This is a genomic window from Streptomyces sp. NPDC052012 (assembly GCF_040689265.1).
Classification (GTDB): Bacteria; Actinomycetota; Actinomycetes; order Streptomycetales; family Streptomycetaceae; genus Streptomyces.
On record NZ_JBFAXA010000002.1, the window covers coordinates 611915 to 667366 of the forward strand.

Below are 55452 nucleotides of genomic sequence, written 5' to 3' on the forward strand. Positions count from 1 at the left end.
ATCAGCAACAGCCGCTCGGCCCGGTCCAGTTGAGCAGAGCCTTGCGCGGCGGACAGCTGGTACAGCGTGTTGAACGGCGCGTACTGCAACCCGGTCGCGGCGTACAGCTCGTCGGCCGGCACACTCGCCCACACCTTCTCCGCGACGCCCTCGGTGCGCGCGTCGCGGTAGTGCACGGGATTGCCGAGCAGCGCCCCGTCCGCGTCCAGCAGCCCGTAGTCCACCGCCCAGCTGTCGATCCCCACGGAGTCGACCGCCCCGGCCGCCCGCAGCCCGTCCAGCACCCCCGCGTACAGCCCGAGGATGTCCCACCGCAGCCCCTCCGGAACCCGCACGGGCCGGTTGGGGAAACGGTGCACCTCGGTCAGCTCCAGGCTGTGCGGGCCGACGCGGCCGACCATGACACGTCCGCTGGACGCGCCGAGGTCGACCGCGGCGTACGCCTTCGTGCCCACGCTCATCGCAGGAAGGCCGCGGCGACGCCGGCGTCGACCGGGACGTGCAGGCCGGTGGTGTGCGTGAGGTCCCCGCCGGTCAGCGCGAACACGGCGTTCGCGACATGCTCGGGCAGCACCTCGCGCTTCAGCAGCGTCCGCTGCGCGTAGAACTCGCCCAGCTTCTCCTCCGGCACCCCGTACACGGCCGCGCGCTGAGCGCCCCAGCCGCCCGCGAAGATCCCGGAACCGCGCACCACACCGTCCGGGTTGACCCCGTTGACCCGGATGCCGTGCTCACCCAACTCGGCTGCCAGAAGCCGCACTTGATGAGCCTGGTCGGCCTTGGTCGCCGAGTAGGCGATGTTGTTGGGACCGGCGAAGACGGCGTTCTTCGACGCGATGTAGACGATGTCACCGCCCAGCCCCTGCGCGATCATCACCCGGGCCGCCTCGCGCGACACCAGGAAGGACCCGCGGGCCATGATGTCGTGCTGGAGGTCCCAGTCCTTCGCGGTCGTCTCCAGCAGCGGCTTGGAGACGGAGATCCCGGCGTTGTTGACGACCAGGTCCACCCCGCCGAAGGCCAGCACCGCCGCCCGGAACGCCTCGGCGATCTGCTCCTCCGACGTGACGTCCACGGTCACGGCGACGGCCTTGTCCGGACCGCCCAGCTCCTCGGCCACGGCGGCGGCGTTCTCCCCGTTCACATCGGCCACCACGACACAGGCACCCTCACCGGCCAGCCGCTCGGCGATCGCCTTCCCGATCCCGCTCCCGGCACCGGTCACCAGCGCCACCCGCGTGGCCAGCGCCTTCGGCTTCGGCATCCGCCGGAGCTTGGCCTCCTCCAGCGCCCAGTACTCGATGCGGAACTTCTCCGCCTCCTCGATCGGCGCGTACGTGGAGACCGCCTCGGCCCCGCGCATCACGTTGATCGCGTTGAGGTAGAACTCGCCGGCCACCCGCGCGGTCTGCTTGTCCTTGCCGAAGCTGAACATCCCCACCCCGGGCACGAGCACGATCGCCGGGTCGGCCCCGCGCATCGCGGGGGAGCCGGGCTCGGCATGCCGCTCGTAGTAGGCGGCGTACTCCTCCCGGTAGGCGGCGTGCAGCTCCTTCAGCCGGGCGACGGCCTCGTCCAGGGGCGCCGTCGGCGGCAGATCGAGCACCAGGGGGCGGACCTTGGTGCGCAGGAAGTGATCCGGGCAGGAGGTGCCGAGCGCGGCCAGCCGCGGATGCTCGGCCCGGGCCAGGAAGTCCAGTACGGCCTCGGAGTCGTCGAAGTGCCCGACCTGCGGCCGGTCCTGCGAGGCGACCGCCCGCACATACGGCGCCAGCGCGGCCGCCCGCTCCCGCCGCGCGTCCTCGTCCAGCGCCTCGTACCCCTCGATCACCGGCCCGAACGGCTCCGGCCGCCCCCGCTCGGCGAGGAACTGCTCGGCGGTACGGATGATGTGCAGCGCATTCCGCTCGCACTCCTCCGACGTATCACCCCAGGCCGTGATCCCGTGCCCGCCGAGAATGCACCCGATGGCCTGCGGGTTGGCCTCCTTGACGGCCGCGATGTCCAGCCCGAGCTGAAATCCGGGCCGCCGCCACGGCACCCACACCACACGGTCCCCGAAACACTCGGCGGTCAGCTTCTCCCCGTCGGCGGCACAGGCGAGCGCGATCCCGGAGTCGGGATGCAGATGATCCACGTGCGCGGCGTCGACGAGCCCGTGCATGGCGGTGTCGATCGAGGGCGCCGCACCCCCCTTGCCGTGCAGGCAGTAGTCGAACGCGGCGACCATCTCGTCCTCACGCTCGACCCCGGGATAGACCCCGACGAGCCCCCGCAACCGATCCAGCCGCAGCACGGCCAGCCCGCTCTCGGTCAGCGTCCCGAGATCACCCCCGGACCCCTTGACCCACATCAGCTCCACATCACCCCCGGTGACGGGATCGACATCGAGTCCCTTCGCGGAGGCGTTGCCCCCGGCGTAATTCGTATTCCGAGGATCGGCACCAAGCCGATGAGAACGAGCAAGCAGAGCAGCAGCTTCGGGATGAAGAGCCATGATTCCGGTTCCTTTTGAAACGAGGGTGACTGGACCTACCTGAAGGGGCGCGGGGCTGTGCCGGATATGCGGCTCCGCCGCGTGGGCGCGATCAACCACACTCAACCCGCAGCCCGCAACGCAACAGGACGTGGCAGACGCTCACGCCCCCCAACCGGCCTGCTCCCCACCCACCCGCTCAGCGACAATCCGCTCGGCCCACCCGGAACGGCGGTACGCAGAAACAGGGTCGGGGTCCAACCCCATCTCCTCCCGCACTTCACCAAGCATCGGCCGCACATCGGTGTTGTACGCATCCATCAGCACGGCATTGGCCCCCAGCACGTCCCCCGCGGCCTGCGCCGCAGCCAACGCCTCCCGGTCCACCAACAGCGCCTTCGCCGTGGCCTCCTGAACATTCATCACCGACCGGATGATCGCCGGGATCTTCGCCTCGATGTTGTGGCACTGATCCAGCATGAACGCGACCTCGGGCGTGAACCCACCACCCCGGATCACCTCGTACATGATCCGGAACAACTGGAACGGATCGGCCGCCCCCACCATCAGGTCGTCATCCGCGTAGAACCGCGAATTGAAGTCGAACCCCCCGAGCTTCCCCTCCCGGAGCAGCGTCGCCACGATGAACTCGATGTTGGTCCCCGGCGCGTGATGCCCCGTGTCGACGACGACCTGCGCCTTCGGCCCCAGCTTCAGACAGTGCGCATACGCGGTGCCCCAGTCCGGCACGTCCGTCGTGTAGAACGCCGGCTCGAAGAACTTGTACTCCAGCAGCATCCGCTGCCCCTCGCCGAGCCGCTCGTACACCTCCGCGAGCCCCTCGGCCAGCCGGTCCTGCCGGGAGCGCACATCGTCCTGTCCGGGATAGTTCGTCCCGTCGGCGAACCACAGCTTCAGGTCCCTCGACCCGGTCGCGTCCATGATGTCGACGCACTCCAGCAGATGGTCCACCGCCTTGCGTCGCACCGCCGCGTCCGGATGACAGATGCTGCCCAGCTTGTAGTCGTCGTCCTGGAACGTGTTCGAGTTGATCGCGCCGACCCGCACCCCCCGCTCCTCGGCGTACTTCGCCAGCGCGGCATAGTCGTCCACCCGGTCCCACGGAATGTGCAGCGCCACCGTCGGCGCGACCCCCGTGAACTCGTGCACCTTCGCCGCGTCGTCCAGCTTCTCGTACGGCGTGCGCGGCACCCCCGCCTGCGCGAACACCTTGAAGCGGGTTCCGGAGTTCCCGTACGCCCACGACGGCGTCTCGACGGCCTGTGTCTTGAGAGCGGCCTTCGCCGCGGCGAGCTCGGTCACGTCAGGGCTCCTGTGACATCGGGTCGTAACGACCACTGAGTGAAACGATTCAGAAAGGGAAGCTATGGGGAGCCCGTAGGGGTGTCAACCCCCTCGGTCGAGTCCAGTCGCCGTGACCAGCGCGTGATCTAAAGCTGTCGAAAGTTTTTCGACCGGGACCCATTGACGGGTGGTACGTGACGTGCCTAACGTCCCGGCAACCCAGTTGAAACCTTTCACGACGCGGAGGGTCATCCCGCCGGCGTCGTCGAGGAGCCCTCATGACCCACCCGTCCGACACGGGTCCGGCCCCGGTCCTCGCGCTGAGGGACATCTCCAAGTCCTTCGGCGCGGTCCGCGCACTGCGGGACGTCTCCCTGGAGCTGTTCCCCGGGGAGGTGCACGCCCTCGCCGGCGAGAACGGAGCCGGCAAGTCGACCCTGATCAAGACGCTCGCCGGAGTGCACCGGCCCGACGCCGGGCAGGTGCTGCTCGACGGCAGGCCCGTGGTCTTCCACGGCCCCGGCGACGCCCGCGACGCCGGGATCGCCGTGATCTACCAGGAGCCCACGCTCTTCCCCGACCTCTCGATCGCCGAGAACATCTACATGGGCCGCCAGCCCCGGCGCGCCCTCGGCCGGATCGACCACAAGGCCGTGCACACCGCCACCGCCGCGCTGATGCGACGGCTCGGCGTCGAACTCGACCCCGACCGCCCGGCCCGCGGCCTGTCCATCGCCGATCAGCAGATCGTCGAGATCGCCAAGGCGCTCTCCTTCGACGCCCGCGTCCTGATCATGGACGAACCGACCGCCGCCCTCACCGGCAGCGAGGTCGCCCGCCTCTTCGGCGTCGTGCGCACCCTGCGCGAACAGGGCGCCGCGGTGCTGTTCATCTCCCACCGGCTGGAGGAGATCTTCGAGATCTGCCAGCGGGTCACCACCCTGCGCGACGGCGCCTGGATCGGCAGTGAACCCCTCGACGGCATGACCGAGGACGACCTGGTGCGCCGCATGGTCGGCCGCGACCTCGAGGAGCTCTACCCCAAGCAGGACGTCCAGCCCGGCGAGATCGCGCTCAGCGTGCGCCGGCTGACCCGCGAGGGGGTGTTCACCGACGTCTCCTTCGACGTGCGGCGCGGCGAGATCGTCGGCCTCGCGGGACTCGTCGGCGCGGGGCGCACCGAGGTGGCGCGAGCCGTCTTCGGCATCGACCGCTGGGACGCCGGGGGGGTCGAGGTGGACGGCAAGCCGCTGGTCAACGGCGCCCCGTCCACCGCGATGGCCGCCGGACTCGCCCTCGTCCCCGAGGACCGGCGCGCCCAGGGCCTGGTGATGAACATGTCCATCGAGCGCAACATCGGCCTCACCGGTCTGCGCACCACCGTGCGGGCGGGCCTGATGGACCGGGGCGCCGAGCGCAGCCGCTCCCTGGACTGGGCGGTCAAGCTCCAGGTCAAGTACGCGCGGATCGCCGACACCGTCTCCACCCTGTCCGGCGGCAACCAGCAGAAGGTGGTCCTCGCCAAGTGGCTCGCCACCGGGCCGAAGGTGCTGATCGTCGACGAGCCCACGCGCGGCATCGACGTCGGCACCAAGGCCGAGGTGCACCGCCTGCTGTCCCAGCTGGCCGCGGACGGCGTGGCCGTCCTGATGATCTCCTCCGACCTGCCCGAGATCCTCGGCATGGCCGACCGCGTGCTGGTGATGCACGAGGGCCGGCTCACCGCCGAGATCCCCCGCACCGACGCCACCGAGGAAGCCGTGATGGCCGCAGCCACCGGGAGGGCCGTCGCATGACCGTGACCACCCCTCAGCAAGCCCCCGCCGCGGAGGTGCCCGAGGCCGGTGCCACCCGCCTGGTCGACCGCGTGTTCAAGATGCGCGAACTGGCCATCCTCGTCGTGTTCCTGGTGATGATCGCCGTCACCCAGGCCGGCAACAGCGAGTTCCTCTCCGAACAGGGCATCAAGGACCTGCTGCTGAACGCGACGATCCTGGTGCTGGTCGCCACGGGCCAGTCCCTGGTGGTGATCACCAGGAACGTCGATCTGTCCGTGGGCTCCACCCTCGGCATCAGCGCGTTCGCCGCCGGCACGTATCTCCAGGGCGGCGGGAACCCGGTCGTCGGTGTCGTACTGGCCGTGCTGCTCGGCATCGGCTTCGGGCTGCTCAACGGACTGCTCGTCAGCCTCGGCCAGGTACCCGCCCTCGTCGTCACCCTGGGCACCCTCTACATCATCCGCGGCATCGACTCCATCTGGGTCGGCTCCCGGCAGATCACCGCCGCCGATCTACCCGGCGGATTCGTCGACTTCGGCTCCGGCGGAATCTCGGCGGTGCCGTATCTGGCGCTGATCGCGTTGGCCGTGCTCGCCGCCACGGCGTACTACCTCAAGCACTTCGGCAGCGGCCGCGAGCTGTACGCGCTCGGCTCCAACCCCGAGGCCGCGCGGCTCGCCGGCATCCCCGTACGCAAGCGGATCCTCACCGCGTACACCTTCTGCGGCGCACTGGCCGGTCTCGCGGGCGCCCTCTACCTGGCCCGGTTCGGCAACGTCGACTCCGGCACCGGCAACGGCTACGAACTCACCGTCGTCAGCGCGGTCGTCGTCGGCGGCGTCGTCTTCACCGGCGGCTCCGGCAGCGTCTACGGCGCGGCCCTCGGCGCGCTGCTGCTGACCTCCATCAACAGCGTGCTGCCCGCCCTCGGCGTCAGCTCCGTCTGGGTGCTCGCCATCAACGGCATCCTGCTCATCCTCGCCATCGCGGTCGACCGGATCGTCGCGGTGCGAGTGGGCTCCGCCCTGAAGAAGAGGAACGCCCGTCATGCCTGACTCCCTGATGCGCGCGGCCCGTTGGGACACGGTGGTCGGCGCGCTGCTGATCGTCGTACTCCTGCTGTCCTTCGGTTTCGTGGACGGCTTCGGGAACGCGCTCAATCTGTCCTTCCTGATCGGCAACACCCTTCCGATCGCGTTGATCGCCCTGCCGATGACGCTGCTCGTGGTCTCCGGGGAGATCGATCTCTCCGTGGCGTCCACCGCCGGCCTGTCCGGCGCGGTGATGGGGGCGCTGTGGAACCAGGGCCTGGCCATCGAGACGATCATTCCGATCTGTCTGCTGCTGGGTGTGGTGTGCGGGCTGATCAACGGCCTGCTGGTGACGCGGCTGGGGCTGCCCTCGCTGGCCGTGACCATCGGGACGCTGGCCGCGTACCGGGGGATCGCGCAGATCGTGCTGGGTTCCGATGCGGTGACCGATTTCCCTGCGCAGTATCTGGACTTCGCGGCCGGGCGGATCGGCGACACGTTCGTTCCTTATGCCTTCCTGCCTTTCCTCGTGCTGCTCGCGATCGCTGTGGTGGCGCTGCACGCCACTCCGTTCGGGCGGTCGCTGTTCGCGATCGGGGCGAGTGAGGAGGCGGCGAGGTTCGCCGGGATCCGGGTCAAGCGTCAGAAGCTGATCCTGTTCACGGTGACGGGGTTGATGGCGTCGCTCACGGGGGTGTTCTGGGCGCTGCATTACGCCAGCGCTCGCTTTGACAACGCCACGGGTCTTGAACTCTCGGTCGTGGCTGCCGTGTTGCTCGGGGGCATCGACTTCGACGGGGGCAAGGGCACGTTGGGTGGTGCGATTGCGGGGGTGTTCCTGCTTGGTGCGCTGCAGAACGTGATGAGTCTGCAGGATGTTTCGGCGCAGTCGCAGATTGTTGTGACTGGTGTGTTGCTTGTTCTGTCCGTGCTGGGGCCGCGGGTCGCGCGGCAGATCGCCGTTGTGCGAGCTCAATCGTCCGGCTAGCAGGTCGTGTGTGGCTGGCCCCGCAGTTCCCCGCGCCCCTGGCGGCGTGTCCCTTTCCCTCTCTTCAAAGGACCCAACCATGCCCGTCCGACGTTCACTCGCCTCTCTCGCAGCCGTCACCTCTCTCGCCCTCGCCCTCGCCGCCTGTGGCGGCACCACCAAGGAGGACGTGAAGAACGAAGGCGGGGCTGCCGCCACCGCCGGCAAGGCCGATCCGAATGCCGAGCTCAAGAAGGGGCTCACCGTCGGGTTCCTGCCCAAGCAGGTGAACAACCCCTACTTCACCACCGCCGACAAGGGCGGGGAGAAGGCGCTCAAGGAGCTGGGGTCCACGTACAAGGAGGTCGGGCCCTCCAGCGCCACCGACACCGCCGGGCAGGTCAGTTACGTCAACACGCTGACCCAGCAGCAGGTCGACGCCATGGCCGTGTCCGCGCAGGACCCCGGCGCCCTGTGCACCGCGCTCAAGCAGGCCATGAAGAACGGCATCAAGGTCGTCACCTACGACTCCGACACCACTCCCGGCTGCCGCAACGCCTTCGTCTCGCAGGCGTCGGCCGAGGACCTCGGCCGGACCGAGGTGCAGCTGCTCGCCGAGCAGATCGGGTACAAGGGCGAGATCGCGATCCTGTCCGCCGCACAGACCGCGACCAACCAGAACACCTGGATCGAGTTCATGAAGGACGAGCTCAAGGATCCCAAGTACAAGGACATGAAGCTGGTCAAGGTCGCCTACGGAAACGACGACGCCCAGCAGTCGTTCCAGCAGACCCAGGGCCTCCTCCAGGAGCACCCGAACCTGAAGGGGATCATCTCCCCGACCACCGTGGGCATCAAGGCCGCCGCCCAGTACCTGTCCGGCTCCAAGTACAAGGGCAAGGTCAAGCTGACCGGCCTCGGCACCCCGAACGACATGCGCAAGTACGTCAAGAACGGCACCGTCGAGGCGTTCGAGCTGTGGGACCCGGCCAAGCTCGGCGAGCTGGCGGCCCGTACCGCCGTGGCGCTGGCCTCCGGGCAGATCACCGGCAAGGAGGGCGAGACCTTCACCGCCGGGGCGATGGGCGAGTACACCATCGGCAAGGACGGCGTGATCAACCTCGGAAAGCCCACCGTCTTCAACGCCGAGAACATCGACAAGTTCACCTTCTGATCACCGAGCTCGTACGGGAGGAGCGGTACTTCATGCAGCGTGTCTGTTTCCTGCTCAAGGTCCGCCAGGACAGGATCGCCGAGTACCGCGAACGCCATGCCGCCGTGTGGCCCGAGATGCGCGCGGCGCTCTCGGCCACCGGCTGGCACAACTACTCCCTGTTCCTGCGCGACGACGGCCTCCTCGTCGGCTACCTGGAGACCGAGGACTTCGAGGCCGCCAAGGCCGGGATGGAGGCCACCGAGGTCAACGCGCGCTGGCAGGCCGAGATGGCTCCCTTCTTCGAGTCCCTCGACGGCGCCCGCCCGGACGAGGCGATGAAACCGCTCACCGAGGTCTTCCACCTCGCCTGACGACGAAGCCCGCCCGACCGGCACCGTCCGCCGGGCGGCCGTGCCGGTAATGTGAAGAGACCCCGGCCGCCCCGTCTCCTTGGAGGTCCCTGCCCGATGGCCCAGTCGGTGGGTATCAAGGACGTCGCCCGAGTCGCCGGAGTCTCCGTCGGCACGGTGTCGAACGTGATCAACCGCCCGGACACGGTCGCCGCCGAGACCCGGGCACGGGTGCTGTCCGCCATCGACCGGCTCGGCTACGTCCGCAGCGAGTCGGCGCGCCAGCTGCGCGCGGGCCGCAGCCGGATCATGGGCCTGCTCGTCCTCGACATGGGCAACCCCTTCTTCGTGGACGTGGCGCGCGGTGCCGAGCGCGCCGCCCGGCAGGCCGGACTCGGTGTGATGGTCTGCAACAGCGCCCAGAACCCGGGCGAGGAGGCCGAGTACCTCTCCCTCTTCGCCGAGCAGCGGGTGCGGGGCGTGCTGCTCACCCCGGCCGACGCCACCGGCCGCAACATCGAGGCCTTCCGCCGGCACGGCATCCCCTTCGTGCTGGTCGACCGGGTGGCCGAGGGCGCCACCGAGTGCTCCGTCTCCGTCGACGACGTGGCCGGCGGCGCGCTCGCCGTACGCCACCTCGTGGACGCCGGGCACCGGTCCATCGCCTACGTCAGCGGGCCGCCCGGACTCAACCAGGTCCGGGACCGGCGCACCGGCGCCCTGAACGCGCTCGCCGAGGCCGGGCTCGGCCCCGACCGCCTGCGGGAGCTGCCCACCGAGCGGCTCGACGTCGCCGCCGGCCGGGACGCGGGCGCCCGCCTGCTCGGCCTCGCCGACCGGCCCACCGCCGTGTTCTGCGCCAATGACCTGCTCGCCCTGGGGGTGCTCCAGGCCATGTACGCGGCCGGGGTCGGCGTCCCCGACGACCTCGCGATCGTCGGCTACGACGACATCGAGTTCGCGGCCGCCGCGGCCGTCCCGCTCACCTCGGTGCGCCAGCCCGCCGTCACCATGGGCGCCCTCGCCGCGGAGCTGCTGCTGGAGGAGACGGAGGCCGACACCGCGGAGCGGACCCATGAGCACCGAAGGGTCGTACTGAGCCCCGAACTGGTGGTGCGCCGCTCCAGTCTCTCCGCCCGCTGACCGGCCGTTCAGCAGGAATTCCGTCATCCCGGCTCGTTGACCGCAGAAACGTGTGCTGAACTGGGTCGCGGTCCGACCGTCCGTCCGTCCCGGGAGCCCCGTTGACCCACAGCTACCGCCAGCCCGGAGTCGTCCTCACCGACCGCCGCTTCACCGTCCCGCTCGACCACGACGACCCCTCGGGGGAGACCATCGAGCTGTACGCCCGCGAGGTCGTCGCCGCCGACAAGGCGGGCCAGGACCTGCCGTGGCTGCTGTACCTCCAGGGCGGACCCGGATTCGGGGCGAACCGTTTCGTCGGGAAGCAGGCCTGGCTCGGCCGGGCCCTGAAGGAGTACCGCGTGCTGCTCCTGGACCAGCGCGGCACCGGCCACTCGACCCCCGCCAACCGGCAGACCCTCCCGCTGCGCGGGGGTCCCGCCGCACAGGCCGACTACCTCACCCGCTTCCGCGCCGACTCCATCGTCCGCGACTGCGAGGCGATCCGCCCCGAGGTCACCGGCGGCGCCCCCTGGACCGTCCTCGGCCAGAGCTTCGGCGGCTTCTGCACGGTCACCTATCTGTCCACCGCCCCCGAGGGCCTGGACACCGCGATCATCACCGGCGGGCTGCCCTCGCTGGACGCCCACGCCGAGGACGCCTACCGGGCCGCCTACCCGCGCATCGAGCGCAAGGTCACCGCCCACTACGCCCGCTACCCGCAGGACGTCGACCGCGTCCGCCGCATCGCCGACCACCTCCTCACCCACGAGGTGACCCTGCCGAACGGCTACCGCCTCACCGTGGAGGCGTTCCAGTCCCTCGGCATCGTCCTCGGCAGCGGCGACGGCAGCCACCGGCTGCACTACCTCCTGGAGGACGCCTTCGTCCGCACGCCGTCCGGCCCCGCCCTGTCGGACGCCTTCCAGGAGCAGGTCCAGGGCATGCTGTCCTTCGCGGGCCACCCGCTGTACGCGCTCGTCCACGAGGCGTGCTACGGCCAGGACGCCCGGCCCACCGCCTGGGCCGCCGAGCGCGTGCGGGCCGAGTTCCCGCAGTTCGACGCGGCCAAGGCGCTCGCCGGTGACGAACCGGTGCTGTTCACCGGCGAGACGATCCACCCCTGGATGTTCGACTGCGACCCCGCGCTGCGCCCGCTGCGGGAGACCGCCGAACTGCTCGCCGCCCGCACCGACTGGACACCCCTGTACGACCCGTCCCGCCTCGCCGCAAACGAGGTCCCGGTGGCGGCGGCCGTCTACCACGACGACATGTACGTCGACACCGCCCACTCCCTGCGCACCGCCCGCGCGATCCGGGGCCTGCGCACCTGGGTGACGGACGAGTTCGAACACGACGGAGTCCGGGCGGGAGGCCCCCGGGTCCTGGACCGCCTGCTCGCGCTGGCGAGGGACGAAGAGTGACGTCGAGTGATGACGGCGGTCTGGGCAACACCCACTCTCCTGCGGCGGAACACATAGTCTGCTGACATGACCGAGCCGACGATCAGTCAACTCCGACCCATGCCCGACGATTGGCAGCGCGCCCTCGCCGTGGTGGCCCATCCGGACGACCTCGAATACGGCTGCTCCGCGGCGATCGCGTCCTGGACCGACGCCGGCCGCGAGGTCGCCTACGTACTGGCGACCCGCGGCGAGGCGGGCATCGACTCGCTCGCCCCCGCCGAGTGCGCTCCGCTGCGCGAGCAGGAGCAACTGGCGAGCGCGGCGGTCGTCGGCGTGTCGACCGTGGAGTTCCTCGACCACAAGGACGGCGTCATCGAGTACGGGCCCGCCCTGCGCCGGGACATCGCCGCCGCCATCCGCCGGCACCGGCCCGAACTGGTCATCACCCTGAACCACCGGGACACCTGGGGCGGCACGTACTGGAACACCCCGGACCACGTGGCCGTCGGCCGTGCCACGCTCGACGCCGCCGGCGACGCCGGCAACCGCTGGATCTTCCCGGAACTGACCGAGCAGGGCCTCGAACCCTGGGACGGCGTCCGCTGGGTCGCGGTCGCCGGCTCCAGCACCCCCACGCACGCCGTGGACGCCACGGACGGGATGGAGCGCGCGGTGCGCTCCCTGCTCGAACACCGCGCCTACATCGAGGCGTTGACCGACCAGGACCCGGAGGAGTACGTGCGGGGCTTCCTGGTCGGGTTCGCGCAGGAGGCGGGCCAGCGGTTCGGGGGCCGGCCGGCGGTCACCTTCGAGCTGTTCCCCAGGATGACGGCATGAGCGACGAGGAACTGCTGGCGGAGCGCTTCGAGGAGCATCGCGCCCGGCTCCGGTCGGTCGCCTACCGCATGCTCGGCTCGTCGGCCGAGGCGGAGGACGCCGTCCAGGAGACCTGGCTGAAACTGGGCCGCACCGACGCCGACGAGATCGACAACCTAGGCGGCTGGCTGACCACCGTCACCGGCCGCGTCTGCCTCGACATGCTGCGCTCGCGCACCGCGCGCCGCGAGCAGCCGATGGACGAGACCTTCGTCCCCGACCCGGTGATCAGACCCCTCTCCCACATCGACCCGGAGCAGCAGGCGATGCACACCGATTCGGTGGGCGTGGCGCTGCTGGTGGTCCTGGAGACGCTGGAGCCCGACGAGCGGCTCGCGTTCGTCCTGCACGACATGTTCGCGGTGCCCTTCGACGACATCGCGCCGGTGGTGGAGCGCAGCTCGGCCGCCACCCGGCAGCTGGCCAGCCGCGCCCGCCGCCGGGTGAAGGACGCCACGCCCTCCTCGGAGCCCGACGTCGGCCGTCAGAGACAGGTGCTGGACGCCTTCATGGCCGCCGCACGCGGAGGTGACTTCGAGGCGCTGGTCGCGGTCCTCCACCCGGACGTGGTGCTCAGGGCCGACGCCGGTGCGCTGGTCCGCGGGGCCGGCGCGTCGAAGAGGCTCCAGGGCGCGAAGACGGTGGCCGAGTCGGCCATGATGTTCGCCCGGTACACCGCCGCGGCGACCACGGCGTGGGTGGGCGACTCCCTCGGCCTGGTCAGCCTGGTCGACGGCCGCCCGCACTCGGTCATGTCCGTCACGATCGCCGACGGCCGGATCACCGGCATGTACATCCTGGCCGACCCCGAGCGGCTCGACCGGCTGGAACTGCCTGACCTGGAGGGTTGAGCCCGGACCGGCTCTGCGGGCCGACCGGCCGTTCCGTATGCTGAACGTCATGCGGAACAAGACGGCCGACCAGGCGGACCTGCGCGGCGACTGCGAGCAGTGCTTCGGACTGTGCTGCGTCGCCCTGCCGTTCGCCAGGTCGGCCGACTTCGCGGTGGACAAGCCCGCCGGGAAGCCCTGCGGCAATCTGCGCGAGGACCACCGGTGCGGCATCCACGCACGGCTGCGGCAGCAGGGCTTCACCGGCTGCACGGTCTACGACTGCTTCGGCGCGGGCCAGAAGGTCTCCCAGGTCACCTTCGGCGGCCGGGACTGGCGCACCGGGCCGGCGGAGCACGCCCGGCGCATGTTCGACGTGTTCCCGGTGGTGCGCCAGCTGCACGAGCTGTTGTGGTACCTGACCGAGGCCGTGAAGCTCCCCGCCGCCCGCCCGATCCACAAGGAGCTGCGCGCGGCCCTGGAGAAGACGGAACGGCTCACCCTGCAGACCCCGGAGGAACTGCGGGCACTGGACGTCGGCGCACACCGCCAGGAGGTCAACGCGCTGCTGCTCAGGGCCAGCGAGCTGACGCGGGCGGGCATCCGCGGACGCAGGAAGGACCGCAGGGGAGCGGACCTGATGGGCGCCCGCCTCAGGGGCGCCGACCTGCGCGGCATCAGCCTGCGCGGCGCCTACCTGATCGCCGCCGACCTGACGGGCGCGGACCTGCGCAACACCGACCTGATCGGCGCGGACCTGCGCGACACCGACCTCGCAGACGCCGACCTGACCGACGCCATCTTCCTCACCCAGCCGCAGGTCAACGCGGCGAAGGGCAACAGGGGTACGAAACTGCCGAACTCACTGACGCGCCCTGTCCACTGGACCGAGTGAACCCTCCAGGGGCGCGGGGAACTGCGCGAGAAACCACACACCACCCGCAGCCGACCCACTTCAGGTAGCCCCCAGAAGCTTCGCTTCGAGCGCACCCCGCACCACCCGCCGCTCCACCCCCAGCCGCAATCCCTCCGGCATCAACGTCAACCGCTCGGTCACGCGCAACCGATACCCCGGATCAGCCCGCAACTCGTACCGCCGCAGCAACAGCCCCAGCACCAGCGTCGCCTCGTGCAGAGCGAACTGCCGCCCGATGCAGGCCCGCGCCCCCGTCCCGAAGGGCTTGAAGACGTGCGGCGGACGGGACCGCACCGCCCGCGCCTCGAACCGGTCCGGGTCGAAGCGCTCCGCATCCGGCCCCCACACCTCGGGATCCCGGTGCAGCAGCGGCGTCAGCACCAGCGCCCACGCACCCCGCCGCATCGGATGCTCACCCCCGAGCACGGTGTCCTCACGCGCCTCCCGGGCGAACGCGGGTGCCGTCGGCCACAGCCGCAGCGACTCGTCCAGCACCCGGCGGACGTAGCGCAGCTTGGCCACCTGCTCGTAGCCCGGCGCCTCGGTGTCGCCCCACACCCGGTCCACCTCGGCGCGGGCGCGGGCCGCGATCTCGGGGTGGCGGGCGAGGTAGTGCAGGGCGAAGGACAGCGCGCCCGAGGTGGTCTCGTGGCCCGCGACCAAGAAGGTGATCACCTGGCGGCGGACGTTCTCCGCCGACAGCCGCTCACCGGTCTGAGGATGCGCGGTGTCCAGCATCCGGTCGAGCAGATCCCCGTCCCCGCCGCCGTCCGCGCGCCGCGCCCGCACCACCTCGTCCACGATGCGGTTGAGGCGGTCGATGTCGGCAGCGTTGCGCCGGCTAGCCCGGCGCAGCAGCAGCGGCGCCAGCGGTCCCGGCACCGAGTTCAGCCGCTGCGCGTAGGTCAGCGTCCCCACCATCGCCGTCACGAAGGGGTGCGGACGGGACCGTTCGAACGAGCCGAAGTCGTACCCGAATCCGGTGCGTGCGATGGTCTCCAGCGTCAGCTTGGTCATGTCCCCGGGCACGTCCACCGTGCGGCCCGCGGCCGCCGCCCGGTCCCAGTGGTCCGTCAGCCGCTCCGCCACCGCCAGCATCATCGTGTGGTAGCCCGCCATGGCCTCGCGGTTGAACCCGGGGGCGAGCACGTCGTGTGCCAGCTGCCAGTTGGGCTCGTGGTTGTACGCGGTGAACAGGCCGTCGCCCGCGACCGGCCGGAGATTGGCCACACCCAGCCCGACGTGCTTGGCGAAGCGTGACTCGTCGGCGAGATCGGCCACCAGGCCGGCGCCCCACACGAACACGAACTCCTTGCCGAAGGCATTCCGCCGGAAGACCGGCCCCAGCGGGGCGAACTTCATCGAGTCCTGCAGCGGAGTGCGCCTGCTCGCGCCGATCACGTCGCCGAGCAGCGGGAGACGGTACGGCGGGTGCGGGATGCGGTGCAGTTCGGGCCAGCCCAACTCGGCGCTGCGAAATCCCTTCGGCAGTCCGGACGCCTGTGTCGTCGTCTCCGCCATTGAACGATCCCCTTCGACCCGGCGAGCCTGCGCGACGCGTGTTGTACGTGAGTTCAATAACGCGCCCCAGTCTGGTCCGGCCGCTGAACCGGCGTCAAGTACAGTGCGGGAATGCCTGCGAACCAGGGCGAGCGCACCCGCCGCCGGCTCAGTACCGAGGAGCGCCGCGAGCAGCTTCTGTCCGTCGGGGCGCGGCTGTTCTCCGACAGCCCCTACGACGACGTGTGGATCGAGCAGGTCGCCGAGATCGCCGGGGTCTCGCGAGGGCTGCTGTACCACTACTTCCCGACCAAGCGGGAGTTCTTCGCGGCGGTGGTGGAGCGTGAGAGCGAGCGGATGCTGCGGATGACGGCCGCGGTCCCCGGCGTTCCGGTGCGCGAGCAGCTCACCGCGGGCCTCGACGCGTATCTCGCGTACGTCGAGGCGCACGCCCACGGCTATCGCGCCTTCCATCGCGCCGACGCGGCCGGGGATCAGGCGGTGCGCCGGGTCTATCAGCGTGCCCTCGCGGCGCAGGAGGAGCAGATCCTCGCGGCGCTGGCCGCGGACCCCGAGTTCGGCGCCGCCTTCGAGCAGCGGCCGGACGTCCGCCTCGCCGTGCGCGGCTGGCTGGCCTTCACCACCGCCGTCTGTCTGGAGTGGCTGCGCGGCTCGGAGTTGAGCCGGGAGCAGGTGCGCGACCTGTGCGCACGCGCCCTGCTCGGTGTGCTCACGCGCTGAAAGGTCTCGTAAAGAGCACGTGCCCTGGTTGGCGCACACCCCGAACTTCGATAGGTTAGGCAAGGCTTACCTAAGAGGAGGTTTCGGGGATGGGTGACGACACGCACGGCTGGACGGCCGCTCCCGGCGCGGCGGAACGGGCCCGCTCGGTGCTGGCCGCCGCATGGTCCTGTGCGGTGACCGCGGAGGGCACCCGGGAGGAGTTCGTCGGCGCCCACACCGTGACCGACGACGGACGCGTCCTGCTGCACGTGCCCGAGGACAGTGTGCTGCTCGCCGCCGCGATCTGCGCGGTGCGCGGCGAGCCGTCCGCCGTACTGGAGTTCGCCGACGTCGCACCCGTCCCGGTGCGCGGCAGGATCCGGGCCCGGCTGTGGCTCGCCGGCTGGTTCTCCGTCCAGGACGGCCACCTCGCCTTCCAGGCCACGCGTGTCGTACTGCGCCGGCCGTCCGGCACGGTCGTCGTCGACCCGGACGAGTTCGCCGCGGCGGCGCCCGACCCGCTCGTCCTCGCCGAGGCCCGGCTGCTGACCCACCTCGCCGACTGCCACGCCGACGCGGTGGAACGGCTGACCCGCCTCGTCGACACCGACAGCCTGCACGGCGCCGTCCGCGTCCAGCCGCTCGCCGTCGACCGGCACGGGCTGACCCTGCGCATCGAACGCGCCCGCTCCCACGGCGACGTACGCCTGGCCTTCCACGCGCCCGCCGACGACGTCGCCCAGCTCACCGAGCGCATGCACGTGCTGCTCTCCCAGGCGAGCGCCGCGTCCTGCCCCCGCGCCCTACAGCGGCAGCGCACAGACCGCGACAGGTGAGGCGAACGGCTCGCCCGCCGGGCGCAGCTCACCGCTGCCCTCGTCCACGTGGAACACGGTGACGGTGCCGGACTTCTGGTTCGCCGCGAACAGCAGCCCGCCGTCGGGGGAGAACGCGATGTGCCGCGGGAAGTCACCACCCACCGGCACGGTGTCGAGCAGACTCAGCCGGGCGCCGTCCCCCTCGATCGCGTACCGGGTGAGGCTGTTGTCGCCGCGGTTGGCGAGATACGCGAACGCGCCGTTCGCCGTCACCAGCAGCTGCGCCGGGTAGTTCGTGCCGGGACCCGTGCCCGTGGACTGCGGCGCGCCGATCCTCACCTGCCCCGAGTCGGGGTCGAACGCGCACACCGCCACCGTGTTGTCGACCTCGTTGGCCAGATAGGCGTACCGGCCCCCGGGGTGGAAGGTCAGGTGCCGCGGACCCGCGCCGGGCCGGGTGCTCGCGCGAGCGGCCCCGGTCAGCGTGCCGGTCCTCTCGTCGAGCCGGTAGGTGTACACGGTGTCCGTGCCCAGGTCGACGGCGAGCACATGGCCGCCGTCCGGGCTGGTGAGGAACTGATGGGCGTGCGGGCCCTGCTGACCCGGGCCGGGCGGGGGAGCGGAGTGCGTGACCAGGTCACTGCGCTCGCCGAGCGCCCCCGAGGCGTCGATCGGGTGCACCGCCACACTGCCGGAACCGTAGTTGGCGCTGAGCAGCCACCGCCCGCCCGGATGCACCGACAGATGGCAGGGCGCCGCGCCGCCGGTGCTCCGGCTGCCCAGGACCTTCCGGTCGGAGAGCCGGACGGCGGTGACGGCACCGTCCTCACGCTCGTCGACGGCGTACAGGGTCCGGCCGTCCGGGTGTACGGCGAGATACGACGGGTCGGCCACCCCGCTGATCGTCCCGGTGCCGGTGATCCGCCCCGTCGCCGGGTCGTACGTGGCCAGCCCGATGCCCTTGCCGCCGCCCTCGGCCGAGGTGTAGGTGCCGAGGCAGAGCGGACGGGGCCCGGAGGGCGACGGGCTCTCGCGCCGCGAGCCGCTCGTGGGCGCCGGTGCCTTCGGCGACGGTGAGTCCCCCGCGGGTGTCCCCTCGTCGTCGCACGCCGCGACCGTCACGGCCGCAGCCGCCCCCGCGAGCGCGCGGACGAACCGCCGCCGGCTCCACTGACCCCTGCTCATCTGCACACCTCGGTCGTCATCGGCCCGCCTATGCCCACCCACCACCCGACTCGGTAGGCCGAGAAGCTGGCGACAGCCATCCTGCCGTGCCCGGTGCGGCCCGGCTCGGTCGGCTGGGAAGCGGGCCGCAGCCGCCCGGCCGTGCCTGCTGCGCCCCGGTTCGGTGGGCCGAGAAGCGGGCCGCAGCCGCCCGTGCCGGTGCGGCCCGGCTCGGTCTGCCGGGAAACACCGTAGCCATCCGGTCGTGCCCTGCGCGGCCCTGCGCGGCCCGGCGCGGCCCTGCGCGGCCGGTGTGGCCCGGCTCGGTCGGCTGGGAAGCGGGCCGCGGCCGCCCGGCTGTGCCTGCTGCGCCCCGGTTCGGTGGGCCGGGAAGCGAGCGACAGTCATCCTGCCGTGCCCCGTGCGGCGCGGCTCGGTCGCCCGGGAAACCGCGGTCATCCGGCCGTGGCTGCTGCGGCCCGGCTCGGTCGGCCGGCGAGCGGGCCGCAGCCATCCGGTCGTGTCCAGTGCGGCCCGGCTCGGTCGGGCGGCTGGTGGTGGATACCCAGCCACCCTGGCGTCGATCATCCGCCAGGGTGAGGAGGGCCGCGCGGTTGGGGACGTCCCGGGGGCGTCGGCCGGGGTCACTTGACGCGGTGTGCCGCTCCACCGGGCTCGCGGCGCAGCCGGGCCGGTACGCGTTCCCGGAGCCGGGTCAGCCGCGGCAGGCGTTCGCGCTGCTCGCGCGTGTGCCGGTCGAGTTCCTCGAACAGCCGGCGCGTACGGTGCTCGGTGTCCATCTCGTCGAGGATGCGGTTGACCTCGGTCAGCACGGCGCCGTGCAGCTCCCACTGGTTCGGGTCGCGCTGGACCTCGTCGAGCAGCAGCTGCGCCAGCTTGTCGCGGGTGGCCGCGGCCTGCCGCAGCTGGGAGGCGAGCCGGTCCTCGGCCGACTCGGCGCTCGTGCTCACACTGGTGGTCACCAGCACGGCGAAACTGACGACGGCGTCGGCGATCTCGGACAGCAGCTCGTCGAACGTCGCGCCGGTCTCCGGCTCGAACAGCCGCTCGGGCTCCCGCTCCTTGGCCAGATCGGTCAGCGTGCGGGCCAGCACCCGCAGCACCACCGTGCAGATCTCCAGGGTGTCCAGACCCGTGCGCAGCACCACCCGGTGCAGCAGCCCCTCCCGGACCCGCGGATTGAGCCGCAGACTGTCCTCCGCCTGCCTCAGGGCCGCGTCCACCTCGACGATGTCGTGGTCCAGCCGACGGGCCTCGTGCAGCCGGTCCGCGGCCTGATGCGGCGGCGTGGGGCCGGTGGCCTGCTCACCGATGCTCAGCATCAGCTGCCGCATCCGGCGCGCCAGCCCTTCGATCGACTCCCCGGCCTCCTCCACCCACACCGGAGGCGCCAGCAGCAGATTGAACCCGAGCCCGACGACCGCGCCGATCAGGGTCTCCACGACACGGGCCCAGGCGTACTCGCCGTGGGTCGTGACCCCGAGCACCAGCATCGCGCTGATCGCCACCTCGGGCACGAACTCGTCCACGCGCACCAGATGGCCGACGACCAGCGACGCCAGGATCAGCAGACACAGACTCCACCAGGTCAGACCCACCAGGAGGCTGAAGAGAATCGCGACGAGCACCCCCGCCACCACGGAGTTCACCCGGCGCACGCCGGTCGTGAGCGTGGAGTACAGGGTGACCTGGACGACGAGCAGCGCGGTCAGCGGCGCGGTGAGGGGAGCCTCCTCGGGGCTCAGGCGCAGGGCGATGACGTAGGCGACCGTCGCCGCGACGGCCGAGCGCACCGCCTGCACGGTCACCGGGTCCCGGTGCCGCCTGACGAACTCCCTGGCATGCGCCGTCCACTCACGTACCACTCGCATCTAGCGACGGTTCCCCTTCCTTGATCCCATCGAACACGTTCGCACCTGAGGAAAACCCCACTGGCGCACCTCGGCTGTCCGCAACCGGGAACGGAGGCGGACCGGATGGTGCCGGGCGACGCGGGACGAAAGCCTTGGATCATGAAACGGCTACGCACCGGAATCGTCCCCGCCCTGCTCGCCGCCTGCCTCACGTGCGCGACGATCGGCGCCGCGGGAGCCGCACCCACGGCCACCGCCCCCGCCGCTGCGTCCGCCCGTGCCGCCCCCGCCGTGAGCGAAGGAGCGGTCGTCGCCGCGCTCGACCGAGCCGCCCACCCGCTGCGCTCCGTCGAACCGGGCGGCGACACCCGGGATCTACGGCCCCTGGACCGGATGATCGGCGAGGCGCGCCTGGTGGGCCTCGGCGAGGCGACCCACAGCTCGCACGACTTCTTCGCGCTCAAGGACCGGGTGTTCCGCCGGCTCGTCGAGGAGAAGGGCTTCCGCACCTTCGCCCTGGAGGCGCCCTGGAGCACCGGCCTGCGCCTCGACGCCTATGTGGTGCACGGGACCGGAGACCCGCGGCGCATCATGCGCGAGGAGTTCCAGCGGGACCACCTGTGGTGGAACAACACCGACTGTCTCCGGCTCATCAGGTGGATGCGCGCCTACAACGTGCGGCACCCCGAGGATCCGGTCCGGTTCATGGGCGACGACATCGCCTGGACCGGCCCCGAGCTGTACGACGCGGTGACCGCGCATGTGGCCCGGCACCACCCGGGACTGTCCGCCCGCTTCGCCGAGTTGTACCGCGGGCTGCGCCCCACCGTGACGACCGGGCCGTACATCGAGCAGTACATGAGGAAGCCGTACGCCCAGCGCCGGGAGATGGCCCACCGTACGGCGCAGGCGCTGCGGCTGCTCCGCGCCACGGGGCCGGCGCCGGGCGAGGACCGCGAGGCGCATGCCTGGGCGGTGCAGCACGCGCGGGCCATCGACCGGACCGCCGGACAGTACGCGTTCGACTTCGAGTCGCCGGCCGGGATCAGCGAAGCCATGCGGTACCGGGAGAAGGCGATGGCCGCCAACGTCGTCTGGTGGCAGCGCCGGACGGGCACCAAGGCGGTGCTGTCCGCACACGACGACCATGTGGGCTACGAGTCGGTCGACCCGGCCGGCTCCCCGGTGATGCAGGGCGCCTTCCTGCGCCGGCGCCTCGGCTCCGGCTATGTGAGCGTCGGCGTGACCTTCGACCGCGGCTCGTTCAACGCCACCGGTCCCGACGGGGTGATCCGCCGCTGGCGGGTGGGGCCGGGGGAGCCGGGGAGCAACGAGCACGTCCTGGACCGGGTGCGTCACCGCGACTACGTCCTGGATCTGCGGACCGTCGCGTCACCCGCCGACGCGTGGCTGCGCACGGCCCGGCCCACGTGGCGCGTCGGCACCGACTACCCCGACGGCCCCTACGACGTGGCCCTCGCCCGGAGCCACGATGTCCTGATCCACCTGCACGAGGTGACGGCGGCCCGGCTGCGGGACCAGTAGGGGCCGGGGCGCCTCGCGGCGAGGGCCAACAGCTTGTCGAGGTGCAGCTTGTCGAGGCAGCGGGCCTACAGCTTGTCGAGGAAGGCGTGCAGATTGTCCAGCGTGCGGTCGATCTGCTGCTCCAGGGTGAGGCTCTCCTCGAAGCGGGCCCCGGTCTCCGGGACCTTCCTGCCGCGCAGGTAGAGCGAGCAGGCGAGGTCGGTGCACATGTAGGCGCCGACCGAGTTCCCCTCCCGGCCGGCCGGACCCGCCTTGCGGGCGGTCATCAAAGAGACACCGCCGCGCGGATGGGTCGTCAGACACAGGGAGCACATGCTGCGGTGCAGAAAGCCGCGCTGGGCGGGCTGGAAGCGCAGGGCCACCCCGACCAGCCGGTCCTCGCGTTCGGTGACCAGATACGCGCGATCGGGTGCGCCCGGATCCCGCCAGCCCAGGAAATCGAGGTCCTCCCAGGGGCGTTCGCCGAGATCGCGCGGCACGGCCAGCCGCTTGGCCTCGCCCTTCGAGCAGTTGATGAACGAGTTGCGGATGTCCTGCTCGGTGAGCGGTCGCATGACGGTCTCCAGGTGCGGTCGAGCAAACCTAGGGGGTCTAGGTTTCCGGGCCAGGGTAAGGATGCCGAAGGAGGGTGGGCCAGCGAATTTCCCGGGGCTGCCTCGTCCGGCATTAGTTCACAGCGTGAAATAAGGGAGGAGGAAAGTCGCGCGGAACCGGCCCCGGGCGGTATGTTGCAGGTCGGGCAGGGGGCGGAAGGAGCCACATGGCGGGGCGGAACGGGCGCACGGTGCGCGATCTCAGGCGAGCCAACCGTACGGCCGTGCTCCAGCGGCTCTACTTCGACGGACCCCTCAGCCGCTTCGAACTGGGCCCGGCGACCGGACTCAGCTCCGGCTCGGTGAGCAATGTCGTCGCCGATCTCGTGGCCGACGGCCTGGTCGAGGAGGCCGGCAGCGTCGACTCCGACGGCGGCCGTCCGCGCACCCTGCTGCGGGTCGCGCCGGGCAGCGGCCACATGATCGGCGTCGACGTGGGCGAGACGCGGGTGCGCGTCGAGCTGTTCGACCTCACCCTCACCGAGCTCGCCCGGGCCGAACGCCCGCTGGAGCAGCAGCGCTACGCGGTCGAGGTCATCGTCGACCACATCCGCTCCGGCATCGCCGACGTGCTCACCGCGGCGGACCTGGCGCCCGACCGGCTCCTCGGCGTCGGCATCGGCGTCCCGGGCATCGTCGAGCGCACCGGCGACCGGGGCGCCGTCGTGCACGGGCAGACCATCGGCTGGGACGCCGTACCGCTGGAGGCCCTGCTGCGCACCGGCTCCCCGCTGCCCGCCACCGTGCCGTACTTCATCGACAACGGCGCGAAGACCCTCGGCCAGGCCGAGATGTGGTTCGGCGGCGGACGCGGCGCCCGCAACGCCGTCGTGGTCCTCTTCGGCTCCGGCGTCGGCGCCTGCCTCGTCACACCCGAGGTGGAGCACGGCCGTGCGGTCGAGTGGGGCCATCTGACGGTACGGGTCAGGGGGCGCCGCTGCCGCTGCGGCGCGCTGGGCTGCCTGGAGGCCTACGCGGGCGCCGAGTCGCTGCTCGCCAGGTGGCGCGAGGAGGGCGGCCGGGTGCCCGAGGGCACCGACGAGGAGACGGCGCTCACCGCGATGCTCGCCGCCGCCTACCCGGCCGACGGCACGGCGGCCGACGGGACCGCGCTCGCCGTACTGGAGGAGACCGCCGAGTACCTGGGCGCGGGGCTGTCCGACCTGATCAACCTGTTCCAGCCCGAGCGCATCCTCGTGGGCGGCTGGGCCGGGCTCCAGCTCGGCTCCCGTTTCCTGCCCGCCGTGCGGCGGCACGCCCGGTCGTACGCACTGCGCCACCCGGCCGAGAAGGTGACGATCGACATGGGCCGTCTGGGGCCCGACGCGGTCACCGTCGGCGCGGCGATCCTGCCGCTCGCCGACTTCTTCGCCCGTGGCGGACGCCGTCCGGAACCGGACCCGGAGTCGCCGCCGCCCGCCTGGCGCACCGCGCTGAGGGAGCGGGCACCGCGCTGAGGTTTTGCCGGTCACGGCGGAGGTACTCGCGGAGGCTGTCCGACGGAACGAAGGGAGAGTGCCGTGACCGACCACCGCCTCGAAGGACCGGGTGAGAACGGTGCGGCCGTCCCCCGTGACCTGCCCGACCAGCAGGCCGGCGCCGGCGAGGACCCCTGGGAGGTGGCCCCCGGCGCGGCGCAGCAGGCTGCGGAACGCGAGTCGGAGGGATCACCGGAACCCGCCGAGCCGACCGAGCCGACCGAACAGAGGGAGCCGGGGGAGCCGACGGATCGTACGGAGCCTACGGAGCCGTCCGGCGCCGACGAGACCGAGCCGGAACAGACCGAGCCGGAACAGACCGGGCCCGGGGAGACCGAGCCCGACGTGCCCGACACGGACGAGGCCGGCACCGGCCGCCGCGGCGCCCCGCACGCCGCGTCGCCCAACCCGGAGCACCCCGTCCCCGACGAGTCGTCCGCCTGACCGGTCCCGCCACGGGGCTCAGCCCACCTTCCTGCCCCGCATCGGTTCCGTGTCCGCTCCCGCGCTCTCACGCAGACCCTCCAGGAACTCCTCGAGTACCTCCGTCGCCGTGTGCAGCGGGCGCCAGCCCAGTTCCGCCCGCGCACGGGTGCAGTCCATCAGCGGCAGCCGCAGTACCGCGTCGAACAGGTGCGGCGACGCGGGCAGCAGATGCAGACCCCAGGCCGCGGCGACCGCCGAGCGGGCCGCGGTGCGGGGCAGGCGCACGCGGCGCGTGCCGAGCATCTCGCTGAGCAGTTCCGCGTCGACCGGTGGCTCGGCGGCCAGGTTGAAGGCACCCCGCACGTCGCCGTCCAGCACCGCCAGCCGGTAGGCGGTCGCCGCGTCGTCGGTGTGCAGCGCCTGCACCCGCAGCCCGGGGATGTCGGGCAGGAACGGCAGCACATCCGGTCGCAGCAGCGGGCCCGGCAGGAAACGGCCGCCGAAGATACGGCGCTGTTCGCTCGCCGACTCACGCTTGAACAGGAACGCGGGCCGCATCCGCACCACCCGCGTGTCCGGATGATCGCGTTCGAAGGTGTCCAGGGCCCGCTCCAGATACGCCTTCTCCCGGCAGTACGCGGCGTCCGGCCAGCCGTGCGTGGGCCACGACTCGTCGACCGCGTGATCCTTCGGGCCCGGCGAGTACGCCCCGACCGACGAGGCGTGCACCAGGGCCGGTACGCCCGCCTCGGCGACCGCGTCGAACACGCGCATGCCGCCCAGGACATTGGTGCGCCAGGTCGTCGCCGGATCGTGCGTCGGCTGGAACGCCCAGGCCAGGTGGATCACCGCGTCCGCGCCCGCGAACTCCTCGGCGAGGTCGGACCCCTCGGAGGCCAGATCCACCGCCGACCAGGTGGTCTTCGCCGGTGACCACTCCGGGAGGCGCCGGGCCAGGCCCAGCACGGATGCGACCCGCGGCTCCTCCGACAGGGCGCGCACCACACTGGTGCCGACGTTGCCCGTGGCGCCCGTGACCACGACCCTCATGCCCGCGTTGCTGCTCACCGTCCACTCCTCTCGGCCGGATGCTCCGTGGAGCCGACCGAGTACCCGGAAGACGGGCCGGGAAAGAGAAAGCCCCGACCGCGACGGGGGAATCACGGTCGGGGCGGACAAGGGGTGGGCGCGGATGGCGGTCGCCTCTCGGCGAAAGGCTCCACAGGGCTTCAGCCGAACGATCGTCCCTGTGGGCGAATGGTGAGGCCCGGGGACACTGTCCCATCCGCACCCACGCCTCGTTCAACGGGCAACCACCCTCGGGTGTTCCGCCGAATGTCTCCGTTTGGGGTGATGTGCGTCACTCGCCGTGTACTTCCGGAACGAGGTCGGCCCAGAGGTTCTCGGCCTGGAGCAGCAGCGTGCCCAGCACCGCCGCCCGCGCGGCCCCCCGCCCGGCGTGCTCCCGCAGCCCTTCCTGCAGGTCCTCGTGCAGCTCCCGCATCACCGCCCCGGTCCGCTCGTCCGGCCGGGAGCCCGTGGCGGGGCCGTTGTCCCGCAGGCGGCGGGCCTCCGCGCGGCAGGTGTCGCCGATCAGCTCCAGCAGCCGTCCGTAGCCGCGCAGCACCTCCGTGTCCGGCGGAGCGGGCGTGCGGTCCTCGTCGGCGGCCACCGCCAGGGTGCGCGTCAGCGCCGTGACATGCCCGATGACCCTGCTGAACCGGTCGTCCTCCTCCTCCGGCGGCAGCGCGGCGGTCGGCGCACGGTGCAGGGCGCGCAGCGCGCCCGACGTGAACCGCAGGCTCTCCCGGCTCCAGCCGCGCGCCGAACGCAGGGCGTCCAGCCGACTGTGCAGCCGCAGCGACGCCGCGTGCCGGTCCGCGGCGCTGTGCGCGTCCCAGTCGCCCTCCCGCAGATCCCCGGCGACCGCGTGCAGCAGATCGCCGGTCTCCCGGGCGAGCGCGGACAGGTTCTCCCGCACGTCCCGCAGATGGATCGGCGGCAGGACGAGCGCGTTGACGGCGACACCGATGGCCGCGCCGAGCGCCGCCTGACCGAGCCGGTGCCCGACCGCCGCCGCGCTCACGGTGCCCGAGGCGATCGTGAACAGGGCCGTGGTGGCGGCGTAGACGCCCTGGTCACCGAAGCGCGGCCAGTTGGACAGCAGCATCAGCACCGGGATCGACAGCGCCAGCGCTCCCGTCGCGTCGTCCGTCACCACCTGCGCCCCCGACGCCACCAGGGCACCGACACAGATCGCCGTGAACTGCCGCCCCGCCTGCAGCACCGAGCTGTAGACGGTCGCCTGCACCAGCACCAGCGCCACCCAGGGCGCCATCAGCGCCATCGGATCGCCGAGCCACACCCACGCCACCAGCCACGCCAGCAGCGCCGCCGCGGCGGCCTTCAGCGACTGGACGAGCTGGTCCCGTTCCCGCCCCGGCCCCCGCCAGGCGGCCCGCGCCGCCCGTCCGGCCGTCCGCACGTCCCGCCGTACGGCGTCCGCCATCCGGGGCAGCGGCGCCGCACGGCCGCCCGCGTCACCCTGCCCCACCGTCTCCTCCCACACACGCGTCATGCGCAGCGGGTATCCCCGAGCCCCGGGAGCTCACGCCAGCGGACTGCCCGCCAGCGAGGCCAGCAGGTGCGCCGGGTCGTCGTAGACCGCCTCGGCGCCCGCCTCCTCCAGATCGGCGCGCGGGATGCCGCCGCACAGCACGGCCACACAGCGCACGCCGGCCCGGCCTGCCGCCCGCATGTCCCACACGGTGTCGCCGACGAACACCGCGCGCCCGGCGGGCACCCCGGCGAGGTCCAGGGCGTGCTCGACCGGTTCGGGTGCGGGCTTGCCCTCGTCCACGTCGTCGGAGCTGGCCGTCGCGGTGATCGCCTCGTCGGCGTCGATCGCCCGGCGCAGCGCGCTCAGTTCCGCACCGCCCGCCGAGGTGGCCAGCACCACCTTCCAGCCGTCCGCGTGCAGCCGCTTCAGCAGCCGGCCCGCGTCCGGCAGGGCGGGCAGCCGGTCGAAGTACTGCCCGTACAGCGCCTTGTGCGCGGCGCTCAGCTCGGCGTCGCGGTCCGTGTCCCGCCCGTCGCCCAGCAGATGCGCGATCAGATCGGTGGAGGGCAGGCCCACGGCCCGGTGGACGGCGTGCATGGGCACCCGGTGGCCCGCCTGCCGGAACGCCTCCCACCAGGCCGTCACATGCAGATGGTTGGTGTCGACCAGCGTGCCGTCGACGTCGAACACGGCCGCGCGTTCCATTCCTGTCCCTTCCTCCGACTTCTCGTGAGCGGCGCGAGTACCCACGTCCGCCCGCCCGTCCTCGCCCGTCACGGCAGCCTGCGCTCCCGCGTCCAGCCCAGCAACTGCTCCAGCGACCAGGTGGTGACCACCCGCTCGGGCGGCACCCCGCACTCCTCCGCGCGGGCGCAGCCGAGGATCTGCCAGTCCAGCTGGCCCGGCGCGTGCGCGTCGGTGTCGATGGAGAACAGCACGCCCGCCTCCACCGCCCGGCGCAGCAGCCGCTTCGGCGGGTCGAGCCGCTCGGGCCGGCTGTTGATCTCCAGCGCGGTGCCGGTCTCCGCGCACGCCGCGAACACCTGGTCCGCGTCGAACTGCGACTCGGGCCGCCCCCGCCCGCTCAGCAGCCGTCCGGTGCAGTGCCCGAGCACGTCCGCGTGCGGATTGCGTACGGCGGCGACCATGCGGCGGGTCATCGAGCGGGCGTCCATGCGCAGCTTCGAGTGCACGGACACCACCACGACGTCGAGCCGCTGCAGCAGCTCCGGCTCCTGGTCGAGGGAGCCGTCCTCGAGGATGTCGCACTCGATGCCGGTCAGCAGCCGGAACGGCGCCCACGTCTCGTTCAGCCGCGCCACCACCTCCAACTGCTCGCGCAGCCGGTCCGCCGACAGCCCGCGGGCCACGGTCAGCCGCGGCGAGTGGTCGGTGAGGGCGGTCCATTCGTGCCCGAGCGCCGCCGCGGCCCGGCCCATCTCCTCGATCGGGCTGCCGCCGTCCGACCAGTCCGAGTGCACATGGCAGTCCCCGCGCAGCAGCGCCCGCAGCGCCGCACCGCCCCGCTGTGCCGGCGTCTCCGCCGCCGCCTCGCCCTCCAGCTTCTCCAGATAGCCGGGCACCCGGCCGTCCAGTGCCTCCCGCACCACCTGCGCCGTCTTCGGGCCGACCCCCTTCAGCGACTCCAGCGACCCCGCCGCCGCCCGCTCGCGCACCTCCTCGGCGCCCAGCTCCGTCAGCACCCGGGCGGCGGTGCGGAACGCCCGGACCCGGTACGTCGGCGCCAGTGACCGCTCCAGCAGAAAGGCGATCCGCTCCAACGCCTCGACGGGATCCATCGGCCACCTCCTCGCTCCAGAGTTCCCCAGCAGGCGTACCGCCGCACGGCGTAAGCGCCGGTTTGCCCCCTGTCGCGCCGGGTACTGCGATGCCTCGTTCCGCTCCCTGCCGGCGAGGAGGCCGTCGATGTCCGCTCCCACCACCCCTGCCAGGGCCGCCGTGATCACCGGCGCCGACTCCGGCATCGGCCGGGCCACCGCCGTACGCCTGGCCGCCGCGGGCCTGGACGTCGGCATCACGTGGCACAGCGACCGGCAGGGCGCCGAGGAGACGGCCGAGGAGGTACGGGCCCACGGCAGGCGTGCCGAGGTCGCCCCGCTGGACCTCACCCGGCTGCCGGCCGCCGCGGACACCGTCGACGACCTGTGCGAGCGACTGGGCCGCATCGACGTGCTGGTCAACAACGCCGGCACGGGCACCATGACGCCCTTCCTCGACCTCGACCTCGCCACGGTCCGCGAGGTCCTCGACGTCGATCTGGTCGGCCCGTTCCTGTGCGGGCAGAAGGCGGCCCGGCACATGATCCGGCAGGGCGACGGGGGCCGCATCGTCAACGTGACGTCCGTCCACGAGCACCAGCCGCGCGTCGGCGCCGCCCCCTACTGCGCGGCCAAGGGCGGCCTCGGGCTGCTCACCCAGGTGATGGCGCTGGAACTCGCCGAGCACGGCATCACCGTCAACGCCGTCGCCCCCGGCGAGATCGCCACCCCCATGACCGGCCAGGAGGACACCGACCCGCACACCGAGTCCCGCCCCGGCGTCCCGCTGGGGCGGCCCGGTGACGCCCGAGAGGTCGCCGCCGTCATCGCCTTCCTCGCCGGACCGGACGCCTCGTACGTCACCGGCGCCTCCTGGAGCGTGGACGGCGGAATGCTGCGGATGGGCCCGCAGGCCGGATCGCACCTGACGAGCGACGACTGGCGACGCCCCTGACGGAGGCCCGGCGGCGCCCGGGGACGAATGCCGCACCCGAACGCCGCGTTCGCGCCGATTGCGCTCTACGCTCTATTCATGACCGAAAGCGCGAGCCCGCACATCGCCCATCCGCGGATCATGGTGCTCGGAGTGCAGCCCGGGAAGCCCCCGTTCCGGATCGTGGAGATCGACGGACAGGTGGTCGGCGAGGCGAAGGCCGTCACCGATGTGCTGCAGGCCGCCGCCGCGTTCGGGATCACCGTCCACGACCTGGACGACCCGGACGTGGTCCGCTGGGTGGGCGGCGACAAGTTCACCTGGACCGTGCACTAGAAGCACGGTCGCGTCCCACGGCGCCGGCGCCCGCGGCGGGCGCCGCGGGCGGCCTGTGCCGCTCACGCCTCGCGCCGCCGTGCGTGCACGGCGCGGCCCAGCCGCCGGCCCAGCAGCAGATAACCCAGCAGCGCGCCGCCGGTGTTCAGGATGACGTCGTCGACGTCGAAGGCACGCCCGGTCACCAGCGCGCCCTGCGCGAACTCCACCAGCAGCATCACGACGGCGGTCAGCAGCAGCACCCGCAGGAACCCCCGGGTGCGCGGCGCGACCACCGGCGTGAGGATGCCGAAGGGCACGCCCAGCAGGATGTTGCCGCCGATCTGCCGCACCGCGTCCTGCAGCGCCGGCTGCTCCAGATAGGCCCGCAGCGAGCGTCCGGGGTGCAGATTCGTGTGCGTCAGCGCCTCGGAGGCGGGGGAGGGCTGCAGGGTCAGCCGAGCGAGGATCACCGCGAAGACCACCATGAACACGAAGGCGCACAGCATCGCCAGCAGCCGCAGGGGCAACGGCAGCGGACGCCGCCCGTCCGGCTCCTTGGCGCCGCGCGCCGGCGGCCGGGGGCGCCGACGCCCGGCGGAGACGGGATGCGAGGCGGTTCGGGCCATGGGGTCCTCCAGTCGTCGACATGCGTGCGTGGGACGGCGGTTGCTGCGGCGGACGGCCTCCTCAGCCGCCGTAGGTGACCTTCACGTCCTTGAAGCCCAGGGAGCGCAGCAGACCTTCGAGCATCTCCGTGGTGTTGGCCTCCGCCCGGGCGGTCAGACCGCTCTCCTTCGCCGCGTCGCCGATGTGCCGTACGGCGAGCTTCTGCACGGCCTGTTCGCTGTTGGGGTTGTCCGAGAACAGGTCGCCGAGCCGGTCGAACAGCCCGCGCTGCTTGGACACGGCGTAGGAGCGCTCCGGGTCCAGGGCCGGGGCCCCCAGGCGCGCGTGGGGCAGCCGCAGGGTGGCCGACGTACGGCCCTCGTCGACGCGCACGGCGTCCTTGCCGACCTTCCCCAGGTCGACGTAGGCGTCCACGGTGCCGGCCCCCACGTACAGGGTGCGGCTGCCGCGCAGCGCGTCGGGCAGGTACTTGGCGTCCTTCTCGAGGTCGACGACGACCTGGAAGTTGCCGGAGGCGGCCTCGTAGCGGCTGAGGTCCTGGATCGACTCCAGCAGCGCGGGACCGGAGCGGTCGCGGGTCTCGGTGCCGAACACGTCCTTCAGGCCCGGCAGACCGCTGAGCCGGATGCCGGCGAGCAGCACGACGAGCAGCAGCACCACCGCGCTCAGCGCCTTCACCCAGGCCGGCATGCGCGCGGACAGGCGCCTGATGGGAGTCGTCATGGCGGACGGCCCTCCTTCCTACGGGTGCGCATGCCCGCCATCTCCGGTGTCAGACAGGCCGGTTGGGGGACGGACGACGGCGCCGGGCGCACGAAGGGGGCGCACACACCGCACCGGATGCCGGACCGGCGGCGGAGGGGGAGCGCCGCAGCAGGCCAGTAGCATGAGCCTGGCCGGGCCGACATGATCATGCGAGGAGACCGACCGTGCGAGACATCGCCGTGTTCAGCGGCAGTGCCCATACCGAACTCGCCGAGGAGGTCTGCGCCCATCTCGGCGTGCCGCTCAGCCCGACCCGGGTCAGCCGGTTCGCCAACGACTGTCTGGAGGTCCAGCTCCAGGCCAACTGCCGTGAGCGGGACGTGTTCCTGGTGCAGCCGCTGGTCAAGCCGGTGCAGGAGCATCTGGTGGAACTGCTGCTGATGTGCGACGCGGCCCGCGGGGCGTCGGCGTCCCGGATCACCGTGGTGATGCCGCACTACTCCTACGCCCGCTCCGACAAGAAGGACGCTCCGCGCATCTCGCTCGGCGGGCGTCTGGTCGCCGATCTGCTGGTGGCGGCGGGCGCGAGCCGGGTCCTGGCGATGACCCTGCACGCGCCGCAGGTGCACGGCTTCTTCTCGGTGCCCGTCGACCATCTGCACGCCCTGCGCGAACTGGCCGCGCACTTCCGGCAGTACGACCTGAGCCGCACCACCGTCGTCTCGCCCGACCTCGGCAACGCCAAGGAGGCGGCCCACTTCGCCCGGCTGATCGGGGCCCAGGTGGCCGCCGGCGCCAAGCAGCGGTTCGCCGACGACCGGGTGCAGATCAGCTCCGTCATCGGCGAGGTGGCCGGACGGGACGTCATCGTCCTGGACGACGAGATCGCCAAGGGCAGCACCGTGCTCGAACTGCTCCAGCGGCTGCGGGAGTTGGGAGCGCGGTCGATCCGCGTGGCCTGTACCCACGGGCTGTTCGCGGCCGGCGCGCTCAAGCGGCTGAGCGAGCAGCCCGACGTGCTGGAGATCGTGTGCACCAACACCGTCCCGGTGCCGGCGCACGAACACACCGACAAACTGCGGATCCTGTCCATCGCCCCGGCGCTCGCGGAGGCGGTGCGGCGCATCCACAACGGGGAGTCGGTCAGCGCCCTGTTCGACACACCGCCGACGGCCTAGGGGATGTCCGCCCGGCACTCCCCCAGCCTCCGGCCGGGGGGACCCCCAGAGCACGCACCGGAGGCCGCAGGGCCCGCCCTCCGGGCGGACGACGCGACGTTGCGGACCCCCTGGGGAGCGGCCAGTCGGTCACACGGGTCCCGGGGTCGCCTCCGGCTGCTCCAGGGCCGCGTCCAGCGTCGGACGCGGCGGCAGCAGCCGGGCGAGACCGGTGATCCGCAGCATGCGCAGCGTCAGCGGGTGGGCGCACACCAGGTGCAGCCGGCCACCGTGGTCCATGACCCGGTGCCGGGCGCGGTAGAGCAGCCGCAGGCCGGAGCAGTCGAAGAACTCGATCCGGGTCAGGTCGATCACCACCCGGGCGTCCGGCTCGGCGGTCGCCGCGTCCAGATGCGGGACGATCTCCGCTGCCGCGGCGATGTCGATCTCACCGCGGAACTCCAGCACCGTGTGTCCCCGGTCCCGGTGGACGCGCAGATGCCGGGTCAGCGGTGCAGGTTCGTGCCGCACGACGCCATCGCCTCCAGCCTGCTCCGTGCGCGGGACTCCCCGGGTTGCCCCGGGACGGGGAGCGGCGCCAACACCGTTCCCCGCCAAGCAAGTTACCCTCGACCGACTGAATTTGAGCATGTTCGATTGACATATGTCTCCGAATTGCAGCCGTAGACGCGGCTCCCGACTGAATCCGCTCGGTGGGGATATCCGTTCTCCTACAGGGCGGGGCACGGCCGCCCCGCGACCCCGGACCCCGCGGAGGAGACATGGCACTGGTGAAGGCGGGCGTCGTGGTGCTCGACTGCGCCGAGCCCGAGAAACTCGCCCAGTTCTACAAGGAGTTGCTGGACGCCGAGGAGACGGACGCCAACGCCAACCGGGTGGAGCTGCGGTCCGGTGACGGCTTCCGGCTGGCGCTGCGCCGCGACGTCAACGCGACCGCCCCGAGCTGGCCCCGCCCCGAGAACTCGCTCCAGGCCCACCTGGAGTTCGTGGTGGACGACGTCGACGCCACGGAACGCCGCATCGTGGGTCTCGGCGGCCGTCCCATGGAGGCGACCGACTCCACGGGCCCGCTCGACGAACGGGGCTACGCCGACCCGGCCGGCCACTCCTTCACCCTGCGCCGCGGCGCCCCCACGTCCCCCAAGCAGGGCTGAGACCGACGCACACGCGACGAGCCGGACCGCAGGCACCCGCCGAGCCGGACGCACACGACGAGCCGGGCGCGGACGCACGCGAGGTGCGGCCCGCGCCCGGCTCGACACGCGTCCCGACGGACCCGGCGTCTCAGTCGCGCCCCTCCTTGTCGGGGGCGGGCCAGGTGCCGGTCGAGCGCTCGATGGCCTTGGCGCCGGCCCGGTCCACGGCGCTGCGCACCACCGCGAAGATGGCGCCCTGGATCGCGGCCGCCAGCAGGATCTCGCCCCAGCGGCGGTCCCGGTCCAGCGCGTCGGGTGCGTTGTCCTCGTGCCGGATCACCTTCCAGGTCTTCTGGAAGGCGAGACCCGCCACGGTTCCGCTGGTCCAGCCGAGGGCGAACCCGATCGGCTTGTACGCCAGCGGCAGCTTCTTCTTCTTGCTCTTCTTCGCCACGTGGATCTCCTAGGTCGCTCGGCTGTGGTCATGGTCGAATCGGGTCAGGGGCGGCCCCGGGCGGGGACCTCCTCGTCGGCACGGACCGGTCCCGGCGGGGTCCCGTCCCCGAACGGCCGGCCACCCAGCTCCTCGCGGTGATGGGGCGTCAGCCAGCCGGACAGGTCGGGACCGAGCGGCACGATGCCGGTCGGGTTGATGCCGGTGTGCACCTGGTAGTAGTGCCGCTTGATGTGGTCGAAGTCGACGGTGTCGCCGAAGCCGGGGGTCTGGAAGAGATCGCGGACGTACGCCCACAGGACCCGGTTCTCCGTCAGCTTCCACCGGTTGCACTTGAAGTGGCCGTGGTACACGGCGTCGAACCGCACCAGCGTGGTGAACAGCCGGATGTCCGCCTCGGTGATCGTGTCGCCGACCAGATACCGCTGCCCCTCGAGCCGCTTCGCCAGCAGCTCCAGCCGCCGGAACACATCCGTGCACGCGGCCTCGTACTCCTCCTGCCCGGTGGCGAAACCCGCACGGTACACGCCGTTGTTGACGTCGGCGAAGACGTCCGCCATCACCGCGTCGATCTCGTCGCGCCGCTCCTTCGGGTACAGGTCCGGCGCCCCCTCCCGGTGCAGGGCCGTCCACTCGGTGGCGAGGTCGAGCGTGATCTGCTGGTAGTCGTTGGTGACCAGCTTCCCGCTGGGCACGTCCACGATCGCCGGCACACTCACCCCGCCCGGGTAGCCGGTCTCCCGCCGGTCGTAGGCCTCGCTCAGATACCGGATGCCGAGGACCGGGTCCCGGCCGCCGGGATCCAGGGTGAAGCGCCAGCTGCGGTCGTCCTGGACCGGGTCGGCCACGGCCAGCGACAGCGCGTCCTCGAGGCCGAGCAGCCGCCGGGACACCAGCGCGCGGCTCGCCCACGGGCAGGCCCGGCTGACGACCAGCCGGTACCGGCCGGGCTCCACCGGCCACCCGTCCTCGCCGTCGGCGGTGATCCGGTCCTTGAAGTGTGCCTTCGACCGTGTGAACGCCTTCCTGCCGTAGGAGCTGTTGCCGCCGTCCCCGTCGTCGCGGCTCATGGGTCTCCTCCTCCTCGCCGTTCCCGTTCAGGGGTCCCTGTGACCGCGTTCCCCGTTTTCCGCGGTCGGCACGGTGTGACCTAGTCCGACCGGGGCAATCGCCCGACGTGAGTACACGATCGGATCGCAGGACCAGGGTCACCGTGCTGGTGGCGCTCGGGGCCAATGTGGTGATCGCGGCGGCGAAGGCCGTCGGCGGGCTCGCCGTGGCGTCGCCGGCGCTGCTGTCGGAGGCGGCGCACTCGGTGGCGGACAGCATGAACGAGGTGTTCCTGCTGGCCGCGCTGCGCCGCAGCCGCCGTCCCCCGGACCGGCGCCACCCCTTCGGCTACGGCAAGGAGCGGTTCTTCTGGTCGCTCCTCGCCGCCGTGGGCATCTTCGTCATGGGCGGCTGCTTCTCCTTCTACCAGGGCGTCGAGGCGTTGCGCGGCGGCGGCGCGGAGGACCTCGGCGGCTATGTGGCCGGACTCGTCGTGCTCGGTGTCGCCCTCCTCGCGGAGGGCGGCTCACTGCTGCGGGCGCTGTACCAGGTGCGCAAGCAGGGCGGCGCGGGCAGCGGACTGCGCGACCCGGCGCTGCGCACGGTGGTCGCCGAGGACGGCACCGCCGTGCTGGGCGTGACCCTGGCCGCAGCCGGCATGGTGCTGCACATGGTCACCGGGCAGGTGGTGTGGGAGGCGGCCGCCTCGTTCGCCATCGGCGCGCTGCTGGTCTACGTGGCCTACCGGCTCGGACGCGACGCCCGCGCCCAGCTGGTCGGCGAGGCCGCCGACCCGGAGGCGAGCGAGCGGATCCGGGCGCTGCTGCGGGCCCAGCCGGAGATCGACAGCGTGGAGGCGCTCTTCACGATGAAGACGGGGCTGGACACCGCTCTGGTGGCCGCCAGGGTCGACCTCGCGCCGGGTATGGACAGCGAGCGCGTGGAGGACGTCGCCGTGCGCATCAAGCAGTCCATCGCCGATGTCGTCCCCGAGGCGGAGCAGATCTTCCTCGACGTCACCGACCACCGCGCCCCCGAGGCCCGCGAGGCATGGGAGAGCCCCGCCGCGACGGGGGAACGCGGCGGGGCCTGACACTCGGATGCCCGGCGCCGGGGACTTCATGCACGCCGAACGGAGCAATTTCCGGCGAGATCCGCAGGCCGAGGCAGAGGGCCGTCAGCCGGCGTCGACGGGTTCCAGCACGAGGACCGGGATCTCCCGGTCCGTCTTGCGCTGGTAGTCGGCGTACGGCGGATACGCCGCGACCGCCCGCTCCCACCACTCGGCCTTCTCCGCCCCGCTGACCTCACGGGCCGTCATATCGCGCTTGACCGGGCCGTCCTGGAGCTCGACCCGCGGCTCCGCGCGGAGATTGTGGTACCAGACCGGATGCTTCGGCGCCCCGCCCAGCGAGGCCACCACCGCGTACCGTCCCTCGTGCTCGACCCGCATGAGCGGCGTCTTGCGCAGCTTGCCGGTCTTCGCGCCGCGGCTGGTCAGCACGATCACGGGGTAGTTCGTACCCTGCAGGGTCGTCCCCTCCGTACCGCCGGAGCGCTCATAGCGCTCCACCTGCTCCCGCACCCAGCGCGTCGGGCTCGGTTCGTACTCTCCGTCGAGAGGCATGCCATCCGTCCCATCGTCGTCACCGGTCGACTGTGCTGTGTGCCATGCAACACCGACGACCGTACGGATTCATCCGTGCGACACGGCCATCCGCAGCGCGAGGGCCGTCATCACCGCGGCGGCCACCAGCGCGGTCACCAGTCGTCCCCGGTGTCCGGTCAGCGCCCGGCCCAGCAGCGCGCCACCGCCGGCGAGCAGCACCTGCCAGCTCGCGGACGCGGCGAAGGCGGCCGTCACGAACACCGCCTGCTCCGTCGCCCCCGCCGTCGTGCCGGCCTGCGAGCCGAGCACGAGCGCCGCGAAGTAGATCACGGTGGTGGGGTTGAGCAGCGTGATCCCGAGCAGCACGGCGTACGCCCGCGCGGGGTCCGGGGGAGCGGGGGCACGGCGGGTGGCGAGCCGGCGGTCGCGGTACTGCCGTACGGCGCCGGCCGCGCTCCACGCCGCCAGCGCCAGCAGCACCAGCACACAGACCCAGCGCAGCGGCCCGAGCACCGGCCGCAGCGCGGACGCCAGGGCGGAGCCGCCGACGGTGGCCGCGAGGGCGTACAGACCGTCCGCGGTGGCGACCCCGAGGGCCGCGCAGACCCCCGTGCGCAGCGAGGTGCGGGCGGTGAGGGAGACGAGGTAGGTCCCGACGGCGCCGACGGGCACGGCGATGCCGTACCCGGCGATCAGCCCCGCGACGAGGGCACCGGTCATGAGCCGGGCGGTGTCGGTCTCAGCATGGGTGGATCCTGCGGCTGAGGGGGTGGTGTGGACAACCGATTTTTTGCGGATCGCGAATTCAGGGACCCGAATGGCATTGACAACGTGTCAAAGGGTGGTGATGTCGCAGGTGGGAGGAGAATGCGTGGAATCCCTTGTTCCTCCTTGCCGACCTGTGCAAAGGTGTGCGCTGTCGGCGTGCAGAAAATGCATTTCCGAACGCCCTTGAGAGGAACGCAGCCGTGAGGCGCACCGGCCTGTCGGACTCCCCGGATTCGTCCCGCCCCTTCGGTGTCACGGACGAGCAGCTGAGCGCCGAGCTCAGCACGTGGACGGGGGCCACGCCCGCGCTGCATCCCGTGGGGGAACTGCTGGACCGGCACTGGGAAGCCGCCTTCACATACGCCCGCCTGTGCACCGACGGCCCCCGGGCCGCCGGCATGCTCACCACGGCCGCGTTCACCCGGCTCCTCGGCGAGACGCTGCGGCACAACGGCCCGGCCTCCGCGTGGCGGCCCCAACTCCTCGTCACCGTGCGCCGGATCGCCGCCGAGTGGGACGGCGACGGCAGACGGGACCTGCTCCACCCCGGCCTCAGGGCCGTGGCCCGGCACGGTGGCCGCCCGGGCGCCCTCCTGCTGCCGCGGCCCGAACGGCGCCTGCTGTCCGGCGCGTTCCAGCGCCTGCCCCGGACCGCCCGGTGCCTGCTCTGGCACGCCGAGGCTGAGTCCGAACCGCTCGCCCTGCCCGCCGGGCTGCTCGGCATGGACGAGGAGAGCGCCCGCATCCAACTGGGCCGCGCACACGACCGGTTGCGCGAGGAGTGCCTCCAGCTCCACCGGGAACTCGCTCCGGTGCAGGAGTGCCGGAGCTATCTGCGCATGCTGGACGTGACCTGCCGGCGCACCGGCGTCACCCTCGATCCCGACCTGCGCCACCACCTGGACACCTGCACCCACTGCCGGTACGCCGCGGACCAACTCACCCGCTTCACCAGAGGACTCGGGACGGCGCTGGCGGAGGCGGTCCTCGGCTGGGGCGCCCGGGACTACGTGGCGGCGAGGGCCCGCGCGGCCGAGGGCACGCGCACGACCGACGCCGCGGCGACGCCCCCGGCCCGGGAGGTCTTCGATATCGCGGTGGCCGCCGGTGATCTGGCCGGCGTGCGGAAATTCCGGAATGCCGAGGAATTTCCAGGTGCGGAGGCCGGTGTGTTCCCGGACGCCGGTACGGACGAGGATTATGCCGCGTATGCCGGGTCTTTTTCGCATCCGGTGGCCGAGCCGTTTCCCGGGCAGGTGACCGAGCCCTTCCGGCAAGGCCGCAGTACCGCCGGTCCGCCCCGTGCGCACGGCCGGTCGGGGCCGGCGCCCCGGCACGCCGCCCCACGCTCCGCCCGGAAGGCCGTCCGTCGCCGTCACCTCGCCACGGGCGTGCTCACCGTCAGCGGCCTGGTCGTCCTTCCGCTGGTCCTCTGGGCCGCCGTCGGAGCCGACGACGCCACCGACCCGGCCCCGCCACGCGGCGACGGCCGGTCCTCCCGGGCACCCGGTGCCGGGGCGGCGTCCTCGGCAGGCGACCCCTCCTTGATCGGCACGGGTGCCCTGCGCGGACGGCTGCTCAACACCGCCTCCGGCCTGTGCGTCGGCCTCGTCGGCGGGAAGGCCGTCACCGGTGCCGAGGCCGCGCTCACCCCCTGCTCCGCCGCGGAGGTCCAGCAGTGGACCTATGAGACCGACGGGCGGCTGCGCAGCGCCGCCGATCCGGACCTGTGCCTGGATTCCCGCATCGGCTACGCGGTGCGCCTGGACGCCTGTACGGGCGGTTCCCGCGCCGACGCCGACGACGTCCGCTACGACTTCACGGTCCGGGGCGCACTGGTCCCCCGCTCGGACCAGCGGCTGGCTCTCGCACCCGCCGCCACCGACGGCTCGGGTGCCCTCGTCGTGAAGCTCCGCACCGACGACGACACCCAGCGCTGGGCGATCGACGACGCCGTGTCGGCCGACCTGCGGATGAAGGCCGTCCACTGGGACGCCGACGTCACCAGCCCCTACCCGACGCCCGGCGCACGCGGGCGCTGATCACGCCCACCCCTGCGTCAGGGCCCGGTCCCGGGCTGCAGCACTGTGAGGAACACCTTGGAGGCGTTGCCCGCGACCGGGACCTCGCCGGCCTTCCACGCCACCTTCAGCGGCTCCCGTTCGTCCGGCGGGGTGACCAGCAGTGCCGCCGGTACGGCCGCACGGGCGCCGGACACGCCGGGGCTCGCGTACCGCAGCCCCGCCCAGGCGCTCTCGCCGGGCGCCAGCGTGACGGTGCGCGGGTCGCCGGGGGTGCGCTCGGGGTCCGGGCCGAGCCGCCGGCCGGCCGCGTCGACGAACGCGGCACCCGGATAGCCGTACACCGTGCAGGTGCGGGACGAGTCGTTGGTGAGGACGACCGGGAAGTTGCGCTGTCCGGCGCCCGGGTCCATCCGGCCGACGCCCGCGCTCAGTTCGGACGTCCGGCAGCGGGTTCCGGAGGGCTCCGTCCGCTCACCGGCGCCCGTGGCCGGGGAACGTTCGGAGGAGTGCACCGACGCCGCGACGGTGTCGCTGGGCACCGCGCGTGGGGTCGAAGGGAGCGAGGACCGCTCGGCGGGGGCCGAGGGTCGGGGTGACGTGCCGGTGGTGGTGCTCTCGGTGCCGCAGGAGGCGAGGGTGCCGACCACCAACAGTCCGCTCGCGAGTAACACCGCCCGGCGTGCGTACGCCATGGTTCACCTCATTCGTCGAGCCGTCGACGGCGTACGGCAGCCCGGCACCGCGCACCGCCGCCTTCCCGGGTGTCCTCGACTCGCCCCGGGAAACGGCCTACCGGCACCGGCGCACGGCTCACAGCTCGTCCAGCACCCCCAGCTCCGCCCAGATGGTCTTCCCCTCCGGGGTGTGCCTGCTGCCCCAGCGCTGGGTGAGCTGGGCGACGAGGAGGAGCCCCCGGCCGCCCTCGTCCCAGGTCTTGGCCCGGCGCAGGTGCGGTGCCGTGTGGTTGGTGTCGGACACCTCGCAGATCAGGGTGGAGCCGTCGTGGATCAGACGCAGCCGGATGGGCGGCGCACCGTACCGGATGGCGTTGGTGACCAGCTCGCTGACCACCAGCTCCGCGGTGAACGAGGCGTCGGTCAGCGCCCACACGGCCAGCTGGTCCAGGACCTGCTTGCGGATGGGGGCGACGAGCGCCGGGTCGGCGGGGATGTCCCAGGTCGCGACCTGCGAGGACGGCAGCCCGTGGGTGCGGGCGAGCAGCAGCGCCACGTCGTCCGCCGTGCCGCCCGGCTGGAGCAGGCTGTGCAGCACGCGGTCGCAGGTCTCGTCGAGCGGACCGGAGGGCGCGTGCGCCAGCGCCTCGCGGAGCAGCGCGTGGCCGCTCTCCACGTCACGGGTGCGGGACTCGAGCAGGCCGTCGGTGTAGAACGCCAGCACCGTGCCCTCGGGCAGGTCCAGCTCCGCGGACTCGAAGGGCAGCCCGCCGAGGCCGAGGGGCGGCCCCGACGGCAGGTCCAGCTGGCGGGCCCGGCCGTCCGGCGGGACCATCACGGGCGGCGGATGCCCGGCCCGTGCCAGGGTGCAGCGGCGCGACACCGGGTCGTACACCGCGTACAGACAGGTCGCGCCGACCTCGCCCGGGCTCCCGTCGCCCGACTCCTGCGACAGGTGCAGGACCAGGTCGTCGAGGTGGGTGAGCAGTTCGTCGGGGGCCAGATCGATGTCGGCGAGGGTGCGTACGGCCGTGCGGAGCCGGCCCATGGTCGCCGACGCCTGGATGCCGTGGCCCACGACGTCCCCGACCACCATCGCGACCCGCATCCCGGACAGCGGGATGACGTCGAACCAGTCGCCGCCCACCCCGGAGCGCGCGGCCGGAAGATAGCGGGACGCCGCCTCCACCGCGGCCGTGTTCGGCAGGGTGCGGGGGAGCAGGCTGCGCTGCAGCGTGAGGGTCGTCTCGCGCTCGCGGGAGTAGCGGCGGGCGTTGTCGATGCACACGGCGGCGCGGGCGCTGACCTCCTCGGCGAGCAGTACGTCGTCATGGGTGAACGCCTCGGGCCGCCGGTAGCGGGTGAAGGCGGCCACGCCGAGGGTGGTGCCGCGGGCCTGCAGCGGCACCGACATCATCGAGTGGACGCCGAACTCGCGGACCTGCCGGGCGCGCGCATCGTCCACCGCGAGCCACGGATCCAGATCGCCTGAGGCGACCGAGGCGATGATGCTGTGACCCGCGATCAGCGAGTCCGCATGGGGCGCCGCCGCCGGGTAGACGACGATCTCACCGGCGTCGGTGACCGACTCGGGGCTGCCCGGGGTCAGGGAGTGGTGGGCGATCCGGCGCAGGGAGACGGGGGCTTCGAGCGGGCTGACGGGATCGCTGCCGGGCTCCAGCGGCTCCAGCAGGTCGACGCTGACGAAGTCGGCGAGCGCGGGCACACAGACCTCCGCCAGTTCCTGCGCCGTGCGGGTGACGTCGAGGGTCGTGCCGATGCGGATGCTGGCCTCGTTGACCAGCTGCAGCCGCTCCCGCGCCCGGTACTGGCCGGTGAAGTCGTGGGCCGTCACGCACACGCCGCGCACCCGGCCCGTGTCGTCGGTGAGCGGTGCCATCCGGGCCAGCCACGCGTGCGCGCGCATCTCGCCGGTGGCCTTCATGAACGTCTCCATGTCGTGCCTGCGGCCGGTCCGCAGCACCTGGCGCAGGTGCTGTTCCAGCTCGGAGTGCTGGTGCCGGCCGCCCACGTCGGTGGGCCGCAGGCCCCGCAGATACTCGGCCGGCAGCCCGAGGAGCTCCGCCATGGCGTCGTTGACACCGCGCAGCCGCAGCCGGTCGTCGAAGACCATGGTGGCGCAGGGCGACTGGGAGACGGCCACCCGGACCAGCGGATCGTCGGGCAGTTCCTCGTCCGGGGAGCGCAGCGGCGACACGGCGAGCCAGTCGCCGGTCCCGCCGCCGTCCGGGTCCCGGCGGTGGGCGAGGACCCATGCGGTGACGGTACCGCCGTCGCGGTGCCGCAGCGCGAGCGTGCCGCTCCACCGGGCGTCGACCGGGGGCCGGGGTGCCGGCTCCCCGTCGGCCAGCAGTTCGGCGGCCGGGCGTCCGACGACCTCCTCGGCCGTGTGGCCCAGCAGCAGACGGGCCCCCTCGTTCCACTGTGCGAGCGTGCCGTCGGCGGCGATGACGGCCCGGGCCGTCACGGCATCGTCGAACGGGTCGTCCGGCCTCATCGTCGCCACTCCATCGCGCACACTCACCGTGAACCGGTGTATCGCCTGAGTTCCAGCCTAGTGCGTCTCAGGCTCCCGTGGATCCGGAGCGTCACCCGCGCCGGGGCCAGGGCGCCGGCCCTCACCGGTCCCGTCCCACCCGTTGACGCAGTGTCACCCCTGCCACAACCATGGTCCCCAGTCGAATGGGAGCGCTCCCACCTGTGAGCCGCCGGGGCGCCGCCCGCACCTGTCGCAGAGGAGACCGGACGTGAACAGACGAGGAGCCCAGACGTGAACAGACGCAGAATCGCGCTGTTGTCCCTGACCGGCCTGCTGGCGACCGCCCTCACGGCCCTGCCCGCCGCCCCGGCCGGCGCCGACGAGACGGAGCAGGTCAGGAACGGCGGTTTCGACACCGGGACCGAGCCCTGGTGGACCTCGCCGAACGTGACCGCGGGCCTGTCCGACGGCCGCCTGTGCGCCGACGTGCCCGGCGGCACCACCAACCGCTGGGACGCCGCCGTCGGGCAGAACGACATCACCCTGGTGAAGGGGGAGTCGTACCGCTTCTCCTTCGCCGCGACCGGCTCGCCCGCGGGGCACTCCGTGCGCGCGATCGTCGGCCTGTCGGTGGCGCCGTACGACACCTACCACGAGGTGACTCCGCAGCTCAGCGTCTCCGGCGACACCTACTCCTACACCTTCACCTCACCCGTCGACACCACCCAGGGCCAGGTCGGCTTCCAGCTCGGCGGCAGCGCCGACCCGTGGCGGTTCTGCCTGGACGACGTGTCCCTGCTCGGCGGGGTGCCGCCGGAGCCGTACGAACCCGACACCGGCCCCCGGGTCCGCGTCAACCAGGTCGCCTACCTGCCCTCCGGGCCCAAGAACGCCACCCTCGTCACCGAGGCGACCGGGAAGCTGCGCTGGGAGCTCAAGGACGCCGACGGCGACGTGGTCCGGCGGGGCTGGACCGTGCCGCGCGGCGTGGACGGCTCCTCCGGGCAGAACGTCCACTCCATCGACTTCGGCGACCACCGCACCCGCGGCACCGGCTACACGCTGACCGCGGACGGCGAGACCAGCCGGCCCTTCGACATCGGCACGCGCGCCTACGAGCGGCTGCGGCTGGACGCGGCGAAGTACTACTACACCCAGCGCAGCGGCCTCGCGATCCGCGACGACCTGCGCCCCGGCTACGGCCGTCCCGCCGGGCACGTGGACGTCGCCCCGAACCAGGGCGACGGCAAGGTCCCCTGCCAACCGGGTGTCTGCGACTACACGCTCGACGTCACCGGAGGCTGGTACGACGCGGGCGACCACGGCAAGTACGTCGTCAACGGCGGCATCAGCACCTGGGAGGTGCTCAGCACCTACGAACGCGCCCGGCACGCCCGCACCGGACAGGCCGACAAGCTCGGCGACGGCACCCTGAACATCCCGGAGAGCGGCAACAAGGTGCCGGACATCCTCGACGAGGCCCGCTGGGAACTGGAGTTCCTGCTGAAGATGCAGGTGCCCGAGGGTGAGCCGCTGGCCGGCCTGGCCCACCACAAGATCCACGACGAGCAGTGGACCGGGCTGCCCCTGCTGCCCGACGACGATCCGCAGAAGCGGGAACTGCACCCGCCGACCACCGCCGCCACGCTCAATCTGGCGGCGACGGCCGCCCAGGCGGCCCGCCTGTACAAGGGGTACGACAAGGAGTTCGCGGCGCGGGCCCTGGCCGCCTCCCGCAAGGCCTGGGCGGCGGCGCTCGCCCACCCGGACATCTACGCCGACCCCGACGACGGCATCGGCGGCGGTGCCTACCCGGACGACGACGTCACCGACGAGTTCTACTGGGCCGCCGCCGAGCTGTATCTGACCACCGGTGAGCGGCAGTTCCAGCAGTACGTGCTGAACTCCCCGGTGCACACCGCCGACATCTTCGGACCCCTCGGCTACGACTGGGCCAGGACGGCGGCCGCCGCCCGGCTCGACCTGGCCACCGTGCCGAGCGGACTGCCCGGCCGCGACAAGGTCCGCCGCTCCGTGGTCGAGGGCGCCGACCGCTATCTGGCGACGCTCCGGGACCACCCCTACGGCATGCCGTACGCCCCCGAGGACAACCGCTACGACTGGGGCTCCAACCACCAGATCCTGCACAACGCGGTCGTCATCGCCACCGCCTACGACATCACCGGTGCCTCCCGGTACCGTGACGGCGCCCTGCAGAGCATGGACTACATCTTCGGCCGCAACGCCCTGAACATCTCTTACGTCACCGGCTACGGCGAGGTCGACGCCCGCAACCAGCACAGCCGCTGGTACGCCCGCCAGCTCGACCCGGCCCTGCCGAACCCGCCCGACGGCACCCTCGCCGGCGGTCCGAACTCGAGCATCCAGGACCCGCTCGCCCAGTCGAAACTCCAGGGCTGCACGGGTCAGTTCTGCTACATCGACGACATCCAGTCCTGGTCGACGAACGAGCACACCATCAACTGGAACTCGGCCCTGACCCGGATGGCGTCCTTCGTGGCGGATCAGACCTGACGCTCTCCACCAGTTCCCCCGGCCGCTCGTGCGCGGTCAGCGTGTGCAGCCGGGCCTGATCGAGCGGCTGCCGCACCTCGACGTACTCGCCGTGCGGCAGCCGCTTGATCACACCGGTCTCCCGGCCGTGTTCCACCAGCTCCCGGTCGCGCAGCTGAAGCCCGTGGCAGATGCGATGGGTGACCATGAAGACCACGGCCGGGACGACGAACACCGCGATGCGCACCGCCCAGGTCACCGTGTTGATCGACAGGTGGAGGCGGGTCGCCACGATGTCGTTTCCGCCGCCCGCCAGCAGCACCAGGTACAGGCTGATCCAGGCCGCGCCGATCCCCGTGCGGACGGGACGGTTGCGCGGCCGGTCCAGGATGTGGTGCTCGCGGTCGTCCTTGGTGAACCGCGCCTCCAGGAACGGGTACACGCCGATGAACGCCAGGAGCAGCGGGAAGGCCACGATCGGGATGAACACCCCGAGCACCAGTGTGTGGCCCCACAGGTCGATCTCCCAGCCCGGCATGATCCGCACCAGCCCCTCGGCGAACCCCAGGTACCAGTCGGGCTGCGCGCCCGTGGAGACCTGGTCGGGGCGGTACGGGCCGTAGGACCACACCGGGTTGATCGTCGCCACCCCCGCGATCAGCGTCAGCAGCCCGAACACCAGGAAGAAGAATCCGCCCGCCTTCGCCAGATAGACCGGCATGAACGGGGCGCCGACCACATTGCGTTCGGTCCGTCCGGGACCCGCGAACTGGGTGTGCTTGTGGTGGACGACCAGGAGCACGTGGGCCACCACCAGCGCCGCCATGATCCCCGGGATCACCAGCACGTGCAGCGAGTAGAAACGGGCCACGACGTCGTCGCCGGGGAACTCGCCGCCCAGCAGGAACATCGACAGATACGTCCCCACGACCGGCACCGACAGCAGCGCGCCGTCGACGAACCTGAGGCCCGTGCCCGACAGCAGGTCGTCCGGGAGCGAGTAGCCGAACAGGCCCTCGAAGAGGCCGAGGAACAGCAGCAGCCAGCCGAACAGCCAGTTCACCTCGCGCGGCTTGCGGAACGAGCCGGTGAAGAAGTGCCGCATCATGTGCGTCAGCATCCCGGCGATGAACACCAGGGCCGCCCAGTGGTGCAGCTGCCGGATCAGCAGCCCGCCGCGCACATCGAAACTGATCTCCAGCGTGGAGGCGTACGCCTCGGACATCCGCACCCCGTTCAGGGGGGTGTAACTGCCGTGGTACGTCACCTCGTTCATCGACGGATGGAAGAACAGCGTCAGGTACACGCCGGTGAGGACCAGCACCACGAAGCTGTACAGACAGATCTCGCCGAGCAGGAAGGACCAGTGGTCCGGGAACACCTTGCGCAGATACCTGCGGCCCAGCGTGTGGATGCCGAGCCGCCCGTCGAACCAGTCGGCGAGCCGTTCGCCCCGGCTGCCCTGCGGGGTGCCCCGGGTGTCGGAGGCCGTGCTGCGGACCATGGATGCCCTCCCGTGTCGCGCGCGCTCACCCGTGCGACGGCACAAGGGCGCCGGAATGTGACATCGACCGGAACGAATGTGACCGGGGTCTCACCCGTTCTCTCACCGTCCGCTTCCCGTCGGTACCGCACCGTATCCGCTGTGACCTGCGGGTATTTACGAGCCAGTACCCGAGCGGTACCGTGAAGTCATGCCAGCTCTCAACGTGGAGTTCAGCGACCGCGAGCTAGAGGACCTGCGGCAGATCGCCAAGGAGCGCGGTACGTCCATGAAGGCGCTCGTGCGCGAGGCGGCGGCGGCCGACATAGCCCGCCACCGGGCGCTGCAGGAGGGGGCGGAGGCGTTCCGCCGGTTCTTCTCCTCCCATGCCGACGAATTCGCGGCCGCCTTCCCGGACGACGAACCCCCCACCAAGGGCGAGGGGCGGGCCGCCTGACCCATGGCAGCCGTCCTCCACATCGACGTGCCCTGGCTGCTCCAGCGGCACGAGGAGGTCCTTCCGGACCAGCCCGTCATCAACGACTTCTCCGCGCTGGTCGCCGCCGTCGCCCGGCACCGCGTGGACCCGCCGCGCCTCGGTGTCGACTCCGACCCCGCCTGGCGGGCCGCGGCCCTGCTGCACACCCTCGCGGTGCTCCGGCCGCTGCCGTCGGCCAACGCCCGTTTCGCCTGCGCCACCGCGGTGGCGTACATGTTCGTCAGCGGCGTCGGCATCGACCCGCCCTACGGCGCGCTGGTCGACCTGGCGCGCGATCTGATGTCCGGTGCGACGGACATCTACGGTGCCGCGGACCGGCTCCGCTCCTGGCAGATCTGACAGGCAGGTCCGGGAGGCGGCGTCCGGCGGGGGAGTGGCCCCCGGGGCCGCCGGCCGAGGGCGGGAGGAACGGGGCCGGCGGCCGTGCGCGCAGGAGAGCCGCCGTCCTGGCGCGTGACCTCCGAGAAGGGCCGTCATCAGTTGACTACGCTCCGGCGTGCGCCGGGAGCGTGCGCGGCGCACTCGACTGGGGCGTGCCGTTCACACGGGGTGTGCGGGCGTGCTGAAAACCCGGGCCGAAAGCCGTTCCCGGCAAGGCCGGTGACCTTTTCCTTTCTGACTTTCTGTCAACGCGCAGATCTTCCTCAACCGCCTTGTTGGGCCTGTGCCGCTTGTGCGAGAGTGAGCCACCCGTGGGGGGTTAAAGGCCGGGGATCGCACACGCGTTGAGGAACCGGGTCCGATTCGCCGGTGGTGAATTCGCGACTCCCCGCGCCACGCCAAAGAGGTATGAACCAATCGGGCTTCCTTTTCGGCGTACCGGAACCCTTGAGCACATGCGCGTGGGAAGGAACCATCTCAGTGCCCACCCCCCACCCCCCTCGACCTCCGTTCTCCCCGCCCGGCGGGGATCGCGGGGAGTCCGACGAGTTCCTCGCCGCCCGGCTGCGAGGCCGTCCGGAGGGCGAGGCCGCCCATGGTGTCGCGCTGCTGACGGCGCGGCACTGGCAGTCCATGCACGACTACGCGACCGTCTGCCTGGCCTCCTCGGACCGGCTCGCGGCCATGGTCACCGCGGCCGCCCTGCACCGGGTGCTGGACCGGATCGCCCTCGGTGAACCGGCCGTCGCGCTGCGTCCGGTGCTGCTGGTGGCCGTGCGGGACACGGTCCGCGAGTGGGCCGAGGACGATCGAATAACAAATGCGCTGCCGGGCTTGCAGAAACCCGCCGGTGGGCGCGGTATGCGCGCGGCGACGACCATGACTCCGGAAAATCGCACACTCGCCCAGCGGGCATTTGCGTCCCTGCCCGGACAGGCGCGCTGTTTGCTCTGGCATGTCGAGGTGGAGGCGGAACCCATATCCGTACCCGCCGGTCTGCTCGGCATGGATACCGACATCGCGTCGGGCACACTCGAACAAGCACGGGACAGATTCCGTCAGGCATGTGTCCATGCCCATCAAGAACTGGCACCGAGCAAGGACTGCCGCTTCTACAACCGGCTCCTCGACGTCCCCATCCGCCGGGGCGGCGCCCTGCTCCCGGACGTGCGCGACCATCTGTCGGAGTGCCGCCACTGCCGGGACGCGGCGGACCAACTGAGCCATTTCGAGGGCGGCCTGGGCACTCTGATCGCCGAGGCGGTGCTCGGCTGGGGCGCCCGCCGTTATCTCGACTCACGCCCCGGCCGCACCGCGTCCGGGCCACGCGGCTCGCGCGCGGCCCGCCGCGGACGGCGCGGCGGCGGGCAGGGCGGCGGCAGCCGGCACCGGCTGCTGGCCCGGATCCCCGTGCCCGCCCGGCTGCACGACCTGAGCCTGCCGGACCCGGTGCGCTCCACCAGGACGCTGCTCACCGGCCTCGGAGCGGTGTCCGCCGGGGTCCTGGTGAGCGTGCTCATCGCCGGGTCCTCCTCACCCGACGGCACAGGCGCCGACCCCACCGGCTCCACCAGCGCCGCGGGCGGCAGAGGCGTCGTCCCGTCGGTGTCCCCGCCCGGCGTCGCCGGACTGCCCACGGCGCCGGGGCAGACCCGCCTGCGCAACGTCGCCTCCGGGCTGTGCCTCGACACCCGGGGCGAGCCCCAGGACGGGGTGGGCACCCAGCTGGCGGAATGCTCCTCGGCCTGGAGCCAGCAGTGGACGTTCGAGGACGACGGGCTGCTGCGCAGCGTGGCCGACCCCGGTCTGTGCCTGGACTCGCACAAGGACGCCGGTGTCGTGGTGCTGGGCACCTGCCCCGAACAGGACGACCGGCGGGGCGACGACGTGCGCTACGACCTGACGCCGCTCGGCGAGTTGCTGCCCCGCTGGGACCGGCAGCTGGCCCTCACCCCGGCCGGCCTCGACGCGAACGCCGACATCGTCGTCAAGGTGCGGGACCGGACGGTGGGCCAGCGCTGGGTGACGGACCCCGTGAGCACCACCGCGACCGGTTCACTGTCGATCAGCGACTCCGGCGCGCCGGCCGCACGGCACGCGGAGCTCACCGAACCGGTGTCGTGAACGGGCCGGCCGGGGCGACCGCCCGCCCCGGCCCGCCCGCACCCGACGTCGGGCGGGTCGGGCGGGGTCAGGCGGGATCCTCCACCAGGTCGCCGGGACCGATCGTGGCCGGGGAGGCGTGGCCGGACAGGGCGAGGGTGAGATCCAGCTCGGCGAGCAGACAGCGGATCACATGCTCGACGCCCGCCTGCCCGTCGAGCCCGAGCCCGTAGACGTACGGCCGGCCCAGCAGCACCGCCCGCGCGCCGAGCGCCAGCGCCTTGAAGACGTCGTCGCCGGTGCGCACCCCGCTGTCGAACAGCACCGTGAGCCGGTCGCCGACGGCCTCCACCACGCCCGGCAGCGCATCCGCCGCCGCGATCGACCCGGCCACCTGACGGCCGCCGTGGTTCGACACCACCACCCCGTCCATCCCGGCGTCGGCCGCGAGCCGGGCGTCGTCGGGGTGGAGCACTCCCTTGAGGACGATCGGTCCGTCCCAGTTCTCCCGCAGGAACGCGAGATCCGGCCAGGTCTTGGCGGGATCGGAGAACATGCCGACGAAATGCATCACGGCCGCGTTCGGGTCCTCGTCGACGGGCTTGGCCAGTCCCGCCCGGAACGCGGGGTCCGAGAAGTAGTTGGCGGTGCCCACCCCGCGCAGGAACGGCAGATACGCCTGGTCCAGGTCCCGGGGCCGCCAGGACAGCAGGGGAGTGTCCAGGGTGACCACCAGCGCGGTGAACCCGGCGGCCTTCGCCCGGCCGAGGAAGCTCCGGGCCACCTCCGGGTCCTTCGGCCAGTACAGCTGGAACCACCGCTCCGCCTCGCCCATCGCCTCCGCGACCTGCTCCATGGGCGTGCTGGACGCGGACGACAGGATGAACGGCACGCCCTGCGCGGCCGCGGCCCGGGCGGCCGCCGACTCGGCGTCCGGGTGCATGATCGACAGCACCCCGACGGGCGCCAGCGCGAGCGGGGCCGGCAGCGCGCGGCCCAGCACCTCGACCGACAGATCACGGGCGTGCACGTCGCGCAGCATGCGCGGCACGATCCGGCGGCGCGCCAGGGCGGCCCGGTTGGCGCGGGCGGTGCTGCCGTCGCCGGCGCTGCCCGCGACATAGCCGACCGGCCCCGGCCCGAGCCGCTGCTCCGTCAGCTCCTCCAGCCGGGTCAGATCCGTGGGCAGCCGGGGCACGGCCCCCGTCATGCCGTTCAGATAGATCTCGTACTGAAAGTCCGCCCAGTGCTTGCCCATACGCGCCGGCCCACCTCTCCTGGTCGCATCGCCCAGCCCACACCGCGCCCGACGATACCGGCGAGTACACCCGGAGGGATCTGCCGGGAGGGGGCGGACCCCGGGAGTCAGGAGTCCGCCGACGTGGCCAGGATCCGGGCCAGTTCGCGCGGGCGGGAGAATATCGGCCAGTGGCCGGTGTTCATACGGATCAGCTGCCAGCGGTCGCTGCGCAGGAGCTCGCTCACCGCCGGCATCGGCTCCTCGCCGTCCAGCAGGCACTTGATGTAGGTCGCGCGGAGATCGCCCAACGAGCGCTTCAGAACGGCGGGTTCGGTGAGGGTGCGGCCGGGGTGCGGGGTCGAGCCGGCCACGAGGCGGGCGATCTGCTCGCCGGTCAGATCCTGGCCTGCGAAGTCCTGCGCGGACGGCGGCGGCCAGAAGCCGTCGTGCTCCTCGATCGCGCGCCGTACCTGCTCGCTCGGCCAGCCGGACAGGAACGACTCCCCGTCCACCGGCACGCCGGCGTCGACGAACACCACCCGTGCGAGCCGGTCGCCGATCCGCTCGGCGGCCTGGCCCACCGGAACGCCGGAGTAGCTGTGCCCGACGAGGACGACGTCCCTCAGGCCGAGGCGCTCCACCTCCTCCACGACGTCCCGGACATGGGTCTGCTGTCCGGCCGGCACGCCCCGGCGCTCCGCCAGGCCGGACAGCGTCAGCGGATGGACCTCGTGTCCGGCCGCGCGCAACTCGGCCGTCACCTCCTCCCACGCCCACGCACCGAGCCAGGCACCTGCCACGAGCACGAATCGAGTCATGCCCGGAACCGTAACCGGGGCCACTGACAACGCCGTTCACTCACCGTCGGCGGCAGACGTGTTCTCCTGCTGCTCCTCCTCCGGCTCGCCGTCCGGTCCCCGGGACCGGACCCGCTGGACGTGCTCCAGGGACTCGCGCAGCTCGGTGAGCCAGTCGTCGGTGTGCCGCTGCACCAGCCGCACGCACCAGGCCAGAGCCTCGCTGCGGCTGCGCGCCACCCCGCCCGCGATCAGCGTGTCCAGCACCTGCCGCTCCGGCTGGCGCAGCCGGGTCATCACGGGCGCTGCCACATGCGTGAACAGCGCGCGCCGTCCGTCGCACTCCACCCCCCAGGAGACCTTCCTGCCGAAGCGGTGCTCCGCGTCCCTGGCGACCGAGATCCGGGCGTCCCGGGTGCGTTCCCGGAACTCCTGGATCCGGCCCTCGACCGCCGCCTCCCGCTCGGCCGCCGAGGCGCCCTCGGCCGGCGCGGGTGCGGGAATGCGGCCGATCACCGTGATCTCCTCGCGGTCGACCGTGACCTCGGCCAGCTCCTCGAAGAGATCGTCGGGGAGCCGGCCCGTGAACCAGCCCCGCAGTCGCTCTCGTTGCTCTGCCGTAATCATGTAATGACGATTACTCGACCCGTTCATGAACACAAGGGGTCGAGGAACGCTCTGCCGAGAGCAGAATCGGAATGTTTCAGGCCTATTAACGAGCGGCCGCATTTCGGCCATCTGGCCACTTCGCACACACGGCAGCCGTGCGATTACCGGGTCGACGCGCGTCTCTTCCGTGACTTCCCGCCACTGATTCAACACGCAATGTTACTGAAATCCACACGGTCGAGATGAGTTTCCGCGGCGGACTCGGCAGACTCCGGCACGCCGGTTCGGCACCGACCGAGCACGAGCCGGCGCTTTTCCACACGAGCGGAAGGATGCACACAATGCGGAACACCGCGCGCTGGGCCACCACCCTCGGCCTCACGGCCGCCGCCGTCTGCGCACCCCTGTCCGGGGCCGCGACGGCCGCCACGGGAACCGGCCCCTCCGCGCTCTACGCCCCCTCGGCCCTGGTCTTCACCGTGGGTCACGGCGAGAGCGCGATGAGCGCAACACCGGAACGCGCGGTCACCTTGACCTGTGCCCCCCGGCCGTCCGGCACCCACCCGGCCGCCGCCTCGGCCTGTGCCGAACTGAACGGCGTGAGCGGCAACCTGAGCGCCCTGACGATGCGGCAGGGCGTCTTCTGCACCAAGGAGTACGACCCGGTGGTCGTCACCGTCGACGGGGTGTGGCAGGGGCAGCGCGTCTCCTACGAGCGCACCTTCGGCAACGAGTGCGTGATGAACGCGCACGGTTCTGGCGTCTTCGCCTTCTGAGACCGGGATCGCACGGTTCCCGTGACCGCGCGGCGGCCCGCAGATTGGGGAGTGCGAGCCCCCTCGCGGAACGTGCGATCTCGCGCAAGGAGGCCGGCGGGCGGAGTGGGGCCGCCCGCCGGCCTTCGGCATTCCCCGCGGCGGCGGGAAGCCGCACAGCGGCACGGTCCGGACGTGAGGCTCCTGAGGCTCAGGCCCGGTCCCGGTGGCTGGTGTCGCACCACGGGTAGCGCCGGCTGCGACGACAGGTGCACAGCGCCACGCGGAAGCGGTCCGAGCGGACGACCGTGCCGTCCTCCAGCTCCACCTCCACCGGCCCCTCCACCAGCAGCGGGCCCTTGCGCCGGACAGTGACGCGACGCGGGGTGTCAGACGGGGAGTTCGGCACGGACCACCACCAGTTCCTCTGTGTCCTCGGTCCCTTGAAGCAGCCCCCGCTCCCGCAGCCACCGGGCCCTGGCCCGCAGCACGGGACCGAACGCGATACGCCGGCGCCGCGTCACCGCGGCCTTCAGACCGGCCGCCCGGAGCAGACCGACCGTGGTCTCCGGCCCGCTGAGTGCGGACTGCACCACCAGCAGCACACCGCCGGGCCGCAGCCGCGCGGGCGCCTCCCGGCAGATGCGGTCCAGCACCAGCCGCCCGTCACCGCCCGCGTCCCAGGCCCGGGCCGCCCCGCGCGGCAGCGCGCGGCCACCCGGAGCCGGGACGTACGGGGGATTGGCGAGGATCAGGTCGAAGGACCGGTCCCCGACGGGCTCGAAGAGATTGCCCGGCAGCACCCGCACCCTGACCCCGGCCAGCACCGCGTTCAGCCGCGTCGCCCACACCGCCCGCCACGAGACGTCGACGGCCGTCACCCGCAGGCCGCGCCGGGCGGCCTCCAGCGCGAGCGCACCGGATCCGGTGCCCACGTCGAGCACCTCCGCACCCGGGCGGACCGGCTCGTCCCACAGCGCACCGGCCAGCAGCCCGGTGTCCTCCTGCGGGGCGTACACCCCAGGGGGTGCCAACGGATTCACACCCCATCGGGTTCCCCCCGACTCAGGCGACATGAGTGAACTCCCCGGCCGATGGTGTCCGCAGCGACGAACGGCCCGCCCGCCAGTCGGCCAGCAGCGCCTCGCCCAGCCGGTCCTCCAGGAACACGGTGGCGTCGACACCGAAGGCGATGTCCCGCTCCAGGTGCGGCTCGTCCTGGAGCAGACCGCCGATGACGTCGTGGCGCACCACCTGCTCGTGCACCGCGTCCGCCTCGACATGCTCGTCGTAGAAGTGCTCGGCGGCCGGCCCGGCGCCCGTGCGGCGCACCGCCTCCGCGAGCCTCCGGGAGCCCGGCGACGACGTGATCTCGACCGCCGCGAAATGGCCCACCAGGGCGCCCCGGAGCGAGCGGTGCAGGCCGAACAGGGACATCACGTTCACCGTCGCCAGAAGCTCGGCGCACGCCGCGTCCAGATAGCGGCCGTACGTGGTGTCCAGGCCCAGGTCCGTCATCAGGTCCGCGAACAGGCGGGCGTGCACGCGCTCGGCCCGGCCGCCGCCGTACTCGTCGAACTCCACCGCCGCCATCGCCGCCTTGGCCCGCCCCCACAGCCGCGGCAGCACCCAGGCGTGCGGGTCGGCCTCCTTCAGGTGGTAGAGGGACCGTTGTGCGGCGTACTCGCGCAGGTGCCACAGCTCGCCCTTGTCGCGCAGGAAGTGACTGACGCCCGTGCCGTCCACGGGCTCCACCAGCAGTCCGGCGAGTGCGTCGTCCACCCGTTCGTGGACGGCGGCGTCCGCGCGCAGCGCGGTGAGGAAGCGGTCCTCCAGGGCGGCCCGGGTGCGCAGCAGCCCGGGATCCCATTCCAGGTCGGGCGGTACGTCCGCGAAACCGCGGTAGTGCAGCTCGTAGCACAGGTACAGGGCGAGCTGCAGGTCGTCGCCGTACACGGGGGAGCCGGCGATCTCGTCGGGCGGTGGCAGGGGGCCGGCTGCGAGCAGGTGGTCCATGACGGCGGCGCTGAGCGGGCCGCGGGCCTCGGGCAGCAGGGGTTCTTCGCGGTGCATGTGCCCCGGGTACCCGCAGGCCGCCGGGCCATCCGGTTCGCGTGGCCCCCGGCCGCACGGGTACTCCGAGTCGGTATGAAGGCACTAGCGATCAACTGCACGCTCAAGAAGTCGCCGGAGACCTCCAACACCGAGGCGCTGCTGAGGGCCGTCACCGAGCAGCTGGAGAAGGACGGGGTGGAGGTGGACGTCGTGCGCGCGGTGGACCTCGACATCGCCCCGGGCGTCGTCAGCGAGGCCGTGCACGAGGGGGACGACTGGCCGGACGTCCACGCGAGGATCCTCGCGTCCGAGATCCTCGTCATCGCGTCCCCGACCTGGCTCGGCCAGCCGTCGTCGGTCGCCAAGC

54 protein-coding genes (2 of these 54 only partly in view) are annotated in these 55452 nt (G+C 72.2%); 27 read left to right on the forward strand and 27 right to left on the reverse strand.

The window, feature by feature from the left end; translation table 11 throughout:
• The 3 genes from AB0412_RS06355 to rhaI form a co-directional block, all read right to left on the reverse strand.
• Window positions 1–461 carry the 5' portion of a rhamnulokinase family protein gene (locus AB0412_RS06355; protein ID WP_366401319.1) on the reverse strand. Its footprint begins 988 nt before the window's first position, so 461 of the gene's 1449 nt are visible here — the first part of the coding sequence; its start codon is at window positions 459–461; its stop codon lies beyond the left edge, outside the window.
• Entirely contained in the window at window positions 458–2497 is a 2040-nt protein-coding gene (locus tag AB0412_RS06360; RefSeq protein ID WP_366401320.1) for a bifunctional aldolase/short-chain dehydrogenase, read from the reverse strand. The genes AB0412_RS06355 and AB0412_RS06360 overlap by 4 nt, the downstream gene beginning before the upstream one ends.
• 141 nt (window positions 2498–2638) lie before the next feature.
• Window positions 2639–3799, reverse strand: coding sequence for an L-rhamnose isomerase (gene rhaI, locus AB0412_RS06365; RefSeq protein ID WP_366401321.1), 1161 nt, complete (start codon window positions 3797–3799; stop codon window positions 2639–2641).
• A 260-nt stretch (window positions 3800–4059) separates the two neighbouring features.
• On the opposite strand from rhaI, the gene AB0412_RS06370 reads away from it, so the two are divergent.
• From AB0412_RS06370 to AB0412_RS06415, 10 genes are all read left to right on the forward strand, one after another.
• Entirely contained in the window at window positions 4060–5577 is a 1518-nt protein-coding gene (locus AB0412_RS06370; RefSeq protein WP_366401322.1) for a sugar ABC transporter ATP-binding protein, read from the forward strand.
• Window positions 5574–6614 (forward strand): ABC transporter permease, encoded by a 1041-nt coding sequence (locus AB0412_RS06375; protein WP_366401323.1) that lies wholly within the window; start codon window positions 5574–5576, stop codon window positions 6612–6614. The genes AB0412_RS06370 and AB0412_RS06375 overlap by 4 nt, the downstream gene beginning before the upstream one ends.
• Window positions 6607–7578, forward strand: a complete 972-nt coding sequence (locus AB0412_RS06380; RefSeq protein ID WP_366401324.1) for an ABC transporter permease — start codon at window positions 6607–6609, stop codon at window positions 7576–7578. Before AB0412_RS06375 ends, AB0412_RS06380 begins: the two co-directional genes overlap by 8 nt.
• Window positions 7579–7657: 79 nt before the next feature.
• The gene (gene rhaS, locus AB0412_RS06385; RefSeq protein ID WP_366401325.1) at window positions 7658–8731 is read left to right on the forward strand and encodes a rhamnose ABC transporter substrate-binding protein; all 1074 of its coding nucleotides are present in this window, start codon (window positions 7658–7660) and stop codon (window positions 8729–8731) included.
• A gap of 32 nt (window positions 8732–8763) precedes the next feature.
• The gene (locus tag AB0412_RS06390) at window positions 8764–9084 is read left to right on the forward strand and encodes an L-rhamnose mutarotase (RefSeq protein WP_366401326.1); all 321 of its coding nucleotides are present in this window, start codon (window positions 8764–8766) and stop codon (window positions 9082–9084) included.
• Between the two features lie 96 nt (window positions 9085–9180).
• Window positions 9181–10206, forward strand: coding sequence for a LacI family DNA-binding transcriptional regulator (locus AB0412_RS06395; RefSeq protein ID WP_366401327.1), 1026 nt, complete (start codon window positions 9181–9183; stop codon window positions 10204–10206).
• Window positions 10207–10307: 101 nt separating this feature from the next.
• The gene (locus tag AB0412_RS06400; RefSeq protein WP_366401328.1) at window positions 10308–11609 is read left to right on the forward strand and encodes an alpha/beta fold hydrolase; all 1302 of its coding nucleotides are present in this window, start codon (window positions 10308–10310) and stop codon (window positions 11607–11609) included.
• Window positions 11610–11675: 66 nt separating this feature from the next.
• A complete protein-coding gene (locus AB0412_RS06405; protein WP_366401329.1) occupies window positions 11676–12428 on the forward strand; it encodes a PIG-L deacetylase family protein in 753 nt (250 codons plus the stop codon).
• Window positions 12425–13318 carry a sigma-70 family RNA polymerase sigma factor gene (locus AB0412_RS06410; RefSeq protein WP_366401330.1) on the forward strand — a complete coding sequence of 298 codons (894 nt, stop codon included), beginning with the start codon at window positions 12425–12427 and terminating at the stop codon, window positions 13316–13318. The genes AB0412_RS06405 and AB0412_RS06410 overlap by 4 nt, the downstream gene beginning before the upstream one ends.
• A 49-nt stretch (window positions 13319–13367) precedes the next feature.
• Window positions 13368–14192 carry a pentapeptide repeat-containing protein gene (locus AB0412_RS06415; RefSeq protein ID WP_366401331.1) on the forward strand — a complete coding sequence of 275 codons (825 nt, stop codon included), beginning with the start codon at window positions 13368–13370 and terminating at the stop codon, window positions 14190–14192.
• A 60-nt stretch (window positions 14193–14252) separates the two neighbouring features.
• Here the strand turns inward: AB0412_RS06415 and AB0412_RS06420 are convergent, their stop codons facing one another.
• Window positions 14253–15734 (reverse strand): cytochrome P450, encoded by a 1482-nt coding sequence (locus AB0412_RS06420; protein ID WP_366401332.1) that lies wholly within the window; start codon window positions 15732–15734, stop codon window positions 14253–14255.
• A 111-nt stretch (window positions 15735–15845) separates the two neighbouring features.
• Here AB0412_RS06420 and AB0412_RS06425 point away from each other — a divergent pair, with 111 nt between their 5' ends.
• On the forward strand, window positions 15846–16454 hold the full coding sequence (locus tag AB0412_RS06425) for a TetR/AcrR family transcriptional regulator (protein WP_366401333.1): 609 nt from the start codon (window positions 15846–15848) through the stop codon (window positions 16452–16454).
• Window positions 16455–16543: 89 nt separating this feature from the next.
• On the forward strand, window positions 16544–17272 hold the full coding sequence (locus AB0412_RS06430) for a DUF2470 domain-containing protein (protein ID WP_366401334.1): 729 nt from the start codon (window positions 16544–16546) through the stop codon (window positions 17270–17272).
• Here AB0412_RS06430 and AB0412_RS06435 read toward each other — a convergent pair.
• Both AB0412_RS06435 and AB0412_RS06440 read right to left on the reverse strand, forming a co-directional pair.
• A complete protein-coding gene (locus tag AB0412_RS06435; protein ID WP_366401335.1) occupies window positions 17240–18439 on the reverse strand; it encodes a lactonase family protein in 1200 nt (399 codons plus the stop codon). The two genes, AB0412_RS06430 and AB0412_RS06435, sit on opposite strands and share 33 nt — an antisense overlap.
• A gap of 623 nt (window positions 18440–19062) precedes the next feature.
• Entirely contained in the window at window positions 19063–20310 is a 1248-nt protein-coding gene (locus AB0412_RS06440; protein ID WP_366401336.1) for an aromatic acid exporter family protein, read from the reverse strand.
• A gap of 141 nt (window positions 20311–20451) precedes the next feature.
• On the opposite strand from AB0412_RS06440, the gene AB0412_RS06445 reads away from it, so the two are divergent.
• Complete coding sequence (locus tag AB0412_RS06445; protein ID WP_366401337.1) at window positions 20452–21837, forward strand: erythromycin esterase family protein; 1386 nt, start codon at window positions 20452–20454, stop codon at window positions 21835–21837.
• Between the two features lie 65 nt (window positions 21838–21902).
• Here the strand turns inward: AB0412_RS06445 and AB0412_RS06450 are convergent, their stop codons facing one another.
• Window positions 21903–22391, reverse strand: coding sequence for an FBP domain-containing protein (locus AB0412_RS06450; protein WP_366401338.1), 489 nt, complete (start codon window positions 22389–22391; stop codon window positions 21903–21905).
• Window positions 22392–22597: 206 nt separating this feature from the next.
• Between AB0412_RS06450 and AB0412_RS06455 the strand changes: the two genes are divergently transcribed.
• Window positions 22598–23887 carry an ROK family transcriptional regulator gene (locus AB0412_RS06455; RefSeq protein WP_366401339.1) on the forward strand — a complete coding sequence of 430 codons (1290 nt, stop codon included), beginning with the start codon at window positions 22598–22600 and terminating at the stop codon, window positions 23885–23887.
• A gap of 63 nt (window positions 23888–23950) precedes the next feature.
• Window positions 23951–24352 carry a hypothetical protein gene (locus tag AB0412_RS06460; protein ID WP_366401340.1) on the forward strand — a complete coding sequence of 134 codons (402 nt, stop codon included), beginning with the start codon at window positions 23951–23953 and terminating at the stop codon, window positions 24350–24352.
• A gap of 18 nt (window positions 24353–24370) precedes the next feature.
• Here AB0412_RS06460 and AB0412_RS06465 read toward each other — a convergent pair whose 3' ends face one another.
• The 4 genes from AB0412_RS06465 to AB0412_RS06480 all read right to left on the reverse strand — a co-directional run bounded on the left by AB0412_RS06465 (window position 24371) and on the right by AB0412_RS06480 (window position 28693).
• Window positions 24371–25402, reverse strand: coding sequence for an SDR family oxidoreductase (locus tag AB0412_RS06465; protein WP_366401341.1), 1032 nt, complete (start codon window positions 25400–25402; stop codon window positions 24371–24373).
• A 292-nt stretch (window positions 25403–25694) separates the two neighbouring features.
• Complete coding sequence (locus AB0412_RS06470) at window positions 25695–26843, reverse strand: FUSC family protein (RefSeq protein ID WP_366401506.1); 1149 nt, start codon at window positions 26841–26843, stop codon at window positions 25695–25697.
• Between the two features lie 99 nt (window positions 26844–26942).
• On the reverse strand, window positions 26943–27599 hold the full coding sequence (locus AB0412_RS06475) for an HAD family hydrolase (RefSeq protein ID WP_366401342.1): 657 nt from the start codon (window positions 27597–27599) through the stop codon (window positions 26943–26945).
• A 68-nt stretch (window positions 27600–27667) separates the two neighbouring features.
• Window positions 27668–28693 carry a PHP domain-containing protein gene (locus AB0412_RS06480; RefSeq protein WP_366401343.1) on the reverse strand — a complete coding sequence of 342 codons (1026 nt, stop codon included), beginning with the start codon at window positions 28691–28693 and terminating at the stop codon, window positions 27668–27670.
• Between the two features lie 127 nt (window positions 28694–28820).
• Between AB0412_RS06480 and AB0412_RS06485 the strand changes: the two genes are divergently transcribed.
• Both AB0412_RS06485 and AB0412_RS06490 read left to right on the forward strand, forming a co-directional pair.
• Complete coding sequence (locus tag AB0412_RS06485; protein ID WP_366401344.1) at window positions 28821–29627, forward strand: SDR family oxidoreductase; 807 nt, start codon at window positions 28821–28823, stop codon at window positions 29625–29627.
• Between the two features lie 78 nt (window positions 29628–29705).
• Window positions 29706–29942: a hypothetical protein gene (locus AB0412_RS06490; protein ID WP_366401345.1), complete on the forward strand. Its 237-nt coding sequence runs from the start codon at window positions 29706–29708 to the stop codon at window positions 29940–29942.
• A 62-nt stretch (window positions 29943–30004) separates the two neighbouring features.
• On the opposite strand, the gene AB0412_RS06495 is transcribed toward AB0412_RS06490, so the two are convergent.
• Together AB0412_RS06495 and AB0412_RS06500 are read right to left on the reverse strand one after the other, a co-directional pair.
• Window positions 30005–30550 (reverse strand): VanZ family protein, encoded by a 546-nt coding sequence (locus tag AB0412_RS06495; protein ID WP_366401346.1) that lies wholly within the window; start codon window positions 30548–30550, stop codon window positions 30005–30007.
• A 61-nt stretch (window positions 30551–30611) separates the two neighbouring features.
• Window positions 30612–31274, reverse strand: coding sequence for a DUF4230 domain-containing protein (locus tag AB0412_RS06500; RefSeq protein ID WP_366401347.1), 663 nt, complete (start codon window positions 31272–31274; stop codon window positions 30612–30614).
• Window positions 31275–31480: 206 nt separating this feature from the next.
• Between AB0412_RS06500 and AB0412_RS06505 the strand changes: the two genes are divergently transcribed.
• Complete coding sequence (locus AB0412_RS06505; protein ID WP_366401348.1) at window positions 31481–32434, forward strand: ribose-phosphate pyrophosphokinase; 954 nt, start codon at window positions 31481–31483, stop codon at window positions 32432–32434.
• A gap of 129 nt (window positions 32435–32563) precedes the next feature.
• Here the strand turns inward: AB0412_RS06505 and AB0412_RS06510 are convergent, their stop codons facing one another.
• Window positions 32564–32944, reverse strand: coding sequence for an anti-sigma factor antagonist (locus AB0412_RS06510; protein ID WP_366401349.1), 381 nt, complete (start codon window positions 32942–32944; stop codon window positions 32564–32566).
• 251 nt (window positions 32945–33195) lie between these two features.
• On the opposite strand from AB0412_RS06510, the gene AB0412_RS06515 reads away from it, so the two are divergent.
• A complete protein-coding gene (locus AB0412_RS06515; protein ID WP_366401350.1) occupies window positions 33196–33588 on the forward strand; it encodes a VOC family protein in 393 nt (130 codons plus the stop codon).
• Between the two features lie 130 nt (window positions 33589–33718).
• On the opposite strand, the gene AB0412_RS06520 is transcribed toward AB0412_RS06515, so the two are convergent.
• Both AB0412_RS06520 and AB0412_RS06525 read right to left on the reverse strand, forming a co-directional pair.
• Window positions 33719–34024 (reverse strand): DUF4235 domain-containing protein, encoded by a 306-nt coding sequence (locus AB0412_RS06520; protein ID WP_366401351.1) that lies wholly within the window; start codon window positions 34022–34024, stop codon window positions 33719–33721.
• Window positions 34025–34068: 44 nt separating this feature from the next.
• Window positions 34069–35094, reverse strand: coding sequence for a glutathione S-transferase C-terminal domain-containing protein (locus AB0412_RS06525; protein ID WP_366401352.1), 1026 nt, complete (start codon window positions 35092–35094; stop codon window positions 34069–34071).
• 107 nt (window positions 35095–35201) lie between these two features.
• On the opposite strand from AB0412_RS06525, the gene AB0412_RS06530 reads away from it, so the two are divergent.
• Entirely contained in the window at window positions 35202–36167 is a 966-nt protein-coding gene (locus AB0412_RS06530) for a cation diffusion facilitator family transporter (RefSeq protein WP_366401353.1), read from the forward strand.
• An 84-nt stretch (window positions 36168–36251) separates the two neighbouring features.
• Here the strand turns inward: AB0412_RS06530 and AB0412_RS06535 are convergent, their stop codons facing one another.
• Window positions 36252–36701: a nitroreductase family deazaflavin-dependent oxidoreductase gene (locus tag AB0412_RS06535; protein WP_366401354.1), complete on the reverse strand. Its 450-nt coding sequence runs from the start codon at window positions 36699–36701 to the stop codon at window positions 36252–36254.
• A 69-nt stretch (window positions 36702–36770) separates the two neighbouring features.
• The gene (locus AB0412_RS06540; protein WP_366401355.1) at window positions 36771–37403 is read right to left on the reverse strand and encodes a LysE family transporter; all 633 of its coding nucleotides are present in this window, start codon (window positions 37401–37403) and stop codon (window positions 36771–36773) included.
• A 248-nt stretch (window positions 37404–37651) separates the two neighbouring features.
• Here AB0412_RS06540 and AB0412_RS06545 point away from each other — a divergent pair, with 248 nt between their 5' ends.
• Window positions 37652–39493: an RICIN domain-containing protein gene (locus AB0412_RS06545; RefSeq protein ID WP_366401356.1), complete on the forward strand. Its 1842-nt coding sequence runs from the start codon at window positions 37652–37654 to the stop codon at window positions 39491–39493.
• Window positions 39494–39510: 17 nt separating this feature from the next.
• On the opposite strand, the gene AB0412_RS06550 is transcribed toward AB0412_RS06545, so the two are convergent.
• Window positions 39511–40167, reverse strand: a complete 657-nt coding sequence (locus AB0412_RS06550) for a DUF4232 domain-containing protein (RefSeq protein ID WP_366401357.1) — start codon at window positions 40165–40167, stop codon at window positions 39511–39513.
• Window positions 40168–40285: 118 nt separating this feature from the next.
• A complete protein-coding gene (locus AB0412_RS06555; RefSeq protein WP_366401358.1) occupies window positions 40286–42667 on the reverse strand; it encodes a SpoIIE family protein phosphatase in 2382 nt (793 codons plus the stop codon).
• A 273-nt stretch (window positions 42668–42940) separates the two neighbouring features.
• Between AB0412_RS06555 and AB0412_RS06560 the strand changes: the two genes are divergently transcribed.
• A complete protein-coding gene (locus AB0412_RS06560; RefSeq protein WP_366401359.1) occupies window positions 42941–45184 on the forward strand; it encodes a glycoside hydrolase family 9 protein in 2244 nt (747 codons plus the stop codon).
• Here AB0412_RS06560 and AB0412_RS06565 read toward each other — a convergent pair.
• Window positions 45129–46667 carry a cytochrome bc complex cytochrome b subunit gene (locus AB0412_RS06565; protein WP_366401360.1) on the reverse strand — a complete coding sequence of 513 codons (1539 nt, stop codon included), beginning with the start codon at window positions 46665–46667 and terminating at the stop codon, window positions 45129–45131. The two genes, AB0412_RS06560 and AB0412_RS06565, sit on opposite strands and share 56 nt — an antisense overlap.
• A gap of 190 nt (window positions 46668–46857) precedes the next feature.
• On the opposite strand from AB0412_RS06565, the gene AB0412_RS06570 reads away from it, so the two are divergent.
• The 3 genes from AB0412_RS06570 to AB0412_RS06580 all read left to right on the forward strand — a co-directional run bounded on the left by AB0412_RS06570 (window position 46858) and on the right by AB0412_RS06580 (window position 49650).
• Window positions 46858–47103 (forward strand): hypothetical protein, encoded by a 246-nt coding sequence (locus tag AB0412_RS06570; protein WP_366401361.1) that lies wholly within the window; start codon window positions 46858–46860, stop codon window positions 47101–47103.
• A 3-nt stretch (window positions 47104–47106) separates the two neighbouring features.
• Entirely contained in the window at window positions 47107–47484 is a 378-nt protein-coding gene (locus AB0412_RS06575; RefSeq protein WP_366401362.1) for a toxin Doc, read from the forward strand.
• A 522-nt stretch (window positions 47485–48006) separates the two neighbouring features.
• On the forward strand, window positions 48007–49650 hold the full coding sequence (locus AB0412_RS06580; RefSeq protein ID WP_366401363.1) for an RICIN domain-containing protein: 1644 nt from the start codon (window positions 48007–48009) through the stop codon (window positions 49648–49650).
• A 67-nt stretch (window positions 49651–49717) separates the two neighbouring features.
• Here the strand turns inward: AB0412_RS06580 and AB0412_RS06585 are convergent, their stop codons facing one another.
• The 3 genes from AB0412_RS06585 to AB0412_RS06595 all read right to left on the reverse strand — a co-directional run bounded on the left by AB0412_RS06585 (window position 49718) and on the right by AB0412_RS06595 (window position 52293).
• Entirely contained in the window at window positions 49718–50887 is a 1170-nt protein-coding gene (locus AB0412_RS06585) for a lactate 2-monooxygenase (RefSeq protein WP_366401364.1), read from the reverse strand.
• A gap of 107 nt (window positions 50888–50994) precedes the next feature.
• Entirely contained in the window at window positions 50995–51687 is a 693-nt protein-coding gene (locus AB0412_RS06590) for an alpha/beta hydrolase (protein WP_366401365.1), read from the reverse strand.
• Between the two features lie 36 nt (window positions 51688–51723).
• Complete coding sequence (locus AB0412_RS06595) at window positions 51724–52293, reverse strand: hypothetical protein (RefSeq protein WP_366401366.1); 570 nt, start codon at window positions 52291–52293, stop codon at window positions 51724–51726.
• Window positions 52294–52616: 323 nt separating this feature from the next.
• On the opposite strand from AB0412_RS06595, the gene AB0412_RS06600 reads away from it, so the two are divergent.
• The gene (locus AB0412_RS06600) at window positions 52617–53051 is read left to right on the forward strand and encodes a subtilase-type protease inhibitor (protein WP_366401367.1); all 435 of its coding nucleotides are present in this window, start codon (window positions 52617–52619) and stop codon (window positions 53049–53051) included.
• A 190-nt stretch (window positions 53052–53241) separates the two neighbouring features.
• Here the strand turns inward: AB0412_RS06600 and AB0412_RS06605 are convergent, their stop codons facing one another.
• Genes AB0412_RS06605 through AB0412_RS06615 form a run of 3 tightly spaced genes read right to left on the reverse strand, consistent with a single transcriptional unit; the run spans window position 53242 to window position 55103 of the window.
• Window positions 53242–53439: a CDGSH iron-sulfur domain-containing protein gene (locus AB0412_RS06605; protein WP_366401368.1), complete on the reverse strand. Its 198-nt coding sequence runs from the start codon at window positions 53437–53439 to the stop codon at window positions 53242–53244.
• Complete coding sequence (locus tag AB0412_RS06610; RefSeq protein WP_366401369.1) at window positions 53420–54106, reverse strand: HemK2/MTQ2 family protein methyltransferase; 687 nt, start codon at window positions 54104–54106, stop codon at window positions 53420–53422. Before AB0412_RS06610 ends, AB0412_RS06605 begins: the two co-directional genes overlap by 20 nt.
• Window positions 54096–55103, reverse strand: coding sequence for an iron-containing redox enzyme family protein (locus tag AB0412_RS06615; RefSeq protein WP_366401370.1), 1008 nt, complete (start codon window positions 55101–55103; stop codon window positions 54096–54098). Before AB0412_RS06615 ends, AB0412_RS06610 begins: the two co-directional genes overlap by 11 nt.
• A gap of 75 nt (window positions 55104–55178) precedes the next feature.
• Here AB0412_RS06615 and AB0412_RS06620 point away from each other — a divergent pair, with 75 nt between their 5' ends.
• Window positions 55179–55452, forward strand: partial view of a flavodoxin family protein gene (locus AB0412_RS06620; protein WP_366401371.1) — the beginning only. 335 nt of this gene lie beyond the right edge of the window; 274 of the gene's 609 nt are visible here — the first part of the coding sequence; it begins with the start codon at window positions 55179–55181; its stop codon lies beyond the right edge, outside the window.

Excerpts from the sequence above, each read along its gene's own strand:
- AB0412_RS06395 (WP_366401327.1), top strand. The coding sequence starts at position 9,181 with ATGGCCCAGTCGGTGGGTATCAAGGACGTCGCCCGAGTCGCCGGAGTC.
- AB0412_RS06550 (WP_366401357.1), bottom strand. The coding sequence starts at position 40,167 with ATGGCGTACGCACGCCGGGCGGTGTTACTCGCGAGCGGACTGTTGGTG.
- AB0412_RS06595 (WP_366401366.1), bottom strand. The coding sequence starts at position 52,293 with ATGATTACGGCAGAGCAACGAGAGCGACTGCGGGGCTGGTTCACGGGC.
- AB0412_RS06435 (WP_366401335.1), bottom strand. The coding sequence starts at position 18,439 with ATGAGCAGGGGTCAGTGGAGCCGGCGGCGGTTCGTCCGCGCGCTCGCG.
- AB0412_RS06480 (WP_366401343.1), bottom strand. The coding sequence starts at position 28,693 with ATGGATCCCGTCGAGGCGTTGGAGCGGATCGCCTTTCTGCTGGAGCGG.
- AB0412_RS06450 (WP_366401338.1), bottom strand. The coding sequence starts at position 22,391 with ATGCGACCGCTCACCGAGCAGGACATCCGCAACTCGTTCATCAACTGC.
- AB0412_RS06430 (WP_366401334.1), top strand. The coding sequence starts at position 16,544 with ATGGGTGACGACACGCACGGCTGGACGGCCGCTCCCGGCGCGGCGGAA.
- AB0412_RS06535 (WP_366401354.1), bottom strand. The coding sequence starts at position 36,701 with ATGCCTCTCGACGGAGAGTACGAACCGAGCCCGACGCGCTGGGTGCGG.
- AB0412_RS06390 (WP_366401326.1), top strand. The coding sequence starts at position 8,764 with ATGCAGCGTGTCTGTTTCCTGCTCAAGGTCCGCCAGGACAGGATCGCC.
- AB0412_RS06500 (WP_366401347.1), bottom strand. The coding sequence starts at position 31,274 with ATGACGACTCCCATCAGGCGCCTGTCCGCGCGCATGCCGGCCTGGGTG.
- AB0412_RS06615 (WP_366401370.1), bottom strand. The coding sequence starts at position 55,103 with ATGCACCGCGAAGAACCCCTGCTGCCCGAGGCCCGCGGCCCGCTCAGC.
- AB0412_RS06600 (WP_366401367.1), top strand. The coding sequence starts at position 52,617 with ATGCGGAACACCGCGCGCTGGGCCACCACCCTCGGCCTCACGGCCGCC.
- AB0412_RS06415 (WP_366401331.1), top strand. The coding sequence starts at position 13,368 with ATGCGGAACAAGACGGCCGACCAGGCGGACCTGCGCGGCGACTGCGAG.
- AB0412_RS06570 (WP_366401361.1), top strand. The coding sequence starts at position 46,858 with ATGCCAGCTCTCAACGTGGAGTTCAGCGACCGCGAGCTAGAGGACCTG.
- AB0412_RS06585 (WP_366401364.1), bottom strand. The coding sequence starts at position 50,887 with ATGGGCAAGCACTGGGCGGACTTTCAGTACGAGATCTATCTGAACGGC.
- AB0412_RS06425 (WP_366401333.1), top strand. The coding sequence starts at position 15,846 with ATGCCTGCGAACCAGGGCGAGCGCACCCGCCGCCGGCTCAGTACCGAG.
- AB0412_RS06610 (WP_366401369.1), bottom strand. The coding sequence starts at position 54,106 with ATGTCGCCTGAGTCGGGGGGAACCCGATGGGGTGTGAATCCGTTGGCA.
- AB0412_RS06555 (WP_366401358.1), bottom strand. The coding sequence starts at position 42,667 with ATGAGGCCGGACGACCCGTTCGACGATGCCGTGACGGCCCGGGCCGTC.
- AB0412_RS06515 (WP_366401350.1), top strand. The coding sequence starts at position 33,196 with ATGGCACTGGTGAAGGCGGGCGTCGTGGTGCTCGACTGCGCCGAGCCC.
- AB0412_RS06470 (WP_366401506.1), bottom strand. The coding sequence starts at position 26,843 with ATGGCGGACGCCGTACGGCGGGACGTGCGGACGGCCGGACGGGCGGCG.
- AB0412_RS06590 (WP_366401365.1), bottom strand. The coding sequence starts at position 51,687 with ATGACTCGATTCGTGCTCGTGGCAGGTGCCTGGCTCGGTGCGTGGGCG.
- AB0412_RS06410 (WP_366401330.1), top strand. The coding sequence starts at position 12,425 with ATGAGCGACGAGGAACTGCTGGCGGAGCGCTTCGAGGAGCATCGCGCC.
- AB0412_RS06420 (WP_366401332.1), bottom strand. The coding sequence starts at position 15,734 with ATGGCGGAGACGACGACACAGGCGTCCGGACTGCCGAAGGGATTTCGC.
- rhaS (WP_366401325.1), top strand. The coding sequence starts at position 7,658 with ATGCCCGTCCGACGTTCACTCGCCTCTCTCGCAGCCGTCACCTCTCTC.
- AB0412_RS06490 (WP_366401345.1), top strand. The coding sequence starts at position 29,706 with ATGACCGAAAGCGCGAGCCCGCACATCGCCCATCCGCGGATCATGGTG.
- AB0412_RS06575 (WP_366401362.1), top strand. The coding sequence starts at position 47,107 with ATGGCAGCCGTCCTCCACATCGACGTGCCCTGGCTGCTCCAGCGGCAC.
- AB0412_RS06440 (WP_366401336.1), bottom strand. The coding sequence starts at position 20,310 with ATGCGAGTGGTACGTGAGTGGACGGCGCATGCCAGGGAGTTCGTCAGG.
- AB0412_RS06540 (WP_366401355.1), bottom strand. The coding sequence starts at position 37,403 with ATGACCGGTGCCCTCGTCGCGGGGCTGATCGCCGGGTACGGCATCGCC.
- AB0412_RS06405 (WP_366401329.1), top strand. The coding sequence starts at position 11,676 with ATGACCGAGCCGACGATCAGTCAACTCCGACCCATGCCCGACGATTGG.
- AB0412_RS06485 (WP_366401344.1), top strand. The coding sequence starts at position 28,821 with ATGTCCGCTCCCACCACCCCTGCCAGGGCCGCCGTGATCACCGGCGCC.
- AB0412_RS06375 (WP_366401323.1), top strand. The coding sequence starts at position 5,574 with ATGACCGTGACCACCCCTCAGCAAGCCCCCGCCGCGGAGGTGCCCGAG.
- AB0412_RS06445 (WP_366401337.1), top strand. The coding sequence starts at position 20,452 with ATGAAACGGCTACGCACCGGAATCGTCCCCGCCCTGCTCGCCGCCTGC.
- AB0412_RS06360 (WP_366401320.1), bottom strand. The coding sequence starts at position 2,497 with ATGGCTCTTCATCCCGAAGCTGCTGCTCTGCTTGCTCGTTCTCATCGG.
- AB0412_RS06370 (WP_366401322.1), top strand. The coding sequence starts at position 4,060 with ATGACCCACCCGTCCGACACGGGTCCGGCCCCGGTCCTCGCGCTGAGG.
- AB0412_RS06455 (WP_366401339.1), top strand. The coding sequence starts at position 22,598 with ATGGCGGGGCGGAACGGGCGCACGGTGCGCGATCTCAGGCGAGCCAAC.
- AB0412_RS06495 (WP_366401346.1), bottom strand. The coding sequence starts at position 30,550 with ATGGCCCGAACCGCCTCGCATCCCGTCTCCGCCGGGCGTCGGCGCCCC.
- AB0412_RS06380 (WP_366401324.1), top strand. The coding sequence starts at position 6,607 with ATGCCTGACTCCCTGATGCGCGCGGCCCGTTGGGACACGGTGGTCGGC.
- AB0412_RS06565 (WP_366401360.1), bottom strand. The coding sequence starts at position 46,667 with ATGGTCCGCAGCACGGCCTCCGACACCCGGGGCACCCCGCAGGGCAGC.
- AB0412_RS06475 (WP_366401342.1), bottom strand. The coding sequence starts at position 27,599 with ATGGAACGCGCGGCCGTGTTCGACGTCGACGGCACGCTGGTCGACACC.
- AB0412_RS06525 (WP_366401352.1), bottom strand. The coding sequence starts at position 35,094 with ATGAGCCGCGACGACGGGGACGGCGGCAACAGCTCCTACGGCAGGAAG.